Raw genomic sequence first — 57,671 nt, forward strand, 5'->3', positions numbered from 1 at the left:
AAATCAGTACAGCTGCAAAACGAAAGTGTGCCGGCGGGCTTCGTATATTCGCTGTTGGTCATGTACCTCAAAAGGTCTTCAACGAGCGGTTTGCATCCTCCGCAGGACCCAGAGGCTTTGGTGCAGTGCTTGACTTCCTCAACAGTTGTTAAGCTTTTCGTGTTCACCGCGTCTTCAATCGCGCCTTTCGTCACTGTGTTGCATTGGCAAATCGTTTCACTGGAAGGCATGGATTCAAATAAAGTGCCGCTTGTCTCCGGTTCGATGATCTGCTTTTTGACAATGGAGATGTCTCGTTGTTTAAGCAGGCTGTCGAGAAGCCACTGCTTGTCACGGGTGTCTCCAAATAAAATAACGCCGGCCAGTTTGTCATCTACAAAAAGTGCTTTTTTATAAATTCCTGCTTGTTCGTCGTAGATTTTGATGCTCGTCGTGCGTTCATCCTCTTGGATCTTTCCTGCTGACCACACATCGATTCCAGCTATTTTTAACGCCGCAGATGGTGCTGAGCCTTGATATTTCTCACATGGAACGCCGCAAATATGACTGGCGAGAGCTTTTCCCTGCTCATAAAGCGGTGCCACCAATCCGTACACCGTTCCGTTATGCTCAGCGCATTCACCGACGGCGTAGATATTCGGTTCGCTTGTCTGCATGAAGTCATTCACGATGATCCCGCGGTTCACTTTGATTCCAGCGGATACAGCCAATTCAATATTCGGTCTGACGCCGGCCGCCATCACAATCAAGTCTGCTTTTAATGAAGAGCCATCTTTAAAATGGAGTCGGTCTGCCTTCGTGGTGCCGGAAATGGAGACGGTGTCTTTCTCCAAAAGAAAGGTTAGGCCTTTTTGTTCCAGATCTGTTTGCAGCAGCCGTGCCGCTGTTTGATCGAGCTGTTTTTGCATAATGCCGGCGGAGTGGTGAATGACGCTGACATCCATACCAAGATGCTGTAAACCGACTGCAGCTTCCAGTCCTAATAAGCCGGCTCCGATTACCGCAGCCTTTTGAAAGTGCTGGGCCATGTTCATCAGCGCTTGGCAGTCTTCTATTGTCCGAAATCCATAGACGCCTTCTTTGTCTGCCCCGGGGATAGGGAGAATATGAGGGGAGGAACCTGTTGCCACAATGAATTTGTCATAAGACAGGATGCGCTTGCGATCCGTTATGACCTGCTGCTGATCTGTATCAATTTGAATAACCGTTTCGCCTGTGTAAAGCGTGATCCCGTGCTTGTCGTACCAATCCTTGCTGTTCAGTGTAATATCATCGAGTGACGCTTCACCCTGCAATACAGAGGATAAGAGAATGCGATTGTAATTGGGATGCGGCTCGCTGCCGAAAATGACAATCTCAAACATGTGGCGATTCAGCTTTAATACTTCTTCAATACAGCGGATTCCGGCCATGCCGTTTCCCGCTAACACCAATCTTTGTTTCTTCATGTATCAGACCTCCTTTGGCGAAGCTCGTAAGTTTTCTCCTATTAAAAATTATGTCACAATGCACTGTTAACGCATTAAACGTGTCACAAAAACTTACACATGTCTTTTCCAGAAAATAATGGTCCTATATCCTTGATTCAGAAAATGTAAAATAATGAGGGTCTAGAAAGGGGAATCTTATGAAGCTGTCGGAACTGAAAACTAGCGGTCATCCACTCACGTTGCTCTGTTCCTTTTTATACTTTGATGTCAGTTTTATGATATGGGTTATGCTTGGAGCGCTGGGTGTTTATATTTCTCAGGATTTTGGCCTGTCTCCTTTTGAGAAAGGGCTTGTCGTAGCTGTGCCGATTTTATCTGGATCTGTGTTTCGTATCATTCTTGGTATTTTAACGGACAGAATCGGACCGAAAAAAACGGCAGTGATCGGGATGCTGGTGACGATGATTCCGCTGCTTTGGGGGACATTCGGCGGCCGTTCCCTGACTGAGCTGTATGCCATCGGGATTCTGCTTGGCGTGGCGGGGGCAAGCTTTGCTGTAGCGCTGCCTATGGCCAGCCGCTGGTATCCGCCTCATTTGCAGGGACTTGCGATGGGGATTGCTGGAGCGGGGAACAGCGGCACGTTGTTTGCAACCCTGTTTGGCCCTCGTCTGGCAGAGCAGTTCGGCTGGCACATTGTCATGGGAATTGCGCTTATTCCATTATTGATCGTCTTTATTCTTTTTGTATCCATGGCAAAGGATTCTCCTGCACAGCCGTCTCCCCAGCCGCTCAAAAGCTATCTGCATGTGTTCGGGCAAAAGGAAACATGGTTTTTCTGCCTGCTGTACAGCGTCACATTTGGCGGATTTGTCGGGCTCTCAAGCTTTTTATCAATTTTCTTTGTTGATCAATACCAGCTGTCAAAAATTCACGCGGGCGACTTCGTTACATTATGTGTGGCGGCGGGGAGCTTTTTCCGGCCTGTCGGGGGCTTGATTTCGGATCGTGTCGGCGGCACGAAAGTTCTTTCTGTACTGTTTGTCATCGTGGCACTGTGTATGGCCGGAGTCAGCAGCCTGCCATCTCTTTCAATGGTTATTGTTCTATTGTTTGTCGGAATGATGGGGCTCGGAATGGGTAACGGTGCAGTATTCCAGCTCGTGCCGCAGCGTTTTCGCAAAGAAATTGGCATGGTGACGGGAATCGTCGGTGCGGCCGGAGGAATCGGAGGGTTTTTCCTGCCGAACATCTTAGGATCTCTCAAACAGATGACAGGCACATATGCTATCGGTTTTATCACGTTTTCCTGTATCGCGCTGCTGGCGTTTGCACTTGTGCTTGCCGCAGGCTATTACTGGAGAAAAAGCTGGAGCGCGGAAAGCAGCCCGGCGGATGTTTAGGGTTTTGACAGACACGCGTTTGTGCGTGTCTTTTTTATTTTCTCTTGATTTTCAACAATGAACCGATCAAAATAAATAGTAATTATTACGATTTATTAGCGAGAGGAGTTTTCTGAATGAATCAACATACGCTGCTCCCGAAAAAAACGGAGCGTCTTCAATACTTTGGATCGGTCAGTCCGATCAAAGGCGAGAAACCAGTGGAAAAAGAGAAAATGAAGGACCTGCAAAATATCAGGAAGGATTATTTTTTTGACATTCAGCATGTAGGTGTCGCTAATGTGTCCCATCCCGTCACAATCACTTCAGCCATGACGCCTGCCGAGCAAACAACGGCTGCGAACTTTACAATGACTTGTAATTTGCCGAGAAATCAGAAGGGGATTAACATGAGCCGGTTAACAGAGCTGCTGCAAGTCTATCATCAAAACGGCTGGATTCTCTCATTTTTCTCTCTTCAGCAATTTACGAAAGAGCTTGCAGAAAACATGGACACATCATCTGCCACAGTTGAAGTGAGGTTTCCGTGGTTTTTCGAACGGAAAAGCCCGAAGCTTGAGAAAGCGGGTTTGATGCATGCTGATATATTCATGTCTGTCACCTATCGCAAAGATCAGCCGTTTAAACAGCGAGCCGGCATCTCAGCAAAAGTAACGACTCTGTGCCCTTGCTCCAAGGAAATCAGCGAATACAGTGCCCATAATCAGAGGGGAACGGTCAGCATTTGGGCAGATATTCACCCGGCCGCATCGCTGCCAAGTGATGTTAAAGCTGATTTGCTTCACGCCGCAGAATCAAATGCTTCTGCGAGACTGCATCCGGTATTGAAGCGGCCTGATGAAAAAGCCGTGACAGAAACGGCCTATGAAAATCCGAGGTTTGTTGAGGATCTCGCCCGGCTGATTGCTGCAGATTTGTTTGAGCTTGAATGGGTGTCAGCCTTTGAGATTGAATGCCGCAATGAAGAATCGATCCATCTCCACGATGCCTATGCGAAGCTGTGTTTTTCGAAGGAAGTGGATAAAATATGAAACTCTCATTATTCATTATTGCAGTTCTTATGCCAGCCTGCCTGCTGTCAGCCTGCTCCGATCATGCAGAAGAACACGCAAGTATCAATACAAAGAAAACGGTCGAAAACATAACGGACGTTCGAAAAACAGCAAAAACAAGCATTGATTGGACAAAGCCTTCGGGCGGAGAATACCCGGATATTAAACAGAAGCATGTCTGGATTGATGTGAATGTGAAGGAGCAGAAGGCTTACATCAAGGAAGGAAGCAACACCATCTATACAATGATGATCTCTTCTGGTCTTGATCAAACAAAAGATGATGCTACGCCAAAGGGCACCTTTTATGTAGAGCCTGAACGGGGAGAATGGTTTTTCTCCGAAGGATACCAGGAAGGCGCAGAATACTGGGTATCATGGAAAAATCACGGTGAATTTCTATTTCATAGTGTGCCAATGACTAAGGATCAAAAAGTCATCAAAACGGAAGCAGAAAAACTAGGAACGAAAGCATCTCACGGATGTATCAGGCTGACCATTCCAGATGCGAAATGGGTATTTGAAAATATCCCTGAACATACAAAAGTGGTGATCAGCTGAATTGAAAAGCCATTGACAAAAAGGAAAAAAGACCATACAATTTAAATCGTAACAATTACGTTTTGTGATAAATGGCTTATCATTGTCTGTGCATCTGTGAAAAGCGGAAAGGCATCGATTAAGGATCTTGCTGTCGGCAAGGGGCAGGGATTTGGGAAAAGGATTAAACGCGGTTGGAGCCTTTACGGATTTAGAAATCGGGCGGCAACGCGAATGTTTTCGGAGCGCGAAAAGCTGCTCTACACCATTGTACATACGGCGAAGTATTCAATTTAAATCGTAATCATTCTATTTTAATGGAGGCACTATTATGAAAAAAATTCCGGTTACCGTACTGAGCGGTTATCTAGGTGCAGGAAAAACAACATTGTTGAACAGCATTCTGCAAAATCGCGAAGGCTTGAAAATAGCGGTTATCGTAAACGATATGAGCGAGGTGAACATTGACGCGGGTTTGGTTAAGCAGGAAGGGGGCCTTTCCAGAACAGATGAAAAGCTTGTGGAAATGTCAAACGGCTGCATTTGCTGCACGCTTCGCGAAGACTTATTAATAGAAGTTGAGAAGCTGGCAAAAGACGGACGGTTTGATTATATCGTCATCGAATCGACCGGAATCAGCGAACCGATCCCGGTGGCCCAGACTTTCTCTTATATCGATGAAGAGATGGGAATCGATCTTACAAAATTCTGTCAGCTGGATACGATGGTGACAGTGGTTGATGCCAACCGTTTTTGGCATGATTATCAGTCAGGCGAAAGCCTTCTGGACCGCAAAGAAGCATTGGGGGAAGAGGATGAAAGAGAAATCGCCGACCTCTTGATCGATCAAATTGAGTTTTGCGATGTACTGATCTTAAATAAATGTGATTTGGTCAGCGAGCAAGAGCTCGAACAGCTTGAAAAAGTTCTTCGTAAACTGCAGCCAAGAGCCAAGTTCATTCGTTCTGTCAAAGGAAATGTAAAACCGCAGGAGATTTTGCATACAGGGTTATTTAACTTCGAGGAAGCGAGCGGATCGGCCGGCTGGATTCAAGAGCTGACGGCAGGCCATGCGGAACACACCCCGGAAACAGAAGAATACGGTATCTCTTCATTTGTATATAAGAGACGTTTGCCGTTTCATTCTACACGGTTTTATCAATGGATAGATCAAATGCCAAAGAACGTGGTTCGTGCCAAAGGAATCGTCTGGTGCGCATCTCATAACAACCTCGCTTTGCTGATGTCTCAAGCAGGTCCGTCGGTTACGATTGAGCCTGTATCTTATTGGGTGGCGGCGCTGCCGAAGCTTGAGCAGGAGCAAGTCAAACAGCAGGAGCCGGAAATCCTGGAGGAGTGGGACCCGGAGTTCGGCGACCGCCTAACGCAGCTAGTTTTTATCGGAACTGACCTGGATGAAGAAACGATCACGAAAGAGCTTGATCAATGCCTGCTGACTGAGTATGAATTTGATTCCGACTGGTCGCTGTTTGAGGACCCGTTTAAATGGAAGCTGAATCAATAGAAAAAAAGCCGTCCCCTGGGGGAGCGGCTTTTTTTAATGAAACGTTTGTTTAAACATAATGAGCGTATTTTTTCTCAAGGATATTCTGAAAGACCGCGGCAATGGAGCAGATGGCCCAATAAATGAGAGCGGTCAGAATATACATGGTTATATAATCAAACTCTCTGCCCCCGATGATTTTCGCATGCTGGAGCAATTCCGGCACTGTAATCATCGCAGCGAGAGAGGACGCCTTGATTAAGTCGAGCAATACATTGGCAAGCGGAGGCAGCGCAATACGTATCGATTGCGGCAAAATGATGCCCCTCATCGTCTGCCAATAGGAAAGACCCAGCGAGGATGCGGCTTCCCACTGCCCTTTTTCGACGGATGAAATGGCTGAACGGTTAATTTCCGCAATGTAGGCGGCGCTGTTTAGGCTAAACCCCATTAAAGCAGCCGTGACAGCGGAAAATTCAATGCCGATATAAGGAAACCCGAAATAAAGGATAAACAATATCACCAAAATCGGAACGCCCCGCATAAATGAGATATAGAGCTTCGCCGGCCATCTTAACAAAGCAAGTTTAGACATTCTGGCGAGTGATATAAACAGGCCGATCACAGTTCCCGCAAACATGCTTACAAAAGAGATGAGCAGTGTATACCCAATGCCTTTTATGACATAAGGGAACGATTCAATAGCCAGCTTCGTGTTGAAAATATATTCCCATTGAATGCTATTGATCATGGCGTCCGATTACAAATCAACGTCCTGAACGTCGGCATCAATTTTTTTTGATACATCTGCTTTATTGAAGAATTGTTTCGACAGTTTAGTCAAAGAGCCATCCTTGCTCATCTCTCTCAATGCTTCGTTCATCTTTTTCTGAAGTGCCGCATTGCTTTTTTTCATGACAAGGGCCTGTTTGTTCGGCATGTACTTGATGTCAGGATGAATTGTAATGTTGAGATCCGGGAATGCCGCGAGCGCAAGTGTCTGCAGGTAATAGTCGTTTAAAATGACGTCAGTGCGTCCGTTGGCAACATCTTTTAAATATTGCTCATTCGTCGCATTATCATAAATCACTTCTTTGGCGCCGTATTTTCTCGCGACCTCCATGTAGACGGTTGTAGCCGCGCCAGCCGCTTTCTTCCCTTTTAAATCCTTAAGCGTTTTAATCCCGGATATATCGTCTTTACGGACGATTGCCGTGCCGTATGAATATTTATATGGAGTAGAAAATGCGAACTTCTTCTCGCGGTCCTTCGTCATATCGATGTCATTCGCGGCTGCGTCAACCTGTCCGCTGTTCACCGCTGTCAGCATCCCGTCAATGCCCATCTCCTTGAACTCAACCTTCAGCCCCAAGCGTTTTGCCGCTTCACGAACAACTTCAACCTCGTAGCCCGTCAGCTTATCGGAGCCTGAGTCAGTATCGTGATAAGAAGTGGGATAGAGCGTACCTGATGTAGCGACTACGATTTTCCCTTTGTCCTTGATTTGCTCCCAGCCTGTATCCTTGGAATCGGATTCATTTTTGCCGGAACAGGCTGCCAATATAAGAAAGAAAGCCATTGTGAAACTGAATATAACGGCTTTGGAATGCATGAATGATTTCACCTATAGTTCCCCCAATCTGTTAATCAACTAAAAAGATAGCATTGAACATAAGGGGTTGCAATATGTTGATGACGTTTTCAAAAAGTTCGAATTGTGTATACAAAAGGCATAGTGGGTGTTTAAAAGCGTCTATGAAGGGAAGAGGTGATGAAAAAAGGAGTTGTCCAAGGATGATTGCCCGACGTACCAAGGAAACACATGTGGACGTGAAGGATGCAGTAGATCCGTTATTCCTCTATGCCAATACCGTAAGAAATGGTCAAGAAGCATGAAATCGATCTTCAGAATAAATTTAAGTCTTGCTGATGCCCCTAAGGCATATGATATATTCGATGAGAAAGAAAACGGAAACATTTAAACCATAATGGGGGAGTCAAATGAATATTTACAAACCAGCCGGATTTTGGATCAGACTTGGAGCTGCATTGTTAGACTATATTATAGTCTCCGTGCCGCTTTTGCTGATCTATTGGCTGATTACAGGAAAAGACCCAAACGACAGCATGTTCATCAGTTTGGTTGTTCTGCTGTATTCTATTTTGCTGCCGGTGTTTTGGCGCGGTTATCTTATCGGAAAAAGGATCTGCGGAATCAGAATCGTAAAAAAAGACGGATCACAGGTCAGTCTGTTAACAATGTTTTTACGGGTTATTGTAGCCGGCCTGGTTTACTGTATAACCTTCGGACTCGGCTTGATCGCCAGCCTGATTCTGATTGCCGTACGAGAAGACAAACGGACCCTGCATGATTTAATCGCGGGAACATATGTCACTTATGCGACACCAGGTGAAGAAGAACTTAATGCTGACGAAGAGATTAGAAAGAGCGAATAATGGTTCGCTCTTTTTATTTTTATGCATAAAAAATACAAGGCAGCAAAACATATGAAAAATAGGATTGGAGGAATAAGCTGGATGAAACGAATAACCATCAACATCATCACAATGTTCATTGCAGCGGCTGTCATTTCTCTGACCGGTACAGCTGAGGCCGCTGAAAAACAGCAGCAGCCTCCCGCAAATGTTACACTGACAGATCAGCAAAAGAAAGAGGTTGAACAACTGGAAGCAGAGATTCTTAAAAAGCGCAAAGATGTGATCTCAAAGTATGTACAATACGGTGTCCTGCCTAAAGAAAGAGGAGAACACATCAAAAATCACTTGGATAAACACTTTGAAATGATGAAACAAAACGGCTTTGTTCCAAAGCATCATCCTCATCCGCATAAATTTGAAAAAAGACATTAAGATGGAAAGCATCCAATGGGAATTGGGTGCTTTTTTATTGTTAAAAGTTACTGAATGAATTTTCCGAAAAAATATATCGCTTTTGTTGATTATATCTTATAATAAGATATAAATGGGGTGTATAATGATGGAAATGGATTTAATCTCTAAACTTAATCAGCAGTGGACAGATATTTATTATTTATTACATTATCAACATAAAGATAATATTTCTCACCAGGCAATACGGATTATGCAGCATATTGAAAAGCAAGGTGAGGCGACAATAGGAGCTTTGGCTGAATACTTGTCTGTCTCTCACAATACAGCGTCAGAGCATACTAAACGTTTGATTCAAAAGGGATTTATAGCTAAACGGCGAAGTCAACAGGATGAACGAAAAGTTTTAGTTTTCTTAACACAAGAAGGAAGATCTGTTCTTGAACAGCACACACAGCTAGATAAAGAGAAATTAAAAGAAATAATTGAACGAATGAGCACATCAGAAAAGGAATTACTTGAACAGGCATTTGAACTTTTAAGTAGGGAAGCTAAACAATGGCAGTTTTAAGTAAAGTAATCATCTCTGCGTTGATTATCGGTTTTGTTACTGAAATATCAAAAAGACATCCGACCTATGGCGGCATCATTGCCGCTTTGCCCTTGGTCAGTTTATTAAGCCTTTTTTGGATGCAAATACAAGGTGAAAAAACAGCTCAATTAAGTCAATTTGCATCTGGTGTGCTTACAGGAATCCCAGCTACAGTTTGTTTACTAGCTATTTTGGCTTTTTTGCTGAAAATTCATGTGCCGTTTTGGTTTGCATTATGTGTTGGAATACTAGGATGGGCTATGTTTTTATGGATGCAGAAGATCTTTCTCAATATATTATTTAACTGAGTATAGAAAGGAGATGCTATGTTTTTAAAAAAGGTTACTCTTCTTCGAGATAAGATTTTGGACTTTGACAGATTTCCTTTTACTATCCCAGCTATAAGTCAATTAAATGACATCTTATTTACTAGCCAAGTGACTTTTTTTGTGGGGGAAAATGGATCTGGAAAATCTACTTTGCTTGAAGCGATAGCAGATAAGTGTGAATTCAATACAGCGGGCGGAAGCCGAAATAATGTCTATGAATTACGGGAGTCAGATTCCCATTTAGGAGATTACATACGTTTATCTTGGCTTCCAAAGGTAACAAATGGCTTCTTCTTAAGGGCTGAATCGTTTTATCATCTTTCTCTTCATCTGGATGAGATGGAACTAGATGCTCCTCAGCCATACCGTTCCTATGGAGGGAGGCCGCTACACAATCAATCACATGGAGAGTCCTTTATGTCTCTATTCCGTCATCGTTTTAAAGAGAAAGCGATTTACCTTTTAGATGAGCCAGAAGCAGCACTTTCTCCAGCTAGACAATTAGCTTTTTTGAGAGTTATACATGATTTGGTGAAGGGCGGAAATGTACAGATGATCATTGCGACTCACTCCCCAATCCTACTGGGCTATCCCAATGCTAATATTTTAAGCTTTGATGGTGGAAGAATACATCATATTGAATATGAGAATACAGAGCATGTTCAATTAACACGATATTTTCTTGGACAAAGAGAAAAAATATTAGCTGAGCTGTTCCGCGACTAACATCGAGTTGATATGAAACGCGTTTCATAGCCTATGATAGGTTTATCAATAATTCAGGAGTGATAAACACTATGATCCACCAGCATCCAGAATCTTTTCCGAAACATTTTTTGTGGGGCTCTGCTTCTGCAGCGTACCAGATTGAAGGCGCTTGGAATGAAGATGGCAAAGGCCCTTCTGTTTGGGATGTGTTTACGAAAATACCGGGCAAAACGTTTAAAGGAACCAATGGCGACATTGCGGTTGACCATTATCACCGATTTAAAGAAGATGTCGCTCTGATGGCTGAGATGGGGTTAAAAGTATATCGATTTTCCGTCAGCTGGCCACGGGTTTTTCCAAAAGGAAAAGGAGAGATCAATGAAGCAGGTCTAGCGTTTTACGATAGACTGATTGATGAATTGCTTTCTCATCACATCGAGCCGGTTCTGACTTTATATCACTGGGATTTGCCTCAAGCGCTTATGGACGAATACGGCGGGTTTGAATCCAGAAACATCATAGAGGATTTTAATCACTACTGTATTACTCTTTATAAACGTTTTGGAGACAGGGTGAAATATTGGGTTACGTTAAACGAACAGAACTACAATTTTAATCACGGATTTATTACAGCCATGCATCCGCCTGGAGTGAAAGACAGAAAACGATTTTACGAAGCAAACCATATTGCGTTTCTGGCTAATGCAAAAGCCATCGAATCATTTAGAGAATATGTGCCTGAAGGCAAAATAGGTCCTAGCTTTGCTTATTCTCCGGCTTACCCTTTATCAAGCCATCCAGAGGATATACTGGCATTTGAAAACGCCGAAGAATTTATGAACAATTGGTGGCTTGACATGTATTGCTGGGGAACCTACCCGCAAATTCCATTCCGCTACTTGGTAAAACAGGGATGGGCGCCGACAATCGAAGCAGGAGATATGGAGCTGCTTGCCAAAGGGAAGCCTGATTTTGTAGGTGTCAATTATTATCAGACGATCACCTATGAACGAAATCCGCTTGATGGTGTGTCTGAAGGGAAAATGAATACGACAGGCCAAAAGGGAACCAATCAGGAGACGGGGATACCCGGAGTGTTCAAAACGAAAAAAAATCCGCATCTGACAACGAGCAACTGGGATTGGACAATTGACCCAATTGGGCTGCGTATCGGTCTTCGCCGAATTACAAGCCGCTATCAGCTTCCAGTGTTTATAACAGAGAACGGTTTGGGTGAATTTGATAAAGTTGATAACGGCACTGTACAGGATGATTATCGAATTGATTATTTACGTTCGCATCTTGAGCAATGCAGACAAGCCATCAGTGACGGTGTCGATTTAATCGGCTATTGCAGCTGGTCGTTTACTGACCTGTTAAGCTGGCTGAACGGCTACCAAAAAAGATACGGATTTGTATATGTCAATCGTGATGAAGAAAGCACATGCGATTTAAAACGCTTGAAGAAAAAAAGCTTTTATTGGTATCAAGATGTCATCAAGACGAACGGAGAAAGTTTATAAAGAGTCCCTGAGAGTTATTCTCTCAGGGGTTTTTCATTACACAGAAACAGCATCAATAATATAAGTGTCGGCGTGCAAATCTGACATTTCAGCCGGCACAGTCCAGCATGTCAATTGATAGTCTCCTTTAGGCAGATCAAAGGACAGTCTTTTAGACATGATGCTTTCAATATGAATTCCGTTTTCTGTGACATGAAAAGGAACAGTCACTTTTGTTTCGTAGGAGTTTACTGTTTCTGAACTGTTCAGGCGCAAAAGAATAAAGGCCTTTGTATTTCGCTGTGCCTCAAAGGAAATGGCTCCGTCTGCCGCAGCATATCCTTTTTCAATCGCTTCGTCAGTCCAATCCATTACAGGAGGTGTAGAATCCTTTTGAAATACAGTAAATTGATGATATGAAATAGAAAGTTCTTGCGGCTTCCATGATTTGATCAATGTGCTGTTCCTCCTCTATGTACTGTTTACTGAATTGTGAATAAAACCTTTGTGCCGTCTGGGTAATCGGTAAGCTGATGCCCGACCCAAGAGCCTGCTCCGCGGTTGTCAGCGGGAGAAATGTATTCTACAGAAGCTCCCTCACCGCCTTCTTTGCACATGGCCATTGGCCATTCATCTCTGTCATACCCCTTTTTGGAAGGTACGTCCTTTAATGATTGCTCGCGGCGTTCTTCAGCTCCGTCTCTGTCAATAGTGCACACCTCTGAGTGCCCCTCATTTATCGCATCCTTAATATGCTTGGCAGTTTCGGGATACCGGTCAGATGGGAAGGCGATTGTTTCATCATATTCTTTCGTTTGAGACGTTTTTTGATCAGCTGAGAAAAAGTCTCCTTTTATCAGGCCGACAGCTGCAGCTGCTATGATGACGATGACGAGAAGTATCGTTTTTATGATGTCCGTCGTGATGTTCACCTCCCGCTTTTAAAACTGACACAAGAGTAATCCAGAAAGCATTTGGTGTAAAGGTTTAAATTTTATGTTTTACGCTCAGTTTATTGCAGAAATCGTAATTTTAGCAGGTCGAAATATTTGTTTTCAGCAAAATACGATTGCCAATTTACAATAATGATAGTAAGTCATCAGCCGTTTTCGGCTTGATTAATCATTTTAAATTGGCTTATGATACCGGTAAGCTCCTCAGCTAATTGAGAAAGCGTTTCAGAAGCTGCGGTAATCTCCTCCATTGCAGCAAATTGCTCCTCTGTTAATGCAGCCGCTTGCCGGGTATTTTTAGTAGATTCTTTAATGTCGGCCGTATTGGCTGCAAAGGAATCATTTATTTGATGTGCACTGGCTGAAATGTTTGTTACAGATGATGATAAATCACTGATCTCGGCGCTGATTTCACCTGTTGCAGCTGCAATTTCCTTAAATGCATCTCTGGTGCGCTGGATCATGGTGACTCCTTCTGCAGCTTCTGTTTTCACATGCTCAACAGATCTTGCAGACCGGTTCATATCCTTTTGTATTTCTATGATCAGTTTTGAAATCTGTCCCGCAGACTGTTGAGACTCTTCTGCTAATTTCCGTACTTCATCAGCAACAACAGCAAAGCCTTTTCCTTGTTCACCGGCTCTGGCAGCTTCAATCGCTGCATTCAGCGCAAGCAGGTTTGTCTGATCGGCAATTTGGGTGATGACCGATAAAATTTGCTCAATTTGTTTAGAGCGGCCGTCTAACTGGTGTATGATTTCTCCGCTTTTCTGAATTGACTGGTGAATCGCATCCATTTGCGCCTGTACATTTGCAATTTCCTTTTGCCCAATGTCTGCTTTTGATTGAGCGAGCTGCCCTTTGTCAGCGATAGCGGCAGTATTTGCAGAAATATCCCGGATGTCTGCTGAAGCTTGTTTTAATGAGCTTTCACTGTTTTCAATTCGGGCGATCTGATCTTGGGCTCCATTTGCAATCTGCTGTACAGCTTCTGTGATCTTTTCTGAAGCTTGATTTGTTTCCTCTGCTCCGGCTGAGAGCTGCTGAGAGGCTGACGCAAGCTGAAGGGCTGATTGTTGTACGGTTTGTATGGTATCGTTCAGCTTTATTCTCATCTTATTATAATAGTTGCTTAGTTCTGATAGCTCGTCACCGGTTTTGTCTGACACCTCTATTGTCATATCTCCGTTTCCGGCACTTTCAAAGGCGCTTTTTAAAGAGTTCAGCCGCTTATTGATTTTTCTGGTGAAAACCAAGACAAGGATGACTGATACCATAATGACGATAACAAGAACGATAGCGAATTGAGTGAAAAGTGATTGTGTAAGTGATGCTAAAATACTTTGATTAGCTCCGGTATACAGCATGCCGATGATGTTCCCATTTTGATCTTTTAAAGGCATGTATGCAGTCTGATAAGAAGAACCTGCTACATCTGCTTGTCCGTAAAAACGCTTTCCTTTCTTTAAAACAGCGGCAATAACTTCAGAAGAAGCCTGGGTGCCGACAGCTCTTTCGCCATTCTTCATGACATTGGTTGCAACACGAGTATCGCCTTGGAAAATGGTAATTGTATCACCTGTTTTTTCACCAAGCAGATCAACAATATCTTCATTTCCATTGATTTGTGTTTGCCCTTTATAGAGCTTATTGTTTTTCACCTGCCAGTCGCCTGACACGACATCATCAATATAAGTGCTGCTTAAAGCGAGATCACCTTTCGCTTTTTCAGTTGCCATTTGTTTCATGCTTTCTGTAATTTCCTTAAGCATCACAGTGCCAACTGATGCCGAAAACAAAAGAATCACCACGAAAACAAGGCAAAGAATTTTAGTTCCTAGCTTCATCTTAAGTCGTTTTATCAACATAATTCCTCCTTTTACGATTTGTAGGTCATATTACTTATCGGGTTTTTAGGTTTAAAGTTTTATTTTAGAAAAAATAAAACCGGCCTGATCTTCAGGCCGGTTGTGTGATGCTATTCAAGGTTTGCGTGGTGAGTGAACATAGTTTCAGAATCGAGTCCTTTTTTCTCCATGAGTTTTAAAATCACTGCATCATAGAAGAGCAGCAAAGTTTGTTCAAATAATGATCCCATTGGCTGAATGGTTTTATAGCTTCCGTTTGACTGGTCTTTAGGAGAACCAGGCATTCTGATGATGAGGTCCGCTTGTTTTCCGATGCTTGATTCCGGATTGATGGTTAAAGCGGCAACAATTCCGTGTAAGCTTTTTGCTTTTGCTGCGGTATGAATCAAGCTTTTTGTCTCGCCTGATCCTGAGCCGATAATAACTAGATCTCCTTCGCGGAGCGGCGGAGTGAGAATCTCACCGACAATATGGGCGTTGAAGCCCATGTGCATCAATCTCATTGCGAAGGATTTTGCCATCAGGCCAGACCGCCCCGCACCCGCGGTGAAAATTTGGTGGGATGAAAGAATGTGATCGGCAAGCTGGTCAGCTTCTTTATCAGAAATATAAGCCGCTGAACGGTGTAACTCATTGAGAATTTCTGTTACGTATTCAGTCGTTTTCATCTGATTTATCCTTGGGCAATAAGCTGCTTCATTTTTGAAGCTGTTTCTGCCTTATCAGCTGCGCTTGTAATTCCGCCCCCAACAATGACAAGGTCAGGCTTTTGCTGGATCACTTCTGGCAGTGTATCAAGTTTGATGCCGCCCGCGATTGCGGTTTTTGCGTTTTTTACGGTATTTTTGATTGTCGTTAATTCTTCGAAAGAGTTTTTACCCTCTGCTTGAAGATCATAGCCAGTGTGGACGCAGATGTAGTCAACACCGAGTGCGTCAATTTCTTTCGCACGGGATTCGATATCTTTCACGTTAATCATGTCCACTAAGATTTTCTTCTTTTGTTTTTTGGCTTCTTCTACTGCGCCTTTAATCGTTGCATCGTCTGTAGCCCCTAAAACGGTGATGATGTCAGCGCCTGCTTCCGACGCTTTCATAATTTCGTAGCCTCCGGCATCCATGATTTTCAGGTCTGCAAGAACCTTCAATTGAGGAAATGCTTCTTTTATTTCTTTAACGGCTCTTAGGCCTTCATTAATGACGACCGGTGTTCCGATTTCAACTACGTCGATATATTGTTCCACCTCTTTGACGAGCTCAATGGCTTCCGGGATGTTGACGAGGTCTAATGCAAGCTGTAATTCCATTGTTAATCCACTCCCTTTTTCGAATTATTTTTCATTCTATAGGTTCTCTCATTTGATGAGAAGTAGGCACTTTAAAGTCAACAAGTTACTTGGAGGATACTGTGAGGAGAGGCAATCAGATTTCTTTCGCTTAATTTTATGAGTGAGTATAATGAAAAAAGAGTCTGCAAAAAAGTAAGTAAGTGATGATACGTATCTAACATACAAAAAGGTTACTAAGGGGGGATTCTATTGAGCCGGATGGACGACAAAAGGTTTAATTGTGAGAAGGAATTAACGCTTGCAGTGATTGGCGGTAAATGGAAAATGCTCATTTTGTGGCATTTAGGAAAAGAAGGCACAAAACGGTTCAATGAATTAAAAACATTGATTCCTGATATTACGCAGAAGATCCTCGTGAATCAGCTGAGAGAGCTTGAGCAGGATATGATTGTTCACAGGGAAGTGTATCCGGTTGTCCCGCCGAAGGTTGAATATTCTCTGACCCCGCACGGAGAAAGCCTCATGCCTATTCTTGAAGCCATGTATGAGTGGGGGAAAGGCTATATGGAATTGATTGATATCGACAAAAATATCATGAAAGAATCGTTGTAAGACGCTCTTCGCAAGGGTGTCTTTTTTTTGCCTTTTTTTCGGTTTTTGCGCGGTACACATAGTCATGTAAAGATTGTAAATTGCAGTCAGCAATAAAAAAAGATTGAACGCAGGAGTTTGGTTTAAAAATTTTTATTTTTCTGTAAATAATGTTTAGTGGAAATGATTGCGGCATCCCGCAAAAATATCCCTGTAAATAATCTGGAATCTTTCGGCATCCCGCATGAAACTTTTCACCCATTTTTCGGTGATAAAAACATTTTTTTCATTTAAAGTGAACGGTAGTAAGATAAAAAATATTGAAAACAATGAATAAATAGCCAAAATTGTTTCCTATTAGGATAGGGGATCTTGCGGTCTTTATCCGCTTATGTTAAACGCCGCAATGCTGACTGACGGCTGCCCGTTTTAATAGCGGCAATCTGTTTTTTTGTTTGGAAGCATTGCTTTTTAAGTGTAGTACTTTGGGCTATTTCGGCTGTTAGTTCATAAGCATTAAAAGCTGATATGGATAAGAAAGAGAAAATGCGTTGCACATGTTCACTGCTTATAAAGATTAGGGGAGGTATGACAATATGGAAATAACTTTTTACCCTTTAACGGATGCACAAAAACGAATTTGGTACACAGAAAAATTTTATCCTCACACGAGCATTTCAAATCTTGCGGGGATTGGTAAGCTGGTTTCAGCTGATGCGATTGATTATGTGCTTGTTGAGCAGGCGATTCAAGAGTTTATTCGCAGAAATGACGCCATGCGCCTTCGGTTGCGGCTAGATGAAAACGGGGAGCCTGTTCAATATATTAGCGAGTATCGGCCTGTTGATATAAAACATACTGACACTACTGAAGATCCGAATGCGATAGAGTTTATTTCACAATGGAGCCGGGAGGAAACGAAGAAACCGTTGCCGTTGTACGATTGTGATTTGTTCCGTTTTTCCTTGTTCACCATAAAGGAAAATGAAGTGTGGTTTTACGCAAATGTTCATCACGTGATTTCTGATGGTATCTCCATGAATATTCTCGGAAATGCGATCATGCACATTTATTTAGAATTAGCCAGCGGCTCAGAGACAAAAGAAGGAATCTCGCATTCATTTATCGATCATGTTTTATCTGAACAGGACTATGCTCAATCGAAGCGGTTTGAAAAGGACAAGGCGTTTTGGAACAAACAATTTGAATCGGTGCCTGAACTTGTTTCCTTGAAACGGAATGCTTCCGCAGGAGGAAGTTTAGATGCTGAGAGGTTCTCTAAAGATGTGCCTGAAGCGCTTCATCAGCAGATTCTGTCGTTTTGTGAGGCGAATAAAGTCAGTGTTCTTTCGGTATTTCAATCGTTGCTCGCCGCCTATTTATACAGGGTCAGCGGCCAGAATGATGTTGTGACGGGAACCTTTATGGGCAACCGGACAAATGCGAAAGAGAAGCAGATGCTTGGCATGTTTGTTTCTACGGTTCCGCTTCGGACAAACATTGACGGCGGGCAGGCGTTTTTAGAATTTGTCAAAGACCGGATGAAGGATCTCATGAAGACGCTTCGCCACCAAAAGTACCCGTATAATCTCCTGATCAACGATTTGCGTGAAACAAAGAGCTCTCTGACCAAGCTGTTTACTGTTTCTCTTGAATATCAGGTGATGCAGTGGCAAAAAGAAGAGGACCTTGCCTTTTTGACTGAGCCGATTTTCAGCGGCAGCGGATTAAATGATGTCTCGATCCATGTAAAGGATCGATGGGATACTGGGAAACTCACCATAGATTTTGATTACCGCACTGATTTATTTTCACGTGAAGAAATCAACATTATTTGTGAGCGCATGATTACAATGCTGGAGGACGCGTTAACGCATCCAGAACATACAATTGATGAATTAACGATGATTTCTGATGCGGAGAAAGAGAAGCTGCTTGCGAGGGCCGGCGGTAAATCTGTGAGCTACCGTAAGGACATGACGATCCCGGAACTGTTCCAAGAAAAGGCTGAGCAGCTTTCAGATCATCCAGCGGTTGTATTTGAAGATCGCACATTGTCCTATCGAACGTTACATGAGCAATCTGCACGCATCGCCAATGTGCTGAAACAGAAAGGGGTTGGCCCGGACAGTCCTGTCGCGGTTTTGATTGAACGTTCTGAACGGATGATTACAGCTATCATGGGGATTTTACAAGCCGGCGGAGCCTATGTGCCGATTGATCCGGGTTTTCCTGCTGAGCGCATTCAATATATTTTGGAGGACTGCGGGGCGGACTTCATCCTGACTGAATCGAAGGTTGCGGCGCCTGAAGCCGATGCTGAGCTGATTGACTTAGATCAAGCGATTGCGGAAGGTGCAGAAGAAAGCCTGAATGCAGATGTGAACGCACGGAACCTTGCCTACATTATTTACACATCGGGAACAACCGGACGCCCGAAAGGCGTTATGATCGAGCATCGCCAGGTTCATCATTTGGTTGAATCTCTGCAGCAGACGATTTATCAAAGCGGCAGCCAAACCCTGCGGATGGCATTGCTTGCGCCGTTCCACTTCGATGCGTCAGTGAAGCAGATCTTCGCGTCGCTTCTTTTGGGACAAACCCTTTATATCGTACCGAAGAAAACGGTGACGAACGGGGCCGCCCTTGCTTCATATTATCGGAGAAACAGCATTGAGGCGACGGATGGAACACCGGCTCATTTGCAAATGCTGGTAGCAGCGGGCGATTTTGAAGGCCTAAAACTGAAACACATGCTGATCGGAGGAGAAGGCCTGTCATCTGTTGTTGCGGACAAGCTGCTGAAGCTGTTTAAAGAAGCCGGCACAGCGCCGCGTTTGACCAATGTGTACGGGCCGACTGAAACGTGCGTTGACGCGTCTGTTCATCCGGTTATCCCTGAGAGTGCAGTTCAATCAGCGTATGTGCCGATCGGGAAAGCACTGGGGAACAATCGCTTATATATTTTGGATCAAAAAGGCCGGCTGCAGCCTGAAGGCGTGGCGGGCGAGCTTTATATCGCGGGAGACGGTGTGGGCCGAGGCTATTTGCATTTGCCTGAATTAACGGAAGAGAAGTTTTTACAAGATCCATTCGTGCCGGGCGATCACATGTACCGGACCGGGGATGTGGTGCGCTGGCTTCCAGATGGAACAGTCGAATATTTAGGCAGAGAGGACGACCAGGTCAAAGTCCGCGGATACCGGATTGAGCTTGGGGAAATTGAAGCCGTGATTCAGCAGGCGCCAGACGTTGCAAAAGCCGTTGTTTTGGCACGCCCTGACGAACAGGGAAATCTTGAGGTTTGCGCATATGTTGTGCAGAAGCCTGGAAGCGAATTTGCGCCAGCCGGCTTGAGGGAGCATGCGGCCAGACAGCTTCCTGACTATATGGTGCCGGCTTACTTTACAGAAGTGACAGAAATTCCGCTTACGCCAAGCGGCAAAGTCGACCGCCGCAAGCTGTTTGCACTAGAGGTGAAGGCTGTCAGCGGCACTGCCTATACAGCGCCGCGAAATGAGACTGAAAAAGCAATCGCAGCCATTTGGCAGGACGTGCTGAACGTTGAGAAGGCGGGGATCTTTGACAATTTCTTTGAAATCGGCGGGCATTCATTGAAAGCCATGACCCTTTTAACAAAGATTCATAAGCAAACAGGCGTCGAGATTCCGCTTCAATATTTGTTTGAGCATCCGACGATTGCGGCTCTTGCAGAGGAAGCTGATCACAGAGAAAGCCGGGCATTTTCGGTGATTGAACCTGCTGAAAAACAGGAACATTATCCGCTTTCTCTGGCACAGCAGCGAACATATATCGTCAGCCAGTTCGAGGATGCGGGAGTCGGCTACAACATGCCGGCAGCAGCAATTCTAGAAGGGCCTTTAGATATTCAAAAGCTGGAGCGCGCATTTCAGGGGTTAATCCGACGCCACGAGTCGTTGAGAACATCATTTGTTCTTGAAAACAGCACGCCGAGACAGAAAATTCACGATAGCGTTGATTTCAACATCGAAATGATTGAAAGAGGCGGCCGCTCAGATGAGGCAATTATGGCTTCATTCGTTCGGAAATTTGATTTGGCGAAAGCGCCGCTGTTCAGAATCGGTTTGCTGGAGCTTGAAGAGAACCGTCATATGCTGCTGTTTGACATGCACCATTTGATTTCTGACGGTGTATCCATTGGCATTATGCTGGAGGAGTTAGCACGCATTTATAAAGGCGAACAGCTTCCTGAGCTTCGTCTTCAGTATAAGGACTACGCTGTATGGCAAAGCAGACAGGCTGCTGAAGGATACAAGAAGGACCAGGCTTATTGGAAGGAAGTCTTTGCAGGCGAGCTCCCGGTGCTTCAGCTTCTGTCCGATTACCCAAGACCGCCTGTTCAGAGCTTTGAAGGGGATCGGGTGTCAATCAAGCTGGATGCGGGGATAAAGGATCGCCTCAATCGTTTGGCTGAACAAAACGGCGCCACTTTGTATATGGTGATGCTGTCCGCTTACTATACGCTTTTGTCAAAGTATGCGGGACAGGATGACATCATTGTCGGGACGCCGTCAGCCGGCAGAAATCACTCCGATACAGAGGGCATTATCGGGATGTTCGTCAATACGCTTGCGATTCGCAGTGAGGTGAAGCAGGATGAGACGTTTACCCAATTGATCTCGCGTGTTCGTAAACAGGTGCTGGATGCCTTTTCTCATCAGGACTATCCGTTTGAGTGGCTTGTTGAAGACTTGAATATCCCGCGTGATGTAAGCAGGCATCCGCTGTTTGACACGATGTTCAGCCTCCAAAACGCGACAGAGGGCATTCCGGCTGTCGGCGATCTGTCCTTGTCTGTTCATGAGACCAATTTCAAGATTGCCAAATTTGATTTGACGGTGCAGGCGAGAGAAACCGATGAAGGCATTGAGCTTGATTTGGACTACAGCACGAAGCTGTTTAAACAAAGCACGGCAGACAGGCTGCTTACGCATTTTGCGCGTTTGCTTGAAGATGCTGCGGCTGATCCGGAGAAGCGGATTTCCGAGTATAAGCTTCTTTCTGAAGAGGAGGCTGCTTCGCAAATTCAGCAGTTTAACCCGGGCAGAACACCTTATCCGAAAGACAAAACAATTGTTCAGCTGTTTGAGGAGCAAGCGGCGAAAACACCAGACCATCCGGCACTTCAATATGAAGGTGAAACACTCACTTATCGTGAGCTGAATGAACGGGCCAATCGTTTAGCCCGCGGCATTCTTTCTCTTGGAGCTGGCGAAGGCAGAACTGCGGCTGTCTTATGCGAGCGGTCAATGGATATGATTGTGTCGATCTTGGCAGTATTAAAATCAGGTTCGGCTTATGTTCCGATTGATCCGGAACATCCGATTCAGCGGATGCAGCATTTCTTCCGTGACAGCGGAGCAAAGGTGCTTCTCACTCAGAGGAAATTAAAGGCTTTGGCGGAAGAAGCGGAATTTAAGGGCGTTATCGTGCTAGCCGATGAGGAAGAAAGCTATCATGCCGATGCGCGCAATCTCGCACTGCCTCTTGATTCTGAAGCAATGGCAAACCTGACGTATACTTCTGGAACGACTGGAACACCTAAGGGGAATATCGTGACACATGCCAATATTCTCCGCACGGTGAAGGAAACGAATTATCTCAGCATTACAGAACAGGATACGATTCTCGGTCTTTCCAATTACGTGTTTGACGCGTTTATGTTCGATATGTTCGGCTCTTTGTTAAACGGAGCCAAGCTGGTGCTGATACCGAAGGAAACCGTTTTGGACATGGCTCGCCTGTCCCGCGTCATTGAACGGGAGAACATCAGCATTCTCATGATTACAACCGCTTTGTTCCACTTGCTTGTGGACTTGAATCCGGCGTGCTTGTCAACGCTTCGCAAGATTATGTTTGGCGGGGAACGGGCTTCGGTTGAGCATGTCAGAAAAGCTTTGCAAACGGTTGGAAAGGGCAAGCTCCTTCACATGTATGGGCCGTCTGAAAGCACGGTTTTCGCGACGTATCATCCGGTTGATGAATTGGAGGAGCACACGCTGTCTGTTCCGATTGGAAAACCGGTTAGCAATACGGAAGTATACATTCTTGACCGCACGGGACACGTGCAGCCTGCCGGGATTGCCGGAGAGCTTTGCGTCAGCGGCGAAGGACTCGTGAAAGGCTATTACAACCGTCCAGAACTGACTGAGGAGAAATTTGTTCCCCATCCGTTTACATCTGGCGAACGCATGTATAAAACGGGAGACCTTGCGAGATGGCTGCCGAATGGCGACATCGAATTTATCGGGCGAATCGACCATCAGGTGAAGATTCGCGGACAGCGCATCGAGCTTGGAGAAATCGAACATCAGCTGCAAACCCATGATCGTGTTCAGGAAAGTGTTGTGCTTGCCGTTGATCAAGGAGCGGGAGATAAACTGCTTTGCGCTTACTATGTCGGAGCGGGAGACATCTCATCACAAGAGATGAGAGAGCATGCTGCGAAGGACTTGCCGGCATATATGGTTCCTGCGGTGTTTATCCAAATGGACGAGCTGCCGCTGACAGGGAACGGAAAAATTGACCGAAGAGCGCTGCCGATTCCTGATGCCAACGTTTCAAGAGGTGTTTCATATGTTGCGCCACGCAATGAAACGGAACAAAAAGTCGCAGACATTTGGGCACAGGTGCTTCAGGCTGAACAAGTCGGCGTTTATGACCACTTCTTTGACGTTGGCGGACATTCATTAGCAGGCATGAAGATGCTTGCCTTGGTTCATCAGGAACTGGGCGTTGAGCTGTCACTCAAGGATCTCTTCCAGTCACCAACGGTTGAGGGCTTGGCACAGGTGATTGCCTCTGCTGAAAAAGGGACAGCCGCCAGTATCAGCCCAGCAGAGAAACAAGATACGTATCCTGTTTCTTCACCGCAAAAACGGATGTACGTGCTTCAGCAGCTTGAGGATGCGCAAACGAGCTATAACATGCCTGCGGTTCTGCGCCTGACAGGTGAGCTTGATATTGAAAGGCTTAACAGCGTCATGCAGCAGTTAATGCAGCGTCATGAAGCCTTGAGAACCACGTTTGAAATAAAAGATGGAGAAACGGTGCAGCGGATCTGGGAAGAGGCTGAGTGTGAGATAGCCTATTTCGAAGCCCCGGAAGAAGAGACAGAGCGGATCGTTTCTGAGTTTATTAAGCCTTTCAAAATCGACCAACTTCCACTGTTCAGAATAGGACTGATCAAGCATTCAGACACTGAGCATGTGCTGCTGTTCGATATGCATCACATTATTTCTGACGGTGCGTCTGTCGGTGTGCTGATTGAGGAGCTTTCAAAGCTGTACGACGGAGAAACCCTTGAGCCGCTCCGTATTCAATATAAGGATTATGCCGTGTGGCAGCAGCAGTTCATTCAGTCTGAGCTTTACAAGAAGCAAGAGGAGCATTGGCTGAAGGAGCTGGACGGAGAGCTGCCGGTGTTGACGCTTCCGACTGATTACAGTCGGCCTGCCGTTCAAACATTTGAGGGAGACCGCATTGCATTTTCATTAGAAGCAGGCAAAGCTGATGCTCTGCGCAGGCTTGCAAAAGAAACGGATTCCACGCTTTACATGGTGCTTCTGGCTTCATACAGTGCGTTTTTATCAAAACTTAGCGGGCAAGACGATATCATCGTCGGTTCACCTGTGGCCGGACGATCTCAAGCGGACGTCAGCCGTGTCATCGGAATGTTCGTCAATACACTGGCGCTCCGCACGTATCCGAAGGGTGAAAAGACGTTTGCTGACTATCTTAACGAAGTGAAAGAAACGGCACTAAGCGCTTTTGATGCGCAGGATTATCCGCTTGAGGACTTGATCGGAAATGTTCAGGTTCAGCGTGACACAAGCAGAAATCCGTTATTTGATGCAGTTTTTTCAATGCAAAATGCGAACATAAAGGATTTAACAATGAAAGGGATTCAGCTTGAGCCGCATCCGTTTGAACGGAAAACAGCCAAGTTTGACCTCACGCTGACGGCTGACGAAACCGACGGAGGGCTTACATTCGTACTCGAATACAATACAGCTCTGTTTAAGCAGGAAACGATTGAACGATGGAAGCAATATTGGATGCAGCTTTTGGATGCTGTTACTGGGAACCCGAACCAGCCGCTTTCCAGCCTGTCATTTGTCACTGAAACAGAAAAACAAGCGCTTCTTAAGGCATGGAAGGGCAAATCGCTGCCTGTGCCGACAGACAAAACGGTTCATCAGCTATTCGAAGAGACTGTCCAGCGCCACAAAGACCGCCCGGCTGTCACATACAACGGCCAGTCTTGGACGTACGGCGAGCTGAATGCGAAGGCAAACCGTCTCGCGCGGATTCTGATGGACTGCGGCATCAGCCCGGATGACCGCGTCGGCATTCTCACGAAGCCGTCGCTTGAAATGTCCGCCGCGGTGCTCGGTGTCTTAAAGGCGGGAGCGGCGTTTGTGCCGATTGATCCTGACTACCCGGATCAGCGGATTGAATATATTTTACAGGACAGCGGCGCGAAGCTTCTCTTGAAACAGGAAGGCATTTCAGTGCCGGACAGCTATACGGGAGATGTCATTCTTCTCGACGGAAGCCGCACGATTCTAAGCCTGCCGCTTGATGAAAACGACGAGGAAAATCCAGAGACGGCTGTAACCGCGGAGAACTTGGCGTACATGATTTACACGTCTGGAACGACCGGACAGCCGAAGGGTGTCATGGTCGAGCATCATGCGCTTGTGAACCTGTGCTTCTGGCACCACGACGCGTTCAGCATGACAGCGGAGGACCGCAGTGCGAAGTACGCAGGCTTTGGGTTCGACGCTTCCATTTGGGAGATGTTCCCGACCTGGACGATCGGTGCTGAACTTCACGTCATTGATGAAGCGATCCGCCTCGATATCGTCCGCCTGAACGATTATTTTGAAACGAACGGCATAACGATCACGTTCCTGCCGACACAGCTTGCGGAACAGTTCATGGAGCTAGAGAACACATCGCTACGCGTATTGCTCACAGGCGGAGACAAGCTGAAGCGCGCAGTGAAAAAGCCGTACACACTCGTCAATAACTACGGGCCGACAGAGAATACGGTCGTTGCCACAAGCGCAGAAATCCATCCGGAGGAAGGCTCGCTTTCCATCGGACGGGCCATTGCCAATACGAGAGTATACATTCTCGGCGAGGGCAATCAGGTGCAGCCGGAAGGCGTAGCCGGAGAGCTTTGCGTGGCGGGGCGCGGACTGGCACGCGGCTATCTGAATCGAGAAGACGAAACCGCGAAGCGGTTTGTCGCTGATCCGTTTGTGCCGGGTGAGCGCATGTACCGCACCGGCGATTTGGTGAAATGGACGGGCGGAGGCATCGAGTACATCGGCCGGATCGACCAGCAGGTCAAGGTCCGCGGCTACCGGATCGAGCTCTCAGAAATCGAAGTCCAGCTCGCCCAGCTTTCTGAGGTGCAGGATGCGGCGGTGACAGCTGTCAAAGATAAAGGCGGCAACACAGCGATCGCGGCGTATGTCACACCGGAAACAGCTGACATAGAAGCACTGAAATCAGCACTGAAGGAAACCCTGCCGGATTACATGATCCCGGCGTTCTGGGTGACGCTGAACGAGCTTCCGGTTACGGCAAACGGCAAAGTGGACCGCAAAGCCTTGCCTGAGCCGGACATCGAAGCGGGAAGCGGAGAATACAAAGCGCCGACGACCGACATGGAAGAGCTGCTTGCCGGCATCTGGCAGGACGTGCTTGGAATGTCTGAAGTCGGTGTCACCGACAATTTCTTCTCGCTTGGCGGAGATTCCATCAAAGGAATTCAAATGGCGAGCCGCTTGAACCAGCACGGCTGGAAGCTGGAAATGAAAGATCTCTTCCAGCATCCGACGATCGAAGAGCTTACCCAATATGTAGAGCGTGCCGAAGGCAAACAGGCAGACCAAGGCCCGGTGGAGGGCGAAGTCATCCTGACGCCGATCCAGCGCTGGTTCTTTGAAAAGAACTTCACGAACAAGCACCACTGGAACCAATCGGTGATGCTTCACGCCAAGAAGGGCTTTGATCCTGAACGGGTGGAGAAAACATTGCAGGCGCTGATCGAGCATCATGACGCGCTCCGTATGATCTACCGTGAGGGACAGGAAGACGTCATTCAATACAACAGAGATCTTGAAGCTGCTTCAGCTCAATTGGAGGTCATCCAGATTGAGGGCCAAGCTGCAGATTACGAAGACCGTATAGAGAGAGAAGCGGAGCGTTTGCAAAGCAGCATCGACTTGCAGGAAGGCGGCTTGTTAAAAGCAGGCTTGTTCCAAGCGGAAGACGGAGACCACTTGCTTCTTGCCATTCATCACTTAGTGGTTGACGGCGTGTCGTGGCGGATTCTACTGGAGGATTTCGCCGCAGTATATACACAGCTTGAGCAAGGCAATGAACCGGTTCTCCCGCAGAAAACACATTCATTTGCAGAGTATGCAGAGAGATTGCAAGACTACGCGAACTCCAAAGCCTTTTTGAAAGAAAAAGAGTATTGGAGACAGCTTGAAGAACAAGCAGTCGCGGCAAAGCTTCCGAAAGACCGCGAATCTGGTGATCAGCGAATGAAACATACAAAGACAATTGAATTCTCGCTGACTGCTGAAGAGACAGAACAGCTCACCACAAAGGTGCATGAGGCATATCACACAGAAATGAATGATATTTTGCTGACGGCATTCGGATTGGCAATGAAGGAGTGGACGGGTCAAGATCGAGTAAGTGTTCATTTAGAGGGGCATGGACGTGAAGAAATCATAGAAGACCTGACCATTTCCCGCACAGTCGGCTGGTTTACAAGTATGTACCCAATGGTGCTCGATATGAAGCATGCGGATGATCTGGGCTACCAGCTGAAGCAAATGAAAGAAGATATCAGACATGTGCCGAATAAGGGAGTCGGATACGGCATTCTGCGCTATCTGACGGCACCGGAACATAAAGAAGATGTGGCGTTCTCGATTCAGCCGGATGTCAGCTTCAACTATTTAGGTCAGTTTGACGAAATGTCGGATGCAGGTTTGTTTACGAGATCAGAGCTGCCATCAGGACAGTCATTAAGCCCTGAAACAGAAAAACCGAATGCGCTGGATGTTGTTGGATATATCGAAAACGGAAAACTGACGATGTCACTGGCCTATCATTCTCTTGAATTTCATGAAAAAACAGTACAAACATTCAGTGACAGCTTTAAAGCGCATCTTCTCAGAATCATTGAACATTGCCTATCTCAAGACGGTACGGAACTGACCCCGAGTGATCTTGGTGACGACGATTTGACGCTGGATGAGCTGGATAAATTAATGGAAATTTTCTAATAGAGGTGGCATATGAGCAAAAAATCGATTCAAAAGGTGTACGCACTGACACCAATGCAGGAGGGAATGCTGTATCATGCGATGCTTGATCCGCATTCTTCCTCGTACTTCACACAATTAGAGCTTGGGATTCACGGCGCTTTTGATCTTGAAATCTTTGAGAAAAGCGTCAATGAACTGATTCGGTCATACGATATTCTCCGTACGGTATTTGTGCATCAGCAGCTGCAAAAACCGCGTCAGGTCGTGTTAGCGGAACGCAAAACAAAGGTGCATTATGAGGATATCAGTCATGCAGACGAGAACCGCCAGAAAGAGCAAATTGAGCGTTACAAACAAGACGTTCAGCGCCAAGGCTTTAACCTGGCAAAAGACATATTGTTCAAGGTGGCGGTTTTCCGCCTTGCTGCAGATCAGCTGTATCTTGTCTGGAGCAATCATCATATTATGATGGACGGCTGGAGCATGGGCGTCCTCATGAAAAGCCTGTTCCAAAACTATGAAGCGCTCAGAGCAGGAAGGACACCTGCAAACGGTCAAGGCAAGCCTTACTCCGACTACATCAAATGGCTTGGAAAACAGGACACTGAAGAAGCGGAGAGCTACTGGTGCGAGCGCTTGGCGGGTTTTGAACAGCCAAGCGTGCTCCCGGGCCGCCTGCCTGTAAAAAAAGACGAATACGTCAATAAAGAATATTCCTTTACATGGGACGAAACATTGGTTGCCCGTATTCAGCAAACCGCAAATCTCCATCAAGTGACAGGGCCTAACCTATTTCAGGCCGTTTGGGGCATTGTTCTCAGCAAATACAACTTTACGGATGATGTTGTCTTCGGAACGGTCGTCTCAGGAAGGCCGTCTGAAATCAACGGAATTGAAACGATGGCGGGGCTGTTTATCAACACCATTCCGGTGCGGGTGAAAGTTGAACGAGATGCTGCATTCGCTGATATTTTCACAGCTGTTCAGCAGCATGCAGTAGAGGCGGAGCGTTACGATTACGTGCCGCTCTATGAGATTCAAAAACGCTCAGCCCTTGATGGCAATCTCTTAAACCATCTGGTCGCGTTTGAAAATTATCCGCTTGATCAAGAGCTTGAAAACGGCAGCATGGAAGACCGCCTCGGGTTTTCGATCAAAGTAGAAAGCGCATTTGAACAAACGAGCTTCGATTTCAACCTGATTGTGTATCCGGGCAAAACGTGGACCGTCAAAATTAAATATAACGGAGCCGCCTTTGATTCCGCTTTTATCGAACGGATAGCGGAGCACCTTACCCGCATGATGGAAGCAGCTGTCGATCAGCCGGCCGCTTTTGTGCGTGAGTACGGGCTTGTGGGAGACGGAGAGCAGCGGCAAATTGTCGAGGTGTTTAACAGCACGAAAGCCGAACTCCCTGAAGGAAGGGCTGTTCACCAAGTATTTGAAGAGCAAGCGAAACGGACGCCGGCGAGCACTGCCGTCGTATATGAAGGAACCGAGCTGACATACCGCGAGCTGAATGCAGCGGCTAACCGTCTTGCGGGAAAGCTTGTCGAACAAGGGCTTCAAAAAGGGGAAACAGCAGCGATTATGAACGACCGCTCAGTAGAAACCGTTGTCGGCATGCTGGCTGTGTTAAAAGCAGGCGCCGCATATGTGCCGCTTGATCCAGCGCTTCCTGGGGATCGTCTTCGTTTCATGGCAGAGGACAGCTCTGTTCGAATGGTTTTGACCGGAAATTCTTATACAGGGCAGGCACATCAGCTGCAGGTGCCGGTTCTTACACTGGACATAGGCTTTGAAGAGAGTGAAGCGGCTGACAATCTCAACCTGCCATCCGCCCCGTCTGATTTGGCGTACATCATGTACACATCCGGTTCAACGGGCAAACCGAAAGGCGTCATGATCGAACATAAAAGCATTCTGCGCCTCGTCAAAAATGCCGGGTACGTTCCTGTTACTGAAGAGGACCGCATGGCGCAAACGGGAGCTGTCAGCTTTGATGCCGGAACGTTTGAGGTATTCGGCGCACTGCTAAATGGCGCAGCGCTTTATCCGGTCAAAAAAGAGACGCTGCTTGATGCGAAACAATTTGCTGCATTTCTGCGTGAGCAAAGAATCTCGACGATGTGGCTGACGTCACCTTTATTCAACCAGCTTGCCGCAAAGGATGCTGGTATGTTCGGCACACTGCGCCATTTAATCATCGGCGGAGACGCACTTGTCCCGCATATAGTCAGCAAAGTAAAACAGGCATCGCCGTCACTTTCATTGTGGAACGGATACGGCCCGACAGAAAACACGACGTTTTCAACCAGTTTTCTGATCGACCGTGAGTATGGCGGCTCTATCCCAATCGGGAAGCCGATCGGAAATTCCACTGCCTACATCCTGGATGAGCAGCAATGTCTGCAGCCAATCGGCGCGCCTGGTGAGCTTTGCGTAGGCGGAATCGGTGTAGCGCGAGGATATGTGAATCTCCCTGAGCTGACGGAGAAGCAATTTCTCGAAGACCCGTTCAGACCGGGTGAGAGAATTTATCGCACTGGTGACTTGGCAAGATGGCTGCCGGACGGCAATATCGAATTTTTAGGCAGAATCGACAACCAAGTGAAGGTGCGCGGCTTCCGAATTGAGCTTGGCGAAATTGAAACAAAACTGAACATGGCTGAGCATGTGACAGAAGCTGCGGTGATCATCCGCAAGAACAAAGCGGATGAAAATGAAATTTGCGCGTACTTTACGGCGGATCGTGAAGTGGCTGTGAGTGAGCTGAGAAAAACACTGTCTCAGTCTTTGCCTGACTATATGGTCCCTGCCCACCTGATTCAAATGGAAAGTCTGCCGCTCACGCCAAACGGGAAAATCAACAAAAAGGAACTGCCTGCACCGCAATCAGAAGCCGTGCAGCCGGAATACGCAGCACCAGAAACAGAGAGTGAAAAGAAATTAGCGGAGATCTGGGAAGGAATACTCGGCGTCAGAGCAGGCGTTACCGATAACTTCTTTATGATCGGCGGTCATTCTTTGAAAGCGATGATGATGACGGCGAAAATTCAAGAGCATTTTCATAAGGAAGTTCCGATAAAAGTGCTTTTTGAAAAGCCGACTATTCAAGAACTGGCACTGTATTTGGAAGAGAACGAGAGCAAGGAGGAGCAGACGTTTGAACCGATCAGGCAAGCACCTTATCAGCAGCATTATCCTGTATCCCCGGCCCAGCGGAGAATGTATATCCTCAATCAGCTTGGACAAGCAAACACAAGCTACAACGTCCCCGCTGTACTTCTGCTGGAGGGAGAAGTAGATAAAGACCGGCTTGAAAACGCGATTCAGCAATTAATCAATCGGCACGAAATCCTCCGTACATCGTTTGACATGATCGACGGAGAGGTTGTACAAACCGTTCATAAAAACATATCGTTCCAGCTGGAGGCTGCCAAGGGACGGGAAGAAGACGCGGAAGAGATCATCAAAGCATTTGTTCAGCCGTTTGAATTAAACCGCGCGCCGCTCGTCCGTTCGAAGCTCGTCCAGCTGGAAGAAAAACGCCACCTGCTGCTCATTGATATGCATCATATTATTACTGACGGCAGTTCAACAGGCATTCTAATCGGTGATCTTGCCAAAATATATCAAGGCGCAGATCTGGAACTGCCACAAATTCACTATAAAGATTATGCAGTTTGGCACAAAGAACAAACTGATAATCAAAAAGATGAGGAATACTGGCTCGATGTCTTTAAAGGCGAATTGCCAATACTGGATCTTCCCGCGGATTTCGAGCGGCCTGCTGAACGGAGCTTTGCGGGAGAGCGCGTGATGTTTGGGCTTGATAAGCAAATCACGGCTCAAATCAAATCGCTCATGGCAGAAACAGATACGACAATGTACATGTTTTTGCTGGCGGCGTTCAATGTACTCCTTTCCAAGTACGCGTCACAGGATGATATCATTGTCGGCTCGCCGACAGCTGGCAGAACACATCCTGATCTGCAAGGTGTGCCGGGTATGTTTGTCAACACGGTGGCACTCAGAACGGCACCAGCGGGAGATAAAACCTTCGCGCAATTTCTTGAAGAGGTCAAAACAGCCAGCCTTCAAGCATTTGAGCACCAGAGCTATCCGCTTGAGGAGCTGATTGAAAAGCTTCCGCTTACAAGGGATACAAGCAGAAGTCCGCTGTTCAGCGTGATGTTCAACATGCAGAATATGGAGATTCCTTCATTAAGATTAGGAGATTTGAAGATTTCCTCGTATTCCATGCTTCATCATGTTGCGAAATTTGATCTATCCTTGGAAGCGGTCGAGCGTAAAGAGGATATCGGCCTAAGCTTTGACTATGCGACTGCCTTGTTTAAGGACGAGACGATCCGCCGCTGGAGCCGCCACTTTGTCAATATCATCAAAGCGGCCGCGGCTAATCCGAACGTTCGGCTGTCTGATGTAGATCTGCTTTCATCTGCAGAAACGGCTGCTTTGCTAGAAGAAAGACATATGACTCAAATTACCGAGGCAACCTTTGCAGCTCTTTTTGAAAAACAGGCCCAGCAAACACCTGACCATCCTGCGGTGAAGGCTGGCGGAAATCTGCTGACCTATCGTGAGCTTGATGAACAGGCGAACCAGCTGGCGCATCATCTTCGTGCCCAAGGGGCAGGAAATGAAGACATTGTCGCGATTGTTATGGACCGGTCAGCTGAGGTTATGGTATCGATTCTCGGTGTCATGAAGGCGGGGGCAGCTTTCCTTCCGATTGATCCTGATACACCTGAAGAACGAATCCGTTATTCATTAGAGGACAGCGGAGCAAAATTTGCGGTCGTGAATGAAAGAAACATGACGGCTATTGGGCAATATGAAGGGACAATCGTCAGCCTTGATGACGGTAAATGGAGAAATGAAAGCAAGGAGCGCCCATCATCCATTTCCGGGTCTCGCAATCTTGCATACGTCATTTATACGTCCGGCACGACCGGAAAGCCGAAGGGCGTGCAGATTGAGCATCGCAATCTGACAAACTATGTCTCTTGGTTTAGTGAAGAGGCGAGCCTGAAGGAAAATGATAAGACTGTATTGCTTTCATCTTACGCATTTGACCTTGGCTATACGAGCATGTTCCCCGTACTTCTGGGCGGGGGCGAGCTCCATATCGTACAGAAGGAAACCTATACGGCGCCGGATGAAATAGCGCACTATATCAAGGAGCATGGGATCACTTATATCAAGCTGACACCGTCTCTGTTCCATACAATAGTGAACACCGCCAGTTTTGCAAAAGATGCGAACTTTGAATCCTTGCGCTTGATCGTCTTGGGAGGAGAAAAAATCATCCCGACTGATGTTCTCGCCTTCCGTAAGATGTATGGACATACCGAATTTATCAATCACTACGGCCCGACAGAAGCAACGATCGGCGCCATCGCCGGGCGGGTTGATCTGTCTGAGCCGGATGCATTTGCGAAACGCCCGACAATCGGACGGCCGATTGCGAATGCCGGCGCGCTTGTCTTAAATGAAGCATTGAAGCTTGTGCCGCCGGGAGCGAGCGGACAGCTCTATATCACGGGACAGGGGCTTGCGAGAGGGTATCTCAACAGGCCTCAGCTGACAGCCGAGAGATTTGTAGAAAATCCATATTCGTCGGGAAGCCTCATGTACAAAACCGGAGATGTCGTACGGAGACTTTCTGACGGTACGCTTGCATTTATCGGCCGGGCTGATGATCAGGTGAAAATCCGCGGCTACCGCATTGAGCCGAAAGAAATTGAAACGGTCATGCTCAGCCTCAGCGGAATTCAAGAAGCGATTGTACTAGCGGTTTCCGAGGGCGGTCTTCAAGAGCTTTGCGCGTATTATACGTCGGAACAAGCTATTGAAAAAGCAGAACTCCGGAAGCAGCTTTCCCTAACACTGCCGTCTCATATGATTCCTGCTTTCTTTGTGCAGGTTGACGCGATTCCGCTGACGGCAAACGGAAAAACCGACAGAAACGCTTTGCCGAAGCCGAACGCGGCACAATCCGGAGGCAAGGCCTTGGCCGCACCGGAGACAGCGCTTGAAGAAAGCTTATGCCGCATTTGGCAGAAAACGCTTGGCATAGAAGCCATCGGCATTGACGACAATTTTTTCGATTTAGGCGGCCATTCATTAAAAGGGATGATGCTGATTGCCAACATTCAGGCGGAATTGGAGAAAAGCGTACCGCTTAAAGCACTGTTCGAGCAGCCGACTGTTCGCCAGCTGGCGGCTTATATGGAGGCGTCTGCCGTTTCAGGCGGCCATCAAGTCCTCAAACCGGCTGACAAGCAGGATATGTATCCATTGTCATCCGCACAGAAACGGATGTACGTGCTCAATCAGCTTGACCGCCAGACGATAAGCTACAACATGCCATCTGTTCTTCTAATGGAAGGCGAGCTTGATATTTCGCGCCTGCGCGACTCACTCAATCAGCTTGTGAATCGTCACGAATCATTGCGGACGTCATTTATGGAAGCTAATGGTGAGCCTGTTCAGCGCATCATTGAGAAGGCGGAGGTTGATCTTCATCTGTTTGAAGCCAAAGAAGACGAAGCGGACCAAAAGATTAAGGAATTTATCCGGCCATTCGACTTAAACGACGCACCGCTCATTCGCGCAGCTTTGCTTCGAATAGAAGCGAAAAAACATTTGCTGCTTTTAGATATGCATCATATCATCGCAGACGGCGTCTCAAGAGGCATTTTTGTAAAAGAATTGGCGCTGCTTTACAAAGGAGAGCAGCTTCCGGAGCCGGCGCTTCATTATAAAGATTTCGCCGTTTGGCAAAATGAAGCTGAGCAAAAAGAACGAATGAAGGAGCATGAGGCGTACTGGCTGTCGGTTCTTTCAGGAGAGCTGCCAGAGCTTGATCTCCCGCTCGATTACGCCCGTCCGCCTGTGCAAAGCTTTAAAGGAGATACGATCCGTTTCCGTACGGAAAGTGAGACGGCAAAGGCGGTAGAAAAACTGCTTACGGAAACCGGAACGACCTTGCACATGGTGCTCCATGCTGTTTTCCACGTCTTTTTAAGCAAAATTTCCGGACAGCGGGATATCGTCATCGGCTCCGTTACTGCCGGCCGGACGAATGCTGATATTCAGGACATGCCGGGAATGTTCGTCAATACACTTGCCCTGAGAATGGAAGCGAAAGAACAGCAAACATTTGCGGAGCTTTTGGAGCAAGCAAAGCAGACGAACCTGTCAGCGCTTGAGCATCAGGAGTATCCGTTTGAAGATCTGGTTAATCAGCTTGATCTCCCTCGGGATATGAGCCGAAACCCATTGTTTAATGTGATGGTGACGACAGAAAACCCTGATAAAGAACAGCTTACATTGCAAAATCTGAGCATTTCACCTTATGAGGCTCATCAGGGAACTTCTAAGTTTGATCTGACACTGGGCGGATTTACCGATGAAAATGGCATTGGCTTGCAGCTCGAATATGCGACAGATCTGTTCGCAAAAGAAACAGCTGAAAAATGGAGCGAATACGTTCTGCGGCTACTAAAGGCTGTTGCGGATAACCCGAACCAGCCGCTTTCCAGCCTGTCACTGGTCACCGAGACAGAAAAGCAAGCGCTTCTTAAGGCATGGAAGGGCAAATCGCTGCCTGTTCCAACAGACAAAACGGTTCATCAGCTATTCGAAGAGACTGTCCAGCGCCACAAAGACCGCCCGGCTGTCACATACAACGGCCAGTCTTGGACGTACAGCGAGCTGAATGCGAAGGCAAATCGTCTTGCGCGGATTCTGATGGACTGCGGTATCAGCCCGGATGACCGCGTCGGCATTCTCACGAAGCCGTCGCTTGAAATGTCCGCCGCGGTGCTCGGTGTCTTAAAGGCGGGAGCGGCGTTTGTGCCGATTGATCCTGACTACCCGGATCAGCGGATTGAATATATTTTACAGGACAGCGGCGCGAAGCTTCTCTTGAAGCAAGAGGGGATTTCAGTGCCGGACAGCTATACGGGAGATGTCATTCTTCTCGACGGAAGCCGCACGATTCTAAGCCTGCCGCTTGATGAAAACGACGAGGGAAATCCAGAGACGGCTGTAACCGCGGAGAACTTGGCGTACATGATTTACACGTCTGGAACGACCGGACAGCCGAAGGGTGTCATGGTCGAGCACCATGCGCTTGTGAACCTGTGCTTCTGGCACCACGACGCGTTCAGCATGACAGCGGAGGACCGCAGTGCGAAGTACGCGGGCTTTGGGTTCGACGCTTCCATTTGGGAGATGTTCCCGACCTGGACGATCGGTGCTGAACTTCACGTCATTGATGAAGCGATCCGCCTCGATATCGTCCGCCTGAACGATTACTTCGAAACGAACGGCATAACGATCACGTTCCTGCCGACACAGCTTGCGGAACAGTTCATGGAGCTTGAGAACACATCACTTCGCGTCCTCTTGACTGGAGGAGACAAGCTGAAGCGCGCAGTGAAAAAGCCGTACACACTCGTCAATAACTACGGGCCGACAGAGAATACGGTCGTTGCCACAAGCGCAGAAATCCATCCGGAGGAAGGCTCGCTTTCCATCGGAAGGGCCATTGCCAATACGAGAGTATACATTCTCGGCGAGGGCAATCAGGTGCAGCCGGAAGGCGTAGCCGGAGAGCTTTGCGTGGCGGGACGCGGACTGGCACGCGGCTACCTGAATCGAGAAGACGAAACCGCGAAGCGGTTTGTCGCTGATCCGTTTGTGCCGGGTGAGCGCATGTACCGCACCGGCGATTTGGTGAAATGGACGGGCGGCGGTATCGAATACATCGGCCGGATCGACCAGCAGGTCAAGGTCCGCGGCTACCGGATCGAGCTCTCAGAAATCGAAGTCCAGCTCGCCCAGCTTTCTGAGGTGCAGGATGCGGCAGTGACGGCTGTCAAAGATAAAGGCGGCAATACAGCGATCGCGGCGTATGTCACCCCGGAAACAGCTGATATAGAAGCGCTGAAATCAGCACTGAAGGAAACCCTGCCGGATTACATGATCCCGGCGTTCTGGGTGACACTGAGCGAGCTTCCGGTTACGGCAAACGGCAAAGTGGACCGCAAAGCCTTGCCTGAGCCAGACATCGAAGCGGGAAGCGGAGAATACAAAGCGCCAACGACCGACATGGAAGAGCTGCTTGCCGGCATCTGGCAGGACGTGCTTGGAATGTCTGAAGTCGGTGTCACCGACAATTTCTTCTCGCTTGGCGGAGATTCCATCAAAGGAATTCAAATGGCGAGCCGCTTGAACCAGCACGGCTGGAAGCTGGAAATGAAAGATCTCTTCCAGCATCCGACGATCGAAGAGCTTACCCAATATGTAGAGCGTGCCGAAGGCAAACAGGCAGACCAAGGCCCGGTAGAGGGCGAAGTCATCCTGACGCCGATCCAGCGCTGGTTCTTTGAAAAGAACTTCACGAACAAGCACCACTGGAACCAATCGGTGATGCTTCACGCCAAGAAGGGCTTTGATCCTGAACGGGTGGAGAAAACATTGCAGGCGCTGATCGAGCATCATGACGCGCTCCGCATGGTCTATCGTGAGGAAAACGGGGACATTGTTCAGGCGTATAAACCGATCGGTGAGAGCAAGGTCAGCTTTGAAATCGTGGATCTGTACGGCTCCGATGAAGAGATGCTGAGAAGCCAGATTAAGATTCTCGCGAACAAGCTGCAAAGCAGTCTCGATCTGCGAACCGGGCCGCTTTTAAAGGCGGAGCAATATCGCACAGAAGCTGGGGATCACCTGCTCATTGCTGTACACCATCTCGTGGTCGACGGTGTGTCATGGCGGATTTTGCTTGAAGACTTTGCTTCAGGCTACATGCAGGCTGAGAAAGAAGAGAGCCTTGTCTTCCCGCAAAAAACAAACTCCTTCAAGGACTGGGCGGAAGAACTGGCGGCATTCAGCCAATCAGCACATCTTTTACAGCAGGCTGAATACTGGTCGCAAATTGCCGCTGAACAGGTTTCTCCTTTACCGAAGGATTGTGAAACAGAGCAGCGGATCGTCAAGGATACATCATCCGTCCTATGTGAATTAACGGAAGAAGACACTAAGCATCTTTTAACAGATGTTCATCAGCCATATGGAACTGAAATCAACGATATTCTTCTCAGCGCGCTCGGTTTGACAATGAAAGAATGGACAAAGGGTGCCAAAATTGGCATTAACCTTGAGGGACACGGCCGGGAGGACATCATCCAGAATGTGAATATCTCCAGAACGATCGGCTGGTTTACGGCACAATACCCTGTTGTGCTCGACATGTCTGAAGCAGATGCCTCAGCTGTGATCAAAACAGTCAAAGAAAACCTGCGCCGCATTCCGGACAAAGGTGTTGGCTACGGCATTCTTCGTTATTTCACAGAAACAGCGGAAACAAAGGGCTTCACACCGGAGATCAGCTTCAACTATTTGGGCCAATTTGACAGCGAAGTCAAAACCGATTTCTTTGAACCGTCCGCTTTCGATATGGGGCGCCAAGTAAGCGGAGAATCAGAAGCGCTGTACGCATTAAGCTTCAGTGGCATGATCAGAAACGGCCGGTTTGTGCTTTCCTGCTCCTACAATGAGAAGGAGTTTGAAAGAGCTACAGTCGAGGAGCAAATGGAACGGTTTAAAGAAAACCTCCTGATGCTAATCCGCCATTGCACGGAAAAAGAAGACAAGGAATTCACACCAAGCGACTTTAGCGCCGAAGACCTTGAAATGGACGAGATGGGAGATATCTTTGACATGCTTGAGGAGAATTTAAAATGAAACGCAAGGGAATTACAGAAGGCGGGAGCGAAACATATGAGTCAATTTAGCAAGGATCAGGTTCAAGATATGTATTACCTATCGCCGATGCAGGAAGGGATGCTTTTTCATGCCATCCTGAATCCCGGCCAAAGCTTTTACCTTGAACAAATCACGATGAAAGTAAAAGGCAGCTTGAATATCAAATGTCTTGAAGAAAGCATGAATGTGATCATGGACCGGTACGATGTATTTCGTACCGTGTTCATTCACGAAAAAGTAAAAAGGCCTGTCCAAGTCGTATTGAAAAAACGGCAGTTCCATATAGAAGAAATCGATCTGACACACTTAACGGGCAGCGAGCAAACAGCCAAAATCAATGAGTACAAAGAACAGGATAAGATCAGGGGTTTTGATTTGACGCGGGATATTCCGATGCGGGCAGCCATTTTCAAGAAAGCTGAAGAAAGCTTTGAATGGGTGTGGAGCTACCACCACATTATTTTGGACGGATGGTGCTTCGGCATCGTCGTACAGGATCTATTTAAGGTATACAATGCTCTGCGCGAACAAAAGCCGTACAGCCTGCCGCCCGTCAAACCGTATAAAGACTACATCAAGTGGCTTGAAAAGCAGGATAAACAAGCATCACTGCGTTACTGGCGCGAATATTTAGAGGGCTTTGAAGGACAAACGACGTTTGCGGAGCAAAGAAAGAAACAAAAGGACGGCTATGAGCCGAAAGAGCTGCTCTTTTCACTGTCGGAGGCGGAAACAAAGGCCTTTACCGAGCTTGCAAAATCGCAGCATACCACTTTGAGTACGGCGCTGCAGGCAGTCTGGAGCGTATTGATCAGCCGCTATCAGCAGTCTGGCGATTTGGCCTTCGGTACAGTTGTTTCAGGGCGTCCCGCGGAAATCAAAGGCGTTGAACATATGGTCGGGCTGTTTATCAACGTTGTCCCGAGACGTGTGAAGCTGTCTGAGGGTATCACATTTAACGGCTTGCTCAAGCAGCTGCAGGAGCAATCGCTGCAGTCCGAGCCGCATCAATATGTGCCGCTTTATGACATCCAAAGCCAGGCCGATCAGCCGAAACTGATTGACCACATCATTGTTTTTGAGAACTATCCGCTTCAGGATGCGAAAAATGAAGAAAGCAGTGAAAACGGCTTTGATATGGTGGATGTTCATGTTTTTGAGAAGTCGAATTATGATCTCAACCTGATGGCTTCCCCGGGAGATGAGATGCTGATTAAGCTTGCCTATAATGAGAATGTGTTTGATGAGGCGTTTATCCTGCGCTTGAAATCTCAGCTTCTCACAGCAATTCAGCAGCTCATCCAGAATCCGGATCAGCCTGTCAACATGATCAACCTCGTTGACGACAGGGAGAGAGAATTTTTGCTAACCGGCTTAAACCCGCCGGCTCAAGCTCATGAGACAAAGCCTCTGACGGATTGGTTCAAGGAAGCAGTGAACGTCAATCCGGATGCGCCGGCGCTTACGTATTCCGGCCAGACCCTGTCTTATCGCGAATTAGATCAGGAAGCGAACCGCCTTGCACGCCGGCTGCAAAAACACGGTGCGGGCAAAGGCTCCGTTGTAGCACTGTACACCAAGCGCTCACTTGAACTGGTGATCGGCATTCTCGGTGTATTAAAGGCGGGAGCAGCCTATCTGCCGGTTGATCCGAAGCTGCCAGAGGACCGAATCTCGTATATGCTGTCTGACAGTGCCGCAGCCTGTCTTCTGACGCATCAGGAGATGAAAGAACAAGCGGCTGAGCTGCCGTATACAGGCACAACGCTCTTCATTGATGATCAAACACGGTTTGAAGAACAGGCAAGCGATCCTGCAACCGCGATTGATCCTAATGATCCGGCATATATCATGTACACGTCCGGCACAACCGGAAAGCCAAAGGGCAATATCACCACTCATGCCAATATTCAAGGATTGGTCAAGCATGTAGACTACATGGCATTTTCTGATCAGGATACGTTCTTGTCTGTTTCGAATTACGCCTTTGACGCATTTACCTTTGATTTCTATGCTTCTATGCTGAATGCGGCACGGCTCATTATCGCAGATGAACATACGCTGCTTGATACAGAACGGCTCACAGATCTGATCCTGCAAGAGAATGTCAATGTCATGTTTGCGACAACCGCACTATTTAATCTTCTCACAGATGCGGGAGAGGATTGGATGAAGGGACTACGCTGTATATTATTCGGCGGAGAGCGCGCCTCAGTGCCTCATGTCAGAAAAGCGCTGCGGATCATGGGGCCGGGCAAGCTGATTAACTGCTACGGGCCGACTGAGGGAACAGTGTTTGCGACAGCTCACGTCGTGCATGATCTGCCGGATTCCATCTCCTCATTGCCGATTGGAAAGCCGATCAGCAATGCCAGTGTTTATATTCTGAATGAGCAAAGCCAGCTCCAGCCATTCGGGGCGATCGGTGAACTGTGCATCAGCGGAATGGGCGTGTCAAAAGGATATGTAAATCGTGCTGACCTCACGAAGGAAAAGTTTATCAAGAACCCGTTCAAGCCGGGAGAAACGCTTTACCGCACAGGGGATTTAGCACGCTGGCTGCCGGATGGAACGATTGAATACGCCGGCCGTATTGACGACCAGGTCAAAATACGCGGACACCGGATTGAGCTTGAAGAAATCGAAAAGCAGCTGCAGGAATACCCAGGTGTGAAAGATGCGGTCGTTGTGGCGGACCGCCATGAGTCTGGCGATGCATCAATCAATGCCTACCTTGTGAACCGAACGCAGCTTTCAGCTGAGGACGTGAAGGCGCACCTGAAAAAACAGCTTCCTGCTTATATGGTGCCGCAAACCTTTACCTTCTTGGATGAGCTTCCTTTAACGACGAACGGGAAAGTCAATAAACGGCTGCTCCCAAAACCTGATCAGGATCAGCTGGCGGAAGAATGGATTGGACCGCGGAACGAGATGGAAGAAACAATCGCACAAATATGGTCTGAGGTTCTCGGCAGAAAGCAAATTGGCATTCATGACGATTTCTTTGCGCTCGGAGGGCATTCCTTGAAGGCCATGACCGCCGCGTCCCGCATCAAGAAAGAGCTCGGGATTGATCTTCCAGTAAAGCTTTTGTTTGAAGCGCCGACGATCGCCGGCATTTCAGCGTATTTGAATAACGGGGGTCCTGATGGCTTGCAGGATGTAACGATAATGAATCAGGATCAGGAGCAGATCATTTTCGCATTCCCGCCGGTCTTGGGCTATGGCCTTATGTACCAAAATCTGTCCAGCCGCTTGCCGTCATACAAGCTGTGCGCCTTTGATTTTATTGAGGAGGAAGACCGGCTTGACCGCTATGCGGATTTGATCCAGAAGCTGCAGCCGGAAGGGCCTTTAACATTGTTTGGATATTCAGCGGGATGCAGCCTGGCGTTTGAAGCTGCCAAAAAGCTTGAGGAACAAGGCCGTATTGTTCAGCGGATCATCATGGTGGATTCCTATAAAAAACAAGGTGTTAGTGATCTGGACGGACGCACGGTTGAAAGTGATGTCGAAGCGTTGATGAATGTCAATCGGGACAATGAAGCGCTCAACAGCGAAGCCGTCAAACAAGGCCTCAAGCAAAAAACACATGCCTTTTACTCATACTACGTCAACCTGATCAGCACAGGCCAGGTGAAAGCAGATATTGATCTGTTGACTTCCGGCGCTGATTTTGACATGCCGGAATGGCTTGCATCATGGGAAGAAGCTACAACAGGTGCTTACCGTATGAAAAGAGGCTTCGGAACACACGCAGAAATGCTGCAGGGCGAAACGCTAGATAGGAATGCGGGGATTTTGCTCGAATTTCTTAATACACAAACCGTAATGGTTTCATAAATGAAGTGATGAAAGGAGGAGACAGCCAATGAGCCAACTCTTCAAATCATTTGATGCGTCGGAAAAAACGCAGCTCATCTGTTTTCCGTTTGCCGGCGGCTACTCGGCGTCGTTTCGCCCTCTCCATGCTTTTTTGCAGGGGGAGTGCGAGATGCTCGCTGCCGAGCCGCCGGGACACGGCACGAATCAAACGTCAGCCATTGAGGATCTCGAAGAGCTGACGGATTTGTACAAGCAAGAACTGAACCTTCGCCCTGATCGGCCGTTTGTGCTGTTCGGACACAGTATGGGCGGAATGATCACCTTCAGGCTGGCGCAAAAGCTTGAGCGTGAAGGCGTCTTTCCGCAGGCGGTTATCATTTCTGCAATCCAGCCGCCTCATATTCAGCGGAAGAAAGTGTCCCACCTGCCTGATGATCAGTTTCTCGATCATATTATCCAATTAGGCGGAATGCCCGCAGAGCTTGTTGAAAATAAGGAGGTCATGTCCTTTTTCCTGCCTTCTTTCCGATCAGATTACCGGGCTCTTGAACAATTTGAGCTTCACGATCTGGCCCAGATCCAGTCGCCTGTTCATGTCTTTAACGGGCTTGGTGATAAAAAATGCATACGAGATGCGGAAGGCTGGAAGAAGTGGGCAAAAGACATCACATTCCATCAATTTGACGGCGGGCACATGTTCCTGCTGTCACAAACGGAAGAAGTCGCAGAACGGATTTTTGCGATCTTGAATCAGCATCCGATCATTCAACCGTGATCAAAAGCGGACAGCTTCGGCTGTTCCGCTTTTTTTGTGTTGAATGTCAATTTTTGCATGGTATAATAGTCGAAATACTCAAATAAAGGCGGGTCGAAACATGCGCACGTCTCCCAGGATGAAATGGTTTGTATTGCTGTTTACGTTTGTTTTCGCCATCGGAATGAACTCATTCAGAAATTCCTTTCAATTTTTTATGCTGCCAATGGCGGATGCCTTCCATGCCGACAGGTCACTGATCTCAGTTTCTGTCAGCATTTTTATGATCACAACCGGCATCGTCCAGTTTTTTGTCGGTTTTTTTATCGACCGTTTCAGTGTCAGAAAAATTATGGCGCTTGGAGCTGTCTGCATCAGCGCAAGCTTTTTGGTGCTTCCTTATTCACCGAATGTTCATGTGTTTTCCGCCATTTACGGTGTGCTTGGCGGAATCGGCTATTCCTGCGCGGTCGGCGTGACGACCCAGTATTTCATCAGCCGTTGGTTTGACATACACAAAGGTCTGGCGCTTGCTATTTTGACCAATGCCAACTCTGCGGGCCTGCTGCTTCTCTCGCCCATTTGGGCTGCGGCTCCGTATCATGCCGGCTGGCAGAGCACCTATACGATTTTGGGAATCGTCATGGCGGCTGTTCTGCTGCCGCTCCTCGTCTTTGGGATGAAGCATCCGCCACATGCGCAAGCGGAGTCTGTGAAAAAATCTTATGATTGGCGGGGGTTTTGGAACGTGATGAAGCAATCCCGCCTCATTCATATCCTGTACTTCGGCGTGTTTACTTGCGGATTTACAATGGGAATTATTGATGCTCACCTCGTCCCGATACTGAAGGATGCGCATGTCTCTCATGTCAACGGAATGATGGCCGCGTTCGGGGCGTTTATCATCATTGGCGGGTTATTGGCAGGCTGGCTGTCCGATCTCCTCGGGAGCAGAAGCGTCATGCTATCCATCTTATTTTTCATTCGACTGCTCAGCCTCATTTGCCTGCTCATTCCCATTCTCGGAATTCATCACAGCGACCTTTGGTACTTCGGGTTTATCCTGTTATTCGGGCTCAGTTACACAGGCGTGATCCCGCTGACCGCGGCGTCAATTTCGGAAAGCTATCAAACAGGATTGATCGGATCGCTGTTAGGCATCAATTTCTTTATCCATCAGGTTGCCGGAGCTCTCAGCGTGTATGCGGGCGGTTTGTTTTTTGACATGACTCATGGTTATTTGCTGATTGTCGCTGTGTGCATCGTGTTTGTGGGTTTATCAGCTGTAATAGAGCTGGTGCCGTTTTTAGATAAACAAAAGGCAAAAGAAACCCACCAATCAATATAAAAGGATCAGCACTGTCAATGCTGATCCTTTTTAAATTTGAGTTTTTTTGTTTCGGTATTTTTAAGGATAATCTCCTTGAATCTGTTCATCTCCACTTCGGAATGAAAAAAATGTTTTGGGATCGCAATATATTGGCCGCTTGATGTATTGACCCTGAAGATATTTTTATATTCGAAAACAGCTGTGATTTCATCCCAATTGAAAATGAGGTCATATTTTTTAGAACATATATGAATTCCTTCTTGGTTCAGAGTATATGTTCTTTTGGATTTCATCCGTTCGTTCTTCTTGTATGCTCTGGAAAACTTCACATATAGAAGAAGGAGGAGCAGCAGTGTAAACAGAACGGACATCACGATAATCAACATACTGTTCATAAACAAGTTAAGCGCGTCACTGCCATAAACGATACGGGGCCATCCGTTAATGAAGTTAACTGCAGCAAATATGGCGCAAAACAACAGAAAGTAAAAACATGATAATTTTGCGATTTGATAAAAAAAGATTTCTCTTACATCCTTAAAAGTGATTTCTCCTGGAAGATTGATACTTTCACTAGCATATTGAACCATACGGTAAACTTACACCTCTAACCATGTTTTTCCTTTCAGTCTAGCATAATTTCTCATTTTTTTGCAGGCATACCAGGGCGCTTTGTTTTTTTCTCCAAATTGATATTGCTCCCCACCACGCCAATCATAATACAAACAGCCCCGGCAAGATGATACCAGGCCAGGCTTTCGTTGAGAATCACAACTCCTGCAATCATCGTCACAATGGTAGATACATGATTAAAAGCACTCATTTTAAACGCCTCAATTCGCGACAGCGTATAGTTAGACAGAAATGAAGTGACGAGTGAAGACAGCACGCCCAAATACACAATGGCGAGAACGAAGCCGGGCTCCCGGAACGGCAGAAAATAAGTGCCGACTGTTCCCGCCGCTCCGTGACGCACAAGGGCGATGGCGTTGAAGACGACAAAGCCGATGGCTGACATGATGTAGGTGAGCTCGGTCAGCTTGAACCGCTGCGTCATTTTTCTGGCAGCAGTATTGTACATCGCTGAAGACAAAGCGGACAATAGGATCAGCAAAGACCCTTTTAAGCTGGCTGATTCCACGTCAACGCCTTTCATCACAAAAATAAACATGACGCCGGCAACGGATAAAACCGTGAACCCCTTTTGCGTCCACGTTGGGCGTTCCTTTAAAACATAAGCGGCAAAGACCATCGTGAAAATCGGAATGGCTGCCTGAATAATCCCCGCTTCAGAGGAGGATGAGTACACAAGGCCGAATGCCTGAAAGCTGAAAAATAACGCGGGATACAGCAGGGCGAGCGGCAAAATGGCAATGACGTCCTTTACGCGGATTGATAGCTTTACCCAGCCGAATAAGATCGGTACAGTGGCCGCAGCAAACGCAATGGTGAACCGATGCGCCAAAATATCAAACGGCTCTGCTGTTTGCAGTGCGATTTTTACGAATAGAAAGGATAAACCGATAATGAACGAATATAAAATAGCCGCTATATAAGCGGGGGCTTGCTGATGTTTAACCATAATGGGAATGGCTCCTTTACCTGAATTGCAGCGCCGGTCGCTCTTTTTATTGTATGGCCGCGGTCAGAACGGTACAATGAGAAAAACAATGAACTGTACCGGTACAAAATAGGGGGAGAAGGCATGGAGAAATATATGAGTCTATTAACGAGGATAGAGGAGATGATGCAAAGCACCGCCTATCAAGAAGGAGACAGGCTTCCATCTATCCGTCAGCTGTCCGCCCGCTACCAAGTCAGCAAAAGCACAGTGATCCGCGCGCTGCAGGAGCTGGAAAAGCGCCACCTTATCTATTCTGTTCCGAAAAGCGGCTATTATATTGTGAAAAAGACAGGGAAATCAAAAAGCGGGCAGCCTGGCCCCATCGACTTTGCCACATCTGCGCCGGACCCAGATGTGTTTCCGTATCTTGATTTTCAGCACTGTATCAACAAAGCGATTGATACATACAAAAACGATTTGTTTATTTATGGGACGCCAAAAGGGCTTCCATCACTCATCCGTGTACTCCGAAAGCTCTTGGCCAATCAGCAGGTATTTGCGGATGAACGGCATATTTTCATTACATCAGGTGTCCAGCAGGCGTTATCTCTGCTTTGTGCCATGCCATTTCCAAATGGGAAAGAAAAGATCGCCATTGAACAGCCGGGCTACCATTTGATGGTCGAACAGCTTGAGACGCTAGGGATTCCCGCCATCGGGGTGAAACGAACGGAAGAAGGGCTTGATATAGCTGAGGTTGAACGGTTATTTCAAACAGAATCGATTAAATTTTTTTATACGATGCCGCGCTTCCATAACCCGCTTGGCTGCTCATTGTCAGAGCGTGATAAACAGGAGCTTGTGAGACTGGCAGAAGCGCATGATGTCTATCTCGTTGAGGATGATTACCTCGGTGATCTGGAGGAAAATAAAAAGGCAGATCCGCTGTACGCATATGATCTGTCCTCACATGTCATCTATTTGAAAAGCTTCTCGAAAATGATGTTCCCCGGCCTTCGCGTGGGGGCGGCTGTTTTGCCCGAAGCGCTGACTGACACGTTCTATGCGTACAAAAAGCTGAACGACATCGACTGTTCGATGATTTCTCAAGCGGCATTGGAGATTTACCTGAAAAGCGGTATGTACGGCAGGCATAAGGAGAAAATCAGAGATTCTTATAAAGAGCGGTCGCTGAGGCTACATCAAGCCATTCAAACACACAGGCAGCTGGGAAGCGGACGCTTTACGTTCTCCAGCGGGCAGGCACCCTGTATGCACACCCATCTGGTGCTTCCTCAGGATCTGCCCGCCTCAAGAGTGATTCAAAGGCTGAAAAAACAAGGGGTTCTCCTTGAGGCGATAGACCGTCATTATTTATCAGATTATCAGAAAGAAAATCTATTAAAAATCAATATTTCCAATGTGAAAACGGAAGATATTGAGCACGGTGTCAAGCTGTTGATGAGCCATTTATAAAAGCTCTTCGTACGAGACCATTGTGATATCCTCGGGGAAATCAGGGTGTGCGGCGCATACAGCCATTTTGTAGCCGGGATCGACCTCATACGTTTTGATATAGCATGGGGAATGGCTGTCCGGAAGCTCAATGGATACTTGTCCGTCCTGGTGCAGGCGCACTGAAAAGGAATCAAGCGGAAGCGATAAGCCTTTGCCTTCCTGTTTGATAAAGCTTTCTTTCATTGACCATAGATGATAAAAATAGTCTGTCTGCTCGTCCTTGTCTTTTGCTAAAAGGTCGCTGTACTCTGTTTTTGAAAAGAAGCGCTTGGCGATCTCAAGGCTGATCGGTTTCGTTTTTTCGATATCTATGCCGATCGGCTGTGAATCAAACGCACCAATGACCCAGCGGCCGGAGTGGGAAATGTTGAAATGAGCGTCGGGAAGATCAGGGATGCACGGCTTCCCGTATTCCTGCGTGCTAAAGCGGATATCGGATTTGTCCAACTGATACTGCCTGCTTATGACTGAGCGAACGAGCACATCTCCCAGCAGGGTGCGGTGAGCATCTTCTTTATGATAAAATCTCCGGCATTTCTCCCGTTTTTCAGGTGCTATGAAAGTCATGAACCGTTCATTTTCTTCCTGTGAAAGCGGGCGGTCCATATAAATTCCGTAAATCTTCATTCTAGATCCTCCGTCTGCAAAAGATTGTCAAAACCATCCTATCATACTTCCACAAGACTCATATAGAGGAGAAAATAAAAAAACAAAGCCAAGGCGGCTTTGTTTTAGTGTACAGGCGGAGATGCTTTCACAGCGGCTGTCCGCCTTGCCACAGCATAATTCAGCAGCTGGATTGACTGGGGCAATGAAAAGCGCAGAATGAGCCCGGTGAGGATGGCGGTCAAAATGGTGCCAAAACCGATCGGGCCGCCCATGCCCCATGCCGCAAACAAAATGGTTAATTCCATGCCGTTCCGCACCCATTGCACATTCCAGCCGGTTTTTTCTGTAATCAGCATCATCAGTGAATCACGCGGCCCCGCGCCAAGGCCTGCTGATACATAAACACCGACGCCGTAACCGATCAGCACCACGCCGAGAGAGAAGACGATGATCGAGCCTGTGTAGGTCGAGGGGGCAGGCAGAATGAAATTGAAAAAATCTATAAATACACCAATGAGCACCATATTCAGGAGGGCCCCAATTTTCGGCCAAGCTCTCGTAAACAATGACGTGAATCCGACGATGAGCGCTCCAATAATGATGGACCACTGGCCGACGGTAAGCCCGAAGTGCTGAAACAGGCTGTAATGAAATGCATCCCACGGACTAATGCCGAGTGCTTTTCCTTCTATCGTCAGGGATACACCAAAAGCCAAAATGATCAAACCGGCAAAATAAAATGTCCAGCGCAGAACAAGTTCTTGCTTCACGTGAGGTCCCTTCTTTCGTAAAAATCAGTCGATTGTCATTGTAGCACATCTGACAGAAGGGCGGAATAGGCGAAAGGGGCTCAACAAAAAAACAGGGCCGCCGCAGGCGCCCTGTTTCAGCGTGTTGGCAAACCCTTGCATTCGTTGTCAGGCCTGCGCTTCGGTGCTCACGAATTTCACATTCGCTGTGCTCCAATGCTCGCCCTTCCTAGACTTCAAAGGTTTTCAATCACGCTGAAAATGACAAAATCCTAAAACGAAAATCGTTTTAGGATTTTGTCAACAATCTGTAACAGGGCGCAGGCGCCCTGTTTTTCTTATTACAGCGGGTTCAAAATCCGGTTCAAGAACCGCTGTGTCCGTTCTTCTTTTGGTGCGGAGAAAATTTGCTCCGGCGGTCCTTGCTCCACGATAACGCCGCCGTCGATGAAGATGACTTCATCCGCAACTTCCTGTGCGAACTTGATTTCGTGGGTCACGACGACCATGGTCCAGCCTTCATTGGCCAAGTCCTTGATAACCTTCAGCACCTCTCCGACAAGCTCGGGATCAAGCGCTGAGGTCGGTTCGTCAAATAGCATGAGCTCAGGCTGAATCGCCAGTGCGCGGGCGATGCCGACGCGCTGCTGCTGGCCGCCGGAAAGCTGGAACGGATATAAATCCATTTTGTCCTTCAATCCGACTTTATCAAGAAGCTGAATCGCTTCTTTTTTGACTTCCTCTTTGTTTCGTTTTTGCACCTGAACAGGGCCCTCCATCACGTTTTCGAGGGCTGTGCGGTGCGGGAACAGGTGATACGCCTGAAACACCATTCCGGATTTTCGGCGAAGCTTTAGGATATCCGCCTGTTTCACCTTTTTGGAGAAATCGATGGAGAAATCATCAAATGCAAGCTCTCCGCGATTCGGGATCTCCAGAGCGTTCAGGCAGCGGAGCAGCGTCGTTTTCCCTGAACCTGAAGGCCCAAGTATGGCGATGACTTTTCCTTTTTCAATCTTCATATCTATCTTTTTTAAAATTTCATTTTCACCGAATGATTTGTTTAATCCTTTAACGGTAAGCATACTCGGAACCTCCTTATTTGGCCACGTAGCGGTCAAGACGCCGTTCGATGACATGCTGGACGAGTGAAAGCAGGAAGCAGATAATCCAATAAATAAAAGCTGCTTCAATATAGATCACTAAAATTTGATCAAGATTCCGCGCGCCGATTTCCTGGGCTTTTCTGAACAGCTCAGCGACCAGAATTTGAGAGGCGAGGGATGTATCTTTAATCAGGCTGATAAAGGTATTGGATAATGGCGGGATCGACACACGAAACGCCTGCGGCAAAATGACGCGGAACAGCGTTTTTTGATGTGTCATGCCAATTGTGTAGCCGGCTTCCCATTGCCCTTTCGGCACGGATAAAATAGATGCCCGAATGATTTCAGATGCATAGGCGCCGACGTTTAAAGAAAAGGCGATAACTGCGCTTGGAAATGGATCTAATGTGACGTTAAAGGCCGGGAACAGATAGAAAATGATGAACAATTGAACGAGAAGAGGAGTGCCGCGTATTGCGGATACGTATACGCTGAACACCCATCTCAAAGGTCTCACTTTCGACATTCTGGCAAGCGCCGTAATCAGCGCCAGGATCATTCCGAATATAAAGGAAAGAATCGTAAGGGGAATCGTATAGTAGATTCCCCCTGAAAGTATCGGCCAGAATGACTGCTGCACCAGATCCCACGGGATCGCCGTGCCAAGCGTCAATGCCGGCAGATTATTTAGAAACATCTTCGCCGAACCATTTTTTAGAAATTTTAGAAAGAGTCCCGTCCTCTTTCATTTCTTTTAATGCTTTGTTGACTTGATCAACAACCTCGCCGCTTCCTTTGCGGAACGTGAAATATGTTGACTGAGGCTCACCTGTTTCAAACGCGATTTTCACGTTTTTGTTGCCTGATGTTTTTAAGTAGTTCAATACGGCAAGCTTATCGTTATACGTCATATCGACGCGGCCCTGCTGGATCAATTGAAGGGATTGTGCCAAGCCTTCAACGCCTTCCACTTTCGCGCCCGCATCTGTAGCTAATTTGTTGTAATTGCTTGTCAGTGATTGAGCTGACGTTTTTCCTTTTACATCTGCTTCAGACTTAATATCGTTGTTGTCTTTTTTCGTTACGACAACGGCTCTTGATGTTGTGTATTTATCTGAGAAATCGTATTTGTCTTCACGATCTGTTTTTCCGACTTGGTTGGCAACAACGTCAAACCGTTTGGAATTCAGGCCGGCAAACATACTGTCCCACTGTGTTTCCTTAAAGTCGACTTTAAGCCCGAGGCGTTTTGCGACTTCTGTGATAACTTCGACATCATAGCCAGTCAGTTTATCAGTGTCTTTGTCGTGGTAAGTGAACGGCTCATATGTTCCTTCCGTTCCGACTGTGAGCACACCTTTTTTCTTAATTGAAGCCCAAAGATCGCCATCTTTGGCATTATCTTTTGACTGATTGTCATTTCCTGCTCCGCAAGCTGCAAGAGCTGCAATACTTACGACCATGAATAAAGCCAATAATGCTTTTTTCATCTTATTCCCCACTTTTCTGGTTGATTTTATTGAAATAAAAAATTAGCTTACAAATCTAAAGGATAACTTTTTTTTAGTATGAGTCAAGTATTTGGTTTTCATAAGACAAAATCTTTTAAAATAAATCCAAAAATTGCTGTGCCGGTTTAGGCAAATAACTGTCCGTTCTCCACATGACAGCCGGTGTCATAATGAAGGGATTATTTTCGATATGGACGGTGTGAACGTGATTTCTCATATGAACGGGAATCATTGTGACAGGCAAAATAGACGCGCCGAATCCGGATGACACGAGGCTGAGCAAAGTTGCAGAGTCGTGGCATTCACAAACAATGCGCGGCTCCAGGTTCAAACGATGAAATTCATTCATGACCTGATTATAAACGCCTTTTCCGTTAACAGGCCGCAGCAGGATCAGCGGAAATGAAGGAATGTCCTCCATCTTAATGGTGTCTCCGCACGGATATCCGGCTTCATCTGAAAGCACGAGCACACATGGAATGTCATCAAGCTGCTTGAATTGTACTGTGTCACTTTTGATCAGTGTTGTCGTGACCGCTGCATCAATTTGCCGGCTTTCCAGCAGTTCCAACAGTGTTGCGGGCTCATTTTCCCAAATATTAAAGGTGAGATGGGGGTATCTCTCTTTGATTTTTGTTACTTTTTCAAGCATCAAAGCCGCGCAATAAATCGTTGATCCCACGGCAAGTGTGCCGGCTACTTCCTCCTTCAGCTCCTGTACCTCAATGACTGCATCTTCAAACCTATGCAGAATCTCTTTTGCTCTTTTTAGAAAAACAGCTCCTTCATATGTAAGAGTCATTTGTTTTTTCTTGTTACGGTCAAACAGAACAACACCAAGTTCGTCCTCCAGCTGTTTGAGCTGCCTGCTTAAAGGCGGCTGCGCCATGTGAAGCTTTTTGGCTGCGGACGTGATTTTCTGTTCTTGGGCAATGGTAATGAAGTATCGAAGCTGGCGAATGTCCAAAAGAAAGCGCCTCCTTATCATACCCTTTAGGTATTAAATATAGATTTAATAGATATTTTTCATATGGATATATCAGGAGTATGATTGAAATGAAAGCAGAATTCAAGCGTAAAGGAGGGGGCAAAGTGAAACTCGTTGTCGGAATGACAGGGGCAACAGGGGCCATTTTCGGGGTCAGGCTGCTGCAGTGGCTGAAGGCCGCCGGAGTGGAAACCCATCTCGTTGTGTCTCCTTGGGCAAACGTCACGATCAAACACGAAACAGGCTATACCTTACAAGAAGTAGAACAACTGGCCACATACACTTACTCACATAAGGATCAGGCGGCAGCCATTTCAAGCGGGTCGTTTGATACCGATGGAATGATTGTTGCGCCGTGCAGCATGAAATCTCTCGCAAGCATTCGCACCGGCATGGCGGATAATCTGCTGACACGTGCGGCGGATGTCATGCTCAAGGAGAGAAAAAAACTCGTCCTCTTAACGAGAGAGACGCCTTTGAACCAAATACATCTCGAAAATATGCTAGCGCTTACGAAAATGGGCACCATCATTCTTCCTCCGATGCCGGCATTTTATAATCAGCCGAGCAGCTTAGAGGAAATGGTTGACCATATTGTATTCAGAACGTTGGACCAATTCGGCATTCGGCTTCCTGAAGCGAAGCGCTGGAATGGGATTGAAAAACAAAAAGGAGGAGCTTGATCATGGCTTATCAAGATTTCAGAGAATTTCTCGCTGCCCTTGAAAAAGAAGGACAGCTGCTTACAGTGAATGAAGAGGTAAAGCCGGAACCGGATTTAGGGGCCGCCGCACGGGCAGCCAGCAATCTTGGCGATAAAAGCCCCGCGCTCTTATTTAACAACATTTACGGCTATCATAACGCGCGAATTGCGATGAATGTCATCGGCTCTTGGCCAAACCATGCCATGATGCTGGGCATGCCGAAAGACACACCGGTAAAAGAACAGTTTTTTGAATTCGCAAAGCGTTATGACCAGTTTCCGATGCCGGTCAAACGTGAGGAAACAGCGCCATTTCATGAAAATGAAATCACAGAAGATATCAATTTGTTCGATATACTGCCTCTTTTCAGAATAAACCAAGGAGACGGAGGCTACTATCTAGACAAAGCGTGTGTTATTTCCCGTGATCTTGAGGACCCTGACAACTTCGGCAAACAAAATGTCGGCATTTACAGAATGCAGGTCAAAGGAAAAGACCGTCTCGGCATTCAGCCTGTCCCGCAGCACGATATTGCAATCCATCTGCGCCAAGCTGAAGAACGCGGCATCAATCTTCCGGTCACCATTGCACTCGGCTGTGAGCCGGTCATTACAACGGCGGCATCGACTCCGCTTCTCTATGATCAATCAGAATACGAAATGGCAGGTGCGATTCAAGGCGAACCATATCGCATCGTCAAATCAAAGCTGTCTGATCTTGATGTTCCGTGGGGCGCTGAAGTGGTGCTTGAAGGTGAGATCATTGCTGGAGAGCGCGAATATGAAGGGCCGTTCGGTGAATTCACAGGCCATTATTCCGGCGGACGCAGCATGCCGATTATCAAAATTAAACGCGTCTATCACAGAAACAATCCGATCTTTGAACATTTATACTTAGGCATGCCTTGGACAGAATGCGATTACATGATCGGCATTAACACATGCGTGCCGCTTTATCAGCAGTTAAAAGAAGCGTACCCGAACGAAATTGTGGCAGTGAACGCCATGTACACACACGGTTTAATCGCGATTGTTTCCACCAAAACCCGCTATGGCGGATTTGCGAAAGCGGTCGGCATGCGCGCACTCACAACGCCGCACGGACTTGGCTATTGCAAAATGGTCATTGTCGTTGATGAGGATGTCGATCCATTCAACCTTCCGCAGGTCATGTGGGCGCTTTCGACCAAAATGCATCCGAAACACGATGCGGTCATCATTCCGGACTTATCTGTCCTGCCGCTTGATCCGGGATCCAATCCATCAGGAATCACTCACAAAATGATTCTTGACGCCACTACACCGGTTGCGCCGGAAACAAGAGGCCATTATTCACAGCCGCTTGATTCTCCGCTAACAACGAAAGAATGGGAACAAAAACTAATGGACTTAATGAATAAATAAGGAAAGGATGTTCGAAATGCATACATGTCCTCGATGTGACTCAAAAAAGGGAGAAGTCATGAGCAAATCGCCTGTAGAAGGCGCATGGGAAGTTTATCAGTGCCAAACATGCTTTTTTACATGGAGATCCTGTGAACCGGAAAGCATTACAAATCCCGAAAAATACAATCCAGCGTTTAAAATTGATCCAAAGGAAACAGAAACAGCAATTGAAGTTCCGGCGGTGCCGGAACGAAAGGCTTGATCCCGTGAACTGTATGTCAGACCGTCTCTTTGAACTGCTTGACGGGAGCTGCCTGAATGAGAAGCAGCATGAGGCCTTCGTTCTGCAAACAGTATCAGAGGATGGCTGGCCGCATGCCGCTATGATCAGTGCAGGTGAAATTATCGCGCTGAGCCGAACTGATATCCGAATCGCTCTGTGGAAAAACACAATGACTTCGGCCAACATCCTTCGTACAGGAAAAGCACAGTTCACGGCATGGTGGAAGGGAGCGGCCTATTATGTAAAGCTTGAATGCGCGCCTTTACCGCCTTTGAAAGATGCCGAATATGATAGAGACCGTTTTTCCTGCCGCATCGTTTCAGTGAAGGAGGACGTTGCGAAATACGCTGATTTGACTTCTGGTGTCCGTATACAGCTTCATAGCGCTGAAGAGGTGCTGGGCAGATGGGAAAAGACCCTTGAAGATTTAAAGCGGTAATATCGATAGCCTGACGCCATGCGTCAGGCTTTTTTTATATAATGAAAACAAAGGGGGTGTGAAAAATGGAACGTGCGGGGATCTGTCATTCGGACGGCTTTGATTTAGCTTATCGAATTGAGGGCGAGGGTGCACCCATCCTTGTGATCGGGAGTGCGGTTTACTATCCGCGCCTTTTTTCCTCAGATATCAAACAGAAATATCAATGGGTCTTTGTCGACCATAGGGGATTTGCTAAGCCTAAGCGGGAGCTTCGTGCGGAGGATTCGAGGCTTGATGCCGTCTTGGCTGATATCGAAAGGATGAGAACATTTCTTCAGCTTGAGGATGTTACTATCCTGGGACATTCCGGGCACGCTTTTATGGCTTTAGAGTATGCCAGGACATATCCCAAACAAGTTCGGAAGGTGGCGCTCTTCAATACTGCGCCTGATAACAGTGAAGAAAGACAGCGAAAAAGCGAATCATTTTTCAGGGAAGCAGCCAGTCTTGAGAGAAAGAAACGCTTTGAAAAAGACATCGCGAATTTGCCGCAGGACATCGACAAAGATCCTGAAAGGCGCTTTGTGCACATGTGTATTCGCGCTGAAGCGAAAAGCTTTTATCAAGAGCGGCCGCATGCAGCTGCCTTATGGGACGGTGTATTCACGAATATGCCGATCATTGATGAATTATGGGGCAATACATTTGCCCGGCTTGATCTTATTCAGCGGTTAGCTGATGTTCGTATGCCGGTGTATATTGGATTAGGGAGATATGATTATTTGGTTGCGCCCGTTTCGCTATGGGATGCAGTTGACGGTTTATATCCCCATGTGGATAAGGTTATTTTTGAAAGGAGCGGCCATCAGCCGATGCTGGAAGAACCGGAAGCCTTTGATCAAAGCGTCAGCAAATGGCTGGATCAATAAAAAAACAGCCCGCAGATCAAAATCCGCGGGCTGTTTCTGATTATAAGACCCCTTTCATCGCGCGTTTGATCATCGGCGAGAGCAGCAGGAGAATGCCGCCAAGAACGATAGAAATCAAACCGATGGTGCCGAAGTACATTGTTTCAGGAATTTTATCAAACAATCCGGCTACTTGGGCATTGATCGCTTGGGCTGCTGCGTTAGTCAGAAACCACATACTCATTGTCTGTGCAGAGAATGCAGCTGGCGCCAGTTTCGTTGTTACGGATAAACCGACTGGAGACAGGCACAGCTCTCCAAGCACGACAAGCAGGAAGCTGAGAACGAGCCAAAGCGGGCTTACGAGTGCTTCTTTTCCTTGCATAGCAGGGAATACCATAATGATAAAAGACAATCCGGCTAAAATAATTCCGATTGAGAATTTAACTGGTGTAGACGGCTGGCGTTTGCCAAGCTTCATCCAGAGCCATGCGAATATTGGCGCAAAAATGACAACAAACAATGGATTTAATGATTGGAACCATGATGACTGAAGTTCGAATCCGCCCAATGAAAGTCTAATGCGTTCATCAGCGTATACCGCAAGAATGGTCGCCCCCTGTTCCTGAATGGCCCAGAACATGACAGCACCGATAAACAAAGGAACGTAAGCGGCAAGACGGGATTTTTCTGTGCTGTCCGCTTTTTTGCTTGTAAACATGATGATGAAATAAATGACAGGAATCAAAATACCGAGAATACTTACAAGGTCGATAAAACGATTGATCGTCAGCACGCCTGTTTGTACAGAGATAATCACTGCGATCGCCACGATGATAACACCGATTCCGGTGCCAATCGCAGATTTTTTAGACAGCGGATTTGGCACATTGGAACCTGCAAGCCCGAGGTTTTTCTTCCTTGTCAAAGCAAATACGATAAGTCCGAGAAGCATTCCGACTGCGGCAGCTCCGAAGCCGAGATGATAGTTGTACTTCTGTCCGAGTGTTCCGACAATTAATGGCGCAAGTAAACCACCGAGGTTAATCCCCATGTAGAAAATACTGAAACCTGAGTCGCGGCGCGGGTCTTCTTTCGTGTAAAGATCCCCAACCACGCTTGAAACGTTTGGTTTTAATAAGCCTGTTCCGACAATAATAAGCACCATGCTGATATAGAATGCGATCGCGCTGCCCGGATAGGCGAGTGCAATGTGGCCGAACATAATGAATATGCCGCCGTAAAACACGGTGTTTGCGGTA

General features: G+C 47.1%; 40 protein-coding genes and 3 pseudogenes (2 of these 43 cut by a window edge). 26 read left to right on the forward strand and 17 right to left on the reverse strand.

The window, feature by feature from the left end; translation table 11 throughout:
- Window positions 1–1,448: the 5' portion of an assimilatory nitrate reductase electron transfer subunit NasB gene (gene nasB / locus MHH79_RS01880; RefSeq protein WP_340034956.1), read on the reverse strand. 868 nt of this gene lie to the left of the window's left edge; the window shows 1,448 of its 2,316 coding nt (coding positions 1–1,448); the start codon lies at window positions 1,446–1,448; its stop codon lies off the left edge, out of view.
- Window positions 1,449–1,627: 179 nt separating this feature from the next.
- On the opposite strand from nasB, the gene MHH79_RS01885 reads away from it, so the two are divergent.
- The 5 genes and pseudogenes from MHH79_RS01885 to zinU all read left to right on the forward strand — a co-directional run bounded on the left by MHH79_RS01885 (window position 1,628) and on the right by zinU (window position 5,949).
- Window positions 1,628–2,833: a nitrate/nitrite transporter gene (locus MHH79_RS01885; protein ID WP_003246358.1), complete on the forward strand. Its 1,206-nt coding sequence runs from the start codon at window positions 1,628–1,630 to the stop codon at window positions 2,831–2,833.
- A 116-nt stretch (window positions 2,834–2,949) separates the two neighbouring features.
- Entirely contained in the window at window positions 2,950–3,864 is a 915-nt protein-coding gene (gene folE2 / locus MHH79_RS01890; RefSeq protein ID WP_063336035.1) for a GTP cyclohydrolase FolE2, read from the forward strand.
- The gene (locus MHH79_RS01895; protein WP_063336036.1) at window positions 3,861–4,445 is read left to right on the forward strand and encodes a L,D-transpeptidase; all 585 of its coding nucleotides are present in this window, start codon (window positions 3,861–3,863) and stop codon (window positions 4,443–4,445) included. The genes folE2 and MHH79_RS01895 overlap by 4 nt, the downstream gene beginning before the upstream one ends.
- Before the next feature lie 96 nt (window positions 4,446–4,541).
- Window positions 4,542–4,728, forward strand: a pseudogene (locus MHH79_RS01900) (hypothetical protein).
- A 27-nt stretch (window positions 4,729–4,755) separates the two neighbouring features.
- The gene (gene zinU, locus MHH79_RS01905) at window positions 4,756–5,949 is read left to right on the forward strand and encodes a zinc metallochaperone ZinU (RefSeq protein ID WP_024572175.1); all 1,194 of its coding nucleotides are present in this window, start codon (window positions 4,756–4,758) and stop codon (window positions 5,947–5,949) included.
- 49 nt (window positions 5,950–5,998) lie between these two features.
- On the opposite strand, the gene MHH79_RS01910 is transcribed toward zinU, so the two are convergent.
- Together MHH79_RS01910 and MHH79_RS01915 are read right to left on the reverse strand one after the other, a co-directional pair.
- A complete protein-coding gene (locus MHH79_RS01910; RefSeq protein WP_100506676.1) occupies window positions 5,999–6,679 on the reverse strand; it encodes an amino acid ABC transporter permease in 681 nt (226 codons plus the stop codon).
- Window positions 6,680–6,688: 9 nt separating this feature from the next.
- On the reverse strand, window positions 6,689–7,552 hold the full coding sequence (locus MHH79_RS01915; protein ID WP_309529878.1) for a transporter substrate-binding domain-containing protein: 864 nt from the start codon (window positions 7,550–7,552) through the stop codon (window positions 6,689–6,691).
- A 160-nt stretch (window positions 7,553–7,712) separates the two neighbouring features.
- On the opposite strand from MHH79_RS01915, the gene MHH79_RS01920 reads away from it, so the two are divergent.
- The 7 genes from MHH79_RS01920 to bglC all read left to right on the forward strand — a co-directional run bounded on the left by MHH79_RS01920 (window position 7,713) and on the right by bglC (window position 11,930).
- On the forward strand, window positions 7,713–7,910 hold the full coding sequence (locus tag MHH79_RS01920) for a hypothetical protein (RefSeq protein WP_120363256.1): 198 nt from the start codon (window positions 7,713–7,715) through the stop codon (window positions 7,908–7,910).
- 19 nt (window positions 7,911–7,929) lie between these two features.
- Window positions 7,930–8,385 (forward strand): RDD family protein, encoded by a 456-nt coding sequence (locus MHH79_RS01925; RefSeq protein WP_024572178.1) that lies wholly within the window; start codon window positions 7,930–7,932, stop codon window positions 8,383–8,385.
- An 81-nt stretch (window positions 8,386–8,466) separates the two neighbouring features.
- Window positions 8,467–8,799 (forward strand): YckD family protein, encoded by a 333-nt coding sequence (locus MHH79_RS01930; RefSeq protein ID WP_047182065.1) that lies wholly within the window; start codon window positions 8,467–8,469, stop codon window positions 8,797–8,799.
- Between the two features lie 127 nt (window positions 8,800–8,926).
- Window positions 8,927–9,349 carry a MarR family transcriptional regulator gene (locus MHH79_RS01935; RefSeq protein WP_174616579.1) on the forward strand — a complete coding sequence of 141 codons (423 nt, stop codon included), beginning with the start codon at window positions 8,927–8,929 and terminating at the stop codon, window positions 9,347–9,349.
- The gene (locus MHH79_RS01940; protein ID WP_032724911.1) at window positions 9,337–9,678 is read left to right on the forward strand and encodes a DUF3147 family protein; all 342 of its coding nucleotides are present in this window, start codon (window positions 9,337–9,339) and stop codon (window positions 9,676–9,678) included. Before MHH79_RS01935 ends, MHH79_RS01940 begins: the two co-directional genes overlap by 13 nt.
- An 18-nt stretch (window positions 9,679–9,696) precedes the next feature.
- Window positions 9,697–10,425 carry an AAA family ATPase gene (locus tag MHH79_RS01945; RefSeq protein WP_021481826.1) on the forward strand — a complete coding sequence of 243 codons (729 nt, stop codon included), beginning with the start codon at window positions 9,697–9,699 and terminating at the stop codon, window positions 10,423–10,425.
- A gap of 71 nt (window positions 10,426–10,496) precedes the next feature.
- Window positions 10,497–11,930 carry a 6-phospho-beta-glucosidase gene (bglC, locus tag MHH79_RS01950; protein WP_047182066.1) on the forward strand — a complete coding sequence of 478 codons (1,434 nt, stop codon included), beginning with the start codon at window positions 10,497–10,499 and terminating at the stop codon, window positions 11,928–11,930.
- Window positions 11,931–11,966: 36 nt separating this feature from the next.
- Here bglC and nin read toward each other — a convergent pair whose 3' ends face one another.
- The 5 genes from nin to hxlA form a co-directional block, all read right to left on the reverse strand.
- Window positions 11,967–12,365: a DNA-entry nuclease inhibitor gene (gene nin, locus MHH79_RS01955; RefSeq protein WP_015252845.1), complete on the reverse strand. Its 399-nt coding sequence runs from the start codon at window positions 12,363–12,365 to the stop codon at window positions 11,967–11,969.
- Between the two features lie 26 nt (window positions 12,366–12,391).
- On the reverse strand, window positions 12,392–12,841 hold the full coding sequence (gene nucA / locus MHH79_RS01960; RefSeq protein ID WP_014475770.1) for a DNA-entry nuclease: 450 nt from the start codon (window positions 12,839–12,841) through the stop codon (window positions 12,392–12,394).
- A gap of 167 nt (window positions 12,842–13,008) precedes the next feature.
- Window positions 13,009–14,730, reverse strand: a complete 1,722-nt coding sequence (gene tlpC, locus MHH79_RS01965) for a methyl-accepting chemotaxis protein TlpC (protein ID WP_047182067.1) — start codon at window positions 14,728–14,730, stop codon at window positions 13,009–13,011.
- 110 nt (window positions 14,731–14,840) lie between these two features.
- Complete coding sequence (hxlB, locus tag MHH79_RS01970; RefSeq protein WP_063336039.1) at window positions 14,841–15,398, reverse strand: 6-phospho-3-hexuloisomerase; 558 nt, start codon at window positions 15,396–15,398, stop codon at window positions 14,841–14,843.
- A gap of 5 nt (window positions 15,399–15,403) precedes the next feature.
- Window positions 15,404–16,036, reverse strand: a complete 633-nt coding sequence (hxlA, locus tag MHH79_RS01975) for a 3-hexulose-6-phosphate synthase (protein WP_063336040.1) — start codon at window positions 16,034–16,036, stop codon at window positions 15,404–15,406.
- Between the two features lie 231 nt (window positions 16,037–16,267).
- On the opposite strand from hxlA, the gene hxlR reads away from it, so the two are divergent.
- The 8 genes and pseudogenes from hxlR to MHH79_RS02015 all read left to right on the forward strand — a co-directional run bounded on the left by hxlR (window position 16,268) and on the right by MHH79_RS02015 (window position 44,681).
- Window positions 16,268–16,630, forward strand: a complete 363-nt coding sequence (hxlR, locus tag MHH79_RS01980) for a transcriptional activator HxlR (protein ID WP_015482783.1) — start codon at window positions 16,268–16,270, stop codon at window positions 16,628–16,630.
- A gap of 575 nt (window positions 16,631–17,205) precedes the next feature.
- On the forward strand, window positions 17,206–27,969 hold the full coding sequence (gene srfAA, locus MHH79_RS01985) for a surfactin non-ribosomal peptide synthetase SrfAA (protein WP_340034957.1): 10,764 nt from the start codon (window positions 17,206–17,208) through the stop codon (window positions 27,967–27,969).
- Window positions 27,970–27,981: 12 nt separating this feature from the next.
- A pseudogene (gene srfAB / locus MHH79_RS01990) lies at window positions 27,982–31,074 on the forward strand (surfactin non-ribosomal peptide synthetase SrfAB); the annotation flags it as partial.
- A gap of 43 nt (window positions 31,075–31,117) precedes the next feature.
- Window positions 31,118–31,258 (forward strand): competence protein ComS, encoded by a 141-nt coding sequence (gene comS, locus MHH79_RS01995; protein WP_010886404.1) that lies wholly within the window; start codon window positions 31,118–31,120, stop codon window positions 31,256–31,258.
- Window positions 31,204–38,733, forward strand: a pseudogene (srfAB, locus tag MHH79_RS02000) (surfactin non-ribosomal peptide synthetase SrfAB); the annotation flags it as partial. The gene comS and the pseudogene srfAB (MHH79_RS02000), both read left to right, overlap by 55 nt.
- A gap of 36 nt (window positions 38,734–38,769) precedes the next feature.
- A complete protein-coding gene (gene srfAC, locus MHH79_RS02005) occupies window positions 38,770–42,597 on the forward strand; it encodes a surfactin non-ribosomal peptide synthetase SrfAC (RefSeq protein ID WP_340034958.1) in 3,828 nt (1,275 codons plus the stop codon).
- Window positions 42,598–42,625: 28 nt separating this feature from the next.
- The gene (gene srfAD / locus MHH79_RS02010; RefSeq protein WP_322840164.1) at window positions 42,626–43,354 is read left to right on the forward strand and encodes a surfactin biosynthesis thioesterase SrfAD; all 729 of its coding nucleotides are present in this window, start codon (window positions 42,626–42,628) and stop codon (window positions 43,352–43,354) included.
- Window positions 43,355–43,454: 100 nt separating this feature from the next.
- The gene (locus MHH79_RS02015; protein WP_160244274.1) at window positions 43,455–44,681 is read left to right on the forward strand and encodes an MFS transporter; all 1,227 of its coding nucleotides are present in this window, start codon (window positions 43,455–43,457) and stop codon (window positions 44,679–44,681) included.
- A 14-nt stretch (window positions 44,682–44,695) separates the two neighbouring features.
- Here the strand turns inward: MHH79_RS02015 and MHH79_RS02020 are convergent, their stop codons facing one another.
- Both MHH79_RS02020 and MHH79_RS02025 read right to left on the reverse strand, forming a co-directional pair.
- Window positions 44,696–45,253, reverse strand: coding sequence for a YcxB family protein (locus MHH79_RS02020; RefSeq protein WP_340034959.1), 558 nt, complete (start codon window positions 45,251–45,253; stop codon window positions 44,696–44,698).
- 53 nt (window positions 45,254–45,306) lie between these two features.
- Window positions 45,307–46,245 (reverse strand): DMT family transporter, encoded by a 939-nt coding sequence (locus tag MHH79_RS02025; protein WP_041336873.1) that lies wholly within the window; start codon window positions 46,243–46,245, stop codon window positions 45,307–45,309.
- A 123-nt stretch (window positions 46,246–46,368) separates the two neighbouring features.
- On the opposite strand from MHH79_RS02025, the gene MHH79_RS02030 reads away from it, so the two are divergent.
- Window positions 46,369–47,703: a PLP-dependent aminotransferase family protein gene (locus tag MHH79_RS02030; RefSeq protein WP_340034960.1), complete on the forward strand. Its 1,335-nt coding sequence runs from the start codon at window positions 46,369–46,371 to the stop codon at window positions 47,701–47,703.
- On the opposite strand, the gene MHH79_RS02035 is transcribed toward MHH79_RS02030, so the two are convergent.
- The 6 genes from MHH79_RS02035 to bsdA all read right to left on the reverse strand — a co-directional run bounded on the left by MHH79_RS02035 (window position 47,698) and on the right by bsdA (window position 52,687).
- Window positions 47,698–48,372: a 4'-phosphopantetheinyl transferase gene (locus MHH79_RS02035; protein ID WP_340034961.1), complete on the reverse strand. Its 675-nt coding sequence runs from the start codon at window positions 48,370–48,372 to the stop codon at window positions 47,698–47,700. The genes MHH79_RS02030 and MHH79_RS02035 overlap by 6 nt on opposite strands.
- A 104-nt stretch (window positions 48,373–48,476) precedes the next feature.
- A complete protein-coding gene (locus tag MHH79_RS02040; protein ID WP_003234545.1) occupies window positions 48,477–49,124 on the reverse strand; it encodes a YitT family protein in 648 nt (215 codons plus the stop codon).
- 320 nt (window positions 49,125–49,444) lie between these two features.
- A complete protein-coding gene (tcyC, locus tag MHH79_RS02045; RefSeq protein WP_047182080.1) occupies window positions 49,445–50,188 on the reverse strand; it encodes a cystine ABC transporter ATP-binding protein TcyC in 744 nt (247 codons plus the stop codon).
- A 13-nt stretch (window positions 50,189–50,201) separates the two neighbouring features.
- The gene (tcyB, locus tag MHH79_RS02050) at window positions 50,202–50,906 is read right to left on the reverse strand and encodes a cystine ABC transporter permease TcyB (protein ID WP_003234541.1); all 705 of its coding nucleotides are present in this window, start codon (window positions 50,904–50,906) and stop codon (window positions 50,202–50,204) included.
- On the reverse strand, window positions 50,893–51,699 hold the full coding sequence (gene tcyA / locus MHH79_RS02055; RefSeq protein ID WP_340034962.1) for a cystine ABC transporter substrate-binding lipoprotein TcyA: 807 nt from the start codon (window positions 51,697–51,699) through the stop codon (window positions 50,893–50,895). The genes tcyB and tcyA overlap by 14 nt, the downstream gene beginning before the upstream one ends.
- 115 nt (window positions 51,700–51,814) lie before the next feature.
- Complete coding sequence (gene bsdA / locus MHH79_RS02060; protein ID WP_309529874.1) at window positions 51,815–52,687, reverse strand: transcriptional regulator BsdA; 873 nt, start codon at window positions 52,685–52,687, stop codon at window positions 51,815–51,817.
- Window positions 52,688–52,776: 89 nt separating this feature from the next.
- Here bsdA and MHH79_RS02065 point away from each other — a divergent pair, with 89 nt between their 5' ends.
- The 5 genes from MHH79_RS02065 (at window position 52,777) to MHH79_RS02085 (ending at window position 56,430) form a co-directional block, all read left to right on the forward strand.
- The gene (locus MHH79_RS02065) at window positions 52,777–53,391 is read left to right on the forward strand and encodes a non-oxidative hydroxyarylic acid decarboxylases subunit B (RefSeq protein ID WP_014478815.1); all 615 of its coding nucleotides are present in this window, start codon (window positions 52,777–52,779) and stop codon (window positions 53,389–53,391) included.
- A 2-nt stretch (window positions 53,392–53,393) separates the two neighbouring features.
- Window positions 53,394–54,815: a phenolic acid decarboxylase BsdC gene (bsdC, locus tag MHH79_RS02070; protein ID WP_003234529.1), complete on the forward strand. Its 1,422-nt coding sequence runs from the start codon at window positions 53,394–53,396 to the stop codon at window positions 54,813–54,815.
- A gap of 16 nt (window positions 54,816–54,831) precedes the next feature.
- The gene (bsdD, locus tag MHH79_RS02075) at window positions 54,832–55,059 is read left to right on the forward strand and encodes a phenolic acid decarboxylase subunit BsdD (RefSeq protein ID WP_010886405.1); all 228 of its coding nucleotides are present in this window, start codon (window positions 54,832–54,834) and stop codon (window positions 55,057–55,059) included.
- Window positions 55,060–55,072: 13 nt separating this feature from the next.
- Entirely contained in the window at window positions 55,073–55,519 is a 447-nt protein-coding gene (locus tag MHH79_RS02080) for a pyridoxamine 5'-phosphate oxidase family protein (RefSeq protein WP_041520090.1), read from the forward strand.
- A gap of 65 nt (window positions 55,520–55,584) precedes the next feature.
- Complete coding sequence (locus tag MHH79_RS02085; protein WP_015382755.1) at window positions 55,585–56,430, forward strand: alpha/beta hydrolase; 846 nt, start codon at window positions 55,585–55,587, stop codon at window positions 56,428–56,430.
- A gap of 40 nt (window positions 56,431–56,470) precedes the next feature.
- Here the strand turns inward: MHH79_RS02085 and MHH79_RS02090 are convergent, their stop codons facing one another.
- On the reverse strand, window positions 56,471–57,671 hold the 3' portion of the coding sequence (locus MHH79_RS02090) for a peptide MFS transporter (RefSeq protein WP_015482789.1). 278 nt of this gene lie beyond the right edge of the window; 1,201 of the gene's 1,479 nt are visible here — the last part of the coding sequence; the start codon falls outside the window, past its right edge; its stop codon occupies window positions 56,471–56,473.

It is taken from the genome of Bacillus sp. FSL K6-0993 (assembly GCF_037977205.1).
GTDB lineage: Bacteria > Bacillota > Bacilli > Bacillales > Bacillaceae > Bacillus > Bacillus subtilis.

Excerpts from the sequence above, each read along its gene's own strand:
- hxlA (WP_063336040.1), bottom strand. The coding sequence starts at position 16,036 with ATGGAATTACAGCTTGCATTAGACCTCGTCAACATCCCGGAAGCCATT.
- hxlB (WP_063336039.1), bottom strand. The coding sequence starts at position 15,398 with ATGAAAACGACTGAATACGTAACAGAAATTCTCAATGAGTTACACCGT.
- MHH79_RS01895 (WP_063336036.1), top strand. The coding sequence starts at position 3,861 with ATGAAACTCTCATTATTCATTATTGCAGTTCTTATGCCAGCCTGCCTG.
- tcyB (WP_003234541.1), bottom strand. The coding sequence starts at position 50,906 with ATGTTTCTAAATAATCTGCCGGCATTGACGCTTGGCACGGCGATCCCG.
- MHH79_RS01945 (WP_021481826.1), top strand. The coding sequence starts at position 9,697 with ATGTTTTTAAAAAAGGTTACTCTTCTTCGAGATAAGATTTTGGACTTT.
- MHH79_RS01885 (WP_003246358.1), top strand. The coding sequence starts at position 1,628 with ATGAAGCTGTCGGAACTGAAAACTAGCGGTCATCCACTCACGTTGCTC.
- MHH79_RS02035 (WP_340034961.1), bottom strand. The coding sequence starts at position 48,372 with ATGAAGATTTACGGAATTTATATGGACCGCCCGCTTTCACAGGAAGAA.
- srfAD (WP_322840164.1), top strand. The coding sequence starts at position 42,626 with ATGAGCCAACTCTTCAAATCATTTGATGCGTCGGAAAAAACGCAGCTC.
- MHH79_RS01935 (WP_174616579.1), top strand. The coding sequence starts at position 8,927 with ATGGAAATGGATTTAATCTCTAAACTTAATCAGCAGTGGACAGATATT.
- MHH79_RS02015 (WP_160244274.1), top strand. The coding sequence starts at position 43,455 with ATGCGCACGTCTCCCAGGATGAAATGGTTTGTATTGCTGTTTACGTTT.
- MHH79_RS01930 (WP_047182065.1), top strand. The coding sequence starts at position 8,467 with ATGAAACGAATAACCATCAACATCATCACAATGTTCATTGCAGCGGCT.
- MHH79_RS02020 (WP_340034959.1), bottom strand. The coding sequence starts at position 45,253 with ATGGTTCAATATGCTAGTGAAAGTATCAATCTTCCAGGAGAAATCACT.
- MHH79_RS02030 (WP_340034960.1), top strand. The coding sequence starts at position 46,369 with ATGGAGAAATATATGAGTCTATTAACGAGGATAGAGGAGATGATGCAA.
- MHH79_RS02025 (WP_041336873.1), bottom strand. The coding sequence starts at position 46,245 with ATGGTTAAACATCAGCAAGCCCCCGCTTATATAGCGGCTATTTTATAT.
- tcyC (WP_047182080.1), bottom strand. The coding sequence starts at position 50,188 with ATGCTTACCGTTAAAGGATTAAACAAATCATTCGGTGAAAATGAAATT.
- bsdC (WP_003234529.1), top strand. The coding sequence starts at position 53,394 with ATGGCTTATCAAGATTTCAGAGAATTTCTCGCTGCCCTTGAAAAAGAA.
- bsdD (WP_010886405.1), top strand. The coding sequence starts at position 54,832 with ATGCATACATGTCCTCGATGTGACTCAAAAAAGGGAGAAGTCATGAGC.
- folE2 (WP_063336035.1), top strand. The coding sequence starts at position 2,950 with ATGAATCAACATACGCTGCTCCCGAAAAAAACGGAGCGTCTTCAATAC.
- MHH79_RS02080 (WP_041520090.1), top strand. The coding sequence starts at position 55,073 with ATGTCAGACCGTCTCTTTGAACTGCTTGACGGGAGCTGCCTGAATGAG.
- MHH79_RS01925 (WP_024572178.1), top strand. The coding sequence starts at position 7,930 with ATGAATATTTACAAACCAGCCGGATTTTGGATCAGACTTGGAGCTGCA.
- MHH79_RS01910 (WP_100506676.1), bottom strand. The coding sequence starts at position 6,679 with ATGATCAATAGCATTCAATGGGAATATATTTTCAACACGAAGCTGGCT.
- srfAA (WP_340034957.1), top strand. The coding sequence starts at position 17,206 with ATGGAAATAACTTTTTACCCTTTAACGGATGCACAAAAACGAATTTGG.
- srfAC (WP_340034958.1), top strand. The coding sequence starts at position 38,770 with ATGAGTCAATTTAGCAAGGATCAGGTTCAAGATATGTATTACCTATCG.
- bglC (WP_047182066.1), top strand. The coding sequence starts at position 10,497 with ATGATCCACCAGCATCCAGAATCTTTTCCGAAACATTTTTTGTGGGGC.
- zinU (WP_024572175.1), top strand. The coding sequence starts at position 4,756 with ATGAAAAAAATTCCGGTTACCGTACTGAGCGGTTATCTAGGTGCAGGA.
- tcyA (WP_340034962.1), bottom strand. The coding sequence starts at position 51,699 with ATGAAAAAAGCATTATTGGCTTTATTCATGGTCGTAAGTATTGCAGCT.
- tlpC (WP_047182067.1), bottom strand. The coding sequence starts at position 14,730 with ATGTTGATAAAACGACTTAAGATGAAGCTAGGAACTAAAATTCTTTGC.
- MHH79_RS01940 (WP_032724911.1), top strand. The coding sequence starts at position 9,337 with ATGGCAGTTTTAAGTAAAGTAATCATCTCTGCGTTGATTATCGGTTTT.
- MHH79_RS02065 (WP_014478815.1), top strand. The coding sequence starts at position 52,777 with ATGAAAGCAGAATTCAAGCGTAAAGGAGGGGGCAAAGTGAAACTCGTT.
- MHH79_RS02085 (WP_015382755.1), top strand. The coding sequence starts at position 55,585 with ATGGAACGTGCGGGGATCTGTCATTCGGACGGCTTTGATTTAGCTTAT.